Source organism: Providencia sp. PROV073 (assembly GCF_033688125.1).
GTDB classification, from domain to species: domain Bacteria; phylum Pseudomonadota; class Gammaproteobacteria; order Enterobacterales; family Enterobacteriaceae; genus Providencia; species Providencia hangzhouensis.
Genome location: NZ_CP096353.1, coordinates 2,306,859 through 2,364,529 on the forward strand (window position 1 = coordinate 2,306,859; position 57,671 = coordinate 2,364,529).

Annotated in this window: 57 protein-coding genes (2 of these 57 cut by a window edge); 19 read left to right on the top strand and 38 right to left on the bottom strand. The window is 40.3% G+C overall.

Features of this window, described 5'->3' with window-relative positions:
• On the top strand, window positions 1-704 hold the end of the coding sequence (gene topA / locus M1F17_RS10425; protein ID WP_318836966.1) for a type I DNA topoisomerase. 1,903 nt of this gene lie to the left of the window's left edge; 704 of the gene's 2,607 nt are visible here — the last part of the coding sequence; its start codon lies beyond the left edge, outside the window; the stop codon is at window positions 702-704.
• 318 nt (window positions 705-1,022) lie between these two features.
• A complete protein-coding gene (gene sodC, locus M1F17_RS10430) occupies window positions 1,023-1,547 on the top strand; it encodes a superoxide dismutase [Cu-Zn] SodC (RefSeq protein WP_318836967.1) in 525 nt (174 codons plus the stop codon).
• Window positions 1,548-1,952: 405 nt separating this feature from the next.
• Here sodC and M1F17_RS10435 read toward each other — a convergent pair whose 3' ends face one another.
• Window positions 1,953-3,986 carry a M13 family metallopeptidase gene (locus M1F17_RS10435; RefSeq protein WP_094960536.1) on the bottom strand — a complete coding sequence of 678 codons (2,034 nt, stop codon included), beginning with the start codon at window positions 3,984-3,986 and terminating at the stop codon, window positions 1,953-1,955.
• 315 nt (window positions 3,987-4,301) lie between these two features.
• Between M1F17_RS10435 and cysB the strand changes: the two genes are divergently transcribed.
• From cysB to M1F17_RS10450, 3 genes are all read left to right on the top strand, one after another.
• Window positions 4,302-5,276: an HTH-type transcriptional regulator CysB gene (gene cysB / locus M1F17_RS10440; RefSeq protein WP_094960537.1), complete on the top strand. Its 975-nt coding sequence runs from the start codon at window positions 4,302-4,304 to the stop codon at window positions 5,274-5,276.
• 280 nt (window positions 5,277-5,556) lie between these two features.
• Complete coding sequence (acnA, locus tag M1F17_RS10445) at window positions 5,557-8,229, top strand: aconitate hydratase AcnA (protein WP_180311939.1); 2,673 nt, start codon at window positions 5,557-5,559, stop codon at window positions 8,227-8,229.
• Between the two features lie 296 nt (window positions 8,230-8,525).
• The gene (locus M1F17_RS10450) at window positions 8,526-8,969 is read left to right on the top strand and encodes a hypothetical protein (RefSeq protein ID WP_180311940.1); all 444 of its coding nucleotides are present in this window, start codon (window positions 8,526-8,528) and stop codon (window positions 8,967-8,969) included.
• 110 nt (window positions 8,970-9,079) lie between these two features.
• Here M1F17_RS10450 and hemB read toward each other — a convergent pair whose 3' ends face one another.
• Window positions 9,080-10,057 carry a porphobilinogen synthase gene (gene hemB, locus M1F17_RS10455; protein WP_036957706.1) on the bottom strand — a complete coding sequence of 326 codons (978 nt, stop codon included), beginning with the start codon at window positions 10,055-10,057 and terminating at the stop codon, window positions 9,080-9,082.
• A gap of 189 nt (window positions 10,058-10,246) precedes the next feature.
• Entirely contained in the window at window positions 10,247-10,843 is a 597-nt protein-coding gene (gene ribA, locus M1F17_RS10460; protein WP_094960627.1) for a GTP cyclohydrolase II, read from the bottom strand.
• A 213-nt stretch (window positions 10,844-11,056) separates the two neighbouring features.
• Between ribA and M1F17_RS10465 the strand changes: the two genes are divergently transcribed.
• The 5 genes from M1F17_RS10465 to yciH all read left to right on the top strand — a co-directional run bounded on the left by M1F17_RS10465 (window position 11,057) and on the right by yciH (window position 14,514).
• Window positions 11,057-11,779, top strand: a complete 723-nt coding sequence (locus M1F17_RS10465; protein ID WP_144140078.1) for a phosphatase PAP2 family protein — start codon at window positions 11,057-11,059, stop codon at window positions 11,777-11,779.
• 145 nt (window positions 11,780-11,924) lie between these two features.
• Window positions 11,925-12,242: a LapA family protein gene (locus M1F17_RS10470; RefSeq protein ID WP_004254219.1), complete on the top strand. Its 318-nt coding sequence runs from the start codon at window positions 11,925-11,927 to the stop codon at window positions 12,240-12,242.
• Window positions 12,243-12,248: 6 nt separating this feature from the next.
• Window positions 12,249-13,421: a lipopolysaccharide assembly protein LapB gene (gene lapB, locus M1F17_RS10475; RefSeq protein WP_094960540.1), complete on the top strand. Its 1,173-nt coding sequence runs from the start codon at window positions 12,249-12,251 to the stop codon at window positions 13,419-13,421.
• A gap of 44 nt (window positions 13,422-13,465) precedes the next feature.
• Entirely contained in the window at window positions 13,466-14,191 is a 726-nt protein-coding gene (pyrF, locus tag M1F17_RS10480) for an orotidine-5'-phosphate decarboxylase (RefSeq protein WP_110591749.1), read from the top strand.
• Window positions 14,188-14,514 (top strand): stress response translation initiation inhibitor YciH, encoded by a 327-nt coding sequence (yciH, locus tag M1F17_RS10485; protein ID WP_110591748.1) that lies wholly within the window; start codon window positions 14,188-14,190, stop codon window positions 14,512-14,514. Before pyrF ends, yciH begins: the two co-directional genes overlap by 4 nt.
• Window positions 14,515-14,586: 72 nt before the next feature.
• Here yciH and nadS read toward each other — a convergent pair whose 3' ends face one another.
• The 12 genes from nadS to M1F17_RS10545 form a co-directional block, all read right to left on the bottom strand.
• On the bottom strand, window positions 14,587-14,871 hold the full coding sequence (gene nadS, locus M1F17_RS10490; RefSeq protein WP_096863771.1) for a NadS family protein: 285 nt from the start codon (window positions 14,869-14,871) through the stop codon (window positions 14,587-14,589).
• A 1-nt stretch (window position 14,872) separates the two neighbouring features.
• A complete protein-coding gene (locus M1F17_RS10495) occupies window positions 14,873-15,205 on the bottom strand; it encodes a type II toxin-antitoxin system RelE/ParE family toxin (protein ID WP_036957715.1) in 333 nt (110 codons plus the stop codon).
• Between the two features lie 151 nt (window positions 15,206-15,356).
• On the bottom strand, window positions 15,357-15,575 hold the full coding sequence (osmB, locus tag M1F17_RS10500) for an osmotically-inducible lipoprotein OsmB (RefSeq protein WP_036957717.1): 219 nt from the start codon (window positions 15,573-15,575) through the stop codon (window positions 15,357-15,359).
• 201 nt (window positions 15,576-15,776) lie between these two features.
• A complete protein-coding gene (locus M1F17_RS10505) occupies window positions 15,777-17,720 on the bottom strand; it encodes an exoribonuclease II (protein ID WP_094960544.1) in 1,944 nt (647 codons plus the stop codon).
• 139 nt (window positions 17,721-17,859) lie between these two features.
• Window positions 17,860-18,501, bottom strand: coding sequence for an endonuclease III (gene nth, locus M1F17_RS10510; protein ID WP_004254236.1), 642 nt, complete (start codon window positions 18,499-18,501; stop codon window positions 17,860-17,862).
• Between the two features lie 19 nt (window positions 18,502-18,520).
• Window positions 18,521-19,237, bottom strand: a complete 717-nt coding sequence (locus M1F17_RS10515; RefSeq protein WP_094960545.1) for an electron transport complex subunit E — start codon at window positions 19,235-19,237, stop codon at window positions 18,521-18,523.
• A complete protein-coding gene (gene rsxG, locus M1F17_RS10520; RefSeq protein WP_036957719.1) occupies window positions 19,237-19,866 on the bottom strand; it encodes an electron transport complex subunit RsxG in 630 nt (209 codons plus the stop codon). The genes M1F17_RS10515 and rsxG overlap by 1 nt, the downstream gene beginning before the upstream one ends.
• Window positions 19,867-19,876: 10 nt before the next feature.
• Complete coding sequence (gene rsxD / locus M1F17_RS10525) at window positions 19,877-20,962, bottom strand: electron transport complex subunit RsxD (RefSeq protein ID WP_004254245.1); 1,086 nt, start codon at window positions 20,960-20,962, stop codon at window positions 19,877-19,879.
• Window positions 20,963-20,973: 11 nt separating this feature from the next.
• Window positions 20,974-23,433: an electron transport complex subunit RsxC gene (gene rsxC, locus M1F17_RS10530; RefSeq protein WP_318836968.1), complete on the bottom strand. Its 2,460-nt coding sequence runs from the start codon at window positions 23,431-23,433 to the stop codon at window positions 20,974-20,976.
• The gene (rsxB, locus tag M1F17_RS10535; protein WP_004254251.1) at window positions 23,426-24,040 is read right to left on the bottom strand and encodes an electron transport complex subunit RsxB; all 615 of its coding nucleotides are present in this window, start codon (window positions 24,038-24,040) and stop codon (window positions 23,426-23,428) included. Before rsxB ends, rsxC begins: the two co-directional genes overlap by 8 nt.
• Window positions 24,040-24,621, bottom strand: a complete 582-nt coding sequence (rsxA, locus tag M1F17_RS10540) for an electron transport complex subunit RsxA (protein ID WP_004254254.1) — start codon at window positions 24,619-24,621, stop codon at window positions 24,040-24,042. Before rsxA ends, rsxB begins: the two co-directional genes overlap by 1 nt.
• Before the next feature lie 84 nt (window positions 24,622-24,705).
• Window positions 24,706-25,146 (bottom strand): DUF2569 domain-containing protein, encoded by a 441-nt coding sequence (locus M1F17_RS10545; RefSeq protein ID WP_094960548.1) that lies wholly within the window; start codon window positions 25,144-25,146, stop codon window positions 24,706-24,708.
• Between the two features lie 128 nt (window positions 25,147-25,274).
• Between M1F17_RS10545 and M1F17_RS10550 the strand changes: the two genes are divergently transcribed.
• Together M1F17_RS10550 and M1F17_RS10555 are read left to right on the top strand one after the other, a co-directional pair.
• Window positions 25,275-26,318, top strand: coding sequence for an oxidoreductase (locus tag M1F17_RS10550; RefSeq protein ID WP_144140066.1), 1,044 nt, complete (start codon window positions 25,275-25,277; stop codon window positions 26,316-26,318).
• A gap of 60 nt (window positions 26,319-26,378) precedes the next feature.
• The gene (locus tag M1F17_RS10555) at window positions 26,379-27,356 is read left to right on the top strand and encodes a bile acid:sodium symporter family protein (RefSeq protein WP_094960550.1); all 978 of its coding nucleotides are present in this window, start codon (window positions 26,379-26,381) and stop codon (window positions 27,354-27,356) included.
• A 251-nt stretch (window positions 27,357-27,607) separates the two neighbouring features.
• On the opposite strand, the gene add is transcribed toward M1F17_RS10555, so the two are convergent.
• The 3 genes from add to manA form a co-directional block, all read right to left on the bottom strand.
• A complete protein-coding gene (add, locus tag M1F17_RS10560) occupies window positions 27,608-28,609 on the bottom strand; it encodes an adenosine deaminase (protein ID WP_144140064.1) in 1,002 nt (333 codons plus the stop codon).
• A gap of 216 nt (window positions 28,610-28,825) precedes the next feature.
• Complete coding sequence (locus tag M1F17_RS10565) at window positions 28,826-30,472, bottom strand: YdgA family protein (protein WP_226617032.1); 1,647 nt, start codon at window positions 30,470-30,472, stop codon at window positions 28,826-28,828.
• A 106-nt stretch (window positions 30,473-30,578) separates the two neighbouring features.
• Window positions 30,579-31,754 carry a mannose-6-phosphate isomerase gene (gene manA, locus M1F17_RS10570; RefSeq protein ID WP_036957724.1) on the bottom strand — a complete coding sequence of 392 codons (1,176 nt, stop codon included), beginning with the start codon at window positions 31,752-31,754 and terminating at the stop codon, window positions 30,579-30,581.
• 179 nt (window positions 31,755-31,933) lie between these two features.
• On the opposite strand from manA, the gene fumC reads away from it, so the two are divergent.
• Entirely contained in the window at window positions 31,934-33,331 is a 1,398-nt protein-coding gene (gene fumC, locus M1F17_RS10575) for a class II fumarate hydratase (protein WP_036957725.1), read from the top strand.
• 59 nt (window positions 33,332-33,390) lie between these two features.
• Here the strand turns inward: fumC and tus are convergent, their stop codons facing one another.
• From tus to M1F17_RS10590, 3 genes are all read right to left on the bottom strand, one after another.
• Entirely contained in the window at window positions 33,391-34,305 is a 915-nt protein-coding gene (gene tus / locus M1F17_RS10580) for a DNA replication terminus site-binding protein (protein ID WP_144140058.1), read from the bottom strand.
• A gap of 141 nt (window positions 34,306-34,446) precedes the next feature.
• Entirely contained in the window at window positions 34,447-35,025 is a 579-nt protein-coding gene (locus tag M1F17_RS10585) for a lytic polysaccharide monooxygenase (protein ID WP_226617033.1), read from the bottom strand.
• 84 nt (window positions 35,026-35,109) lie between these two features.
• Window positions 35,110-36,381, bottom strand: coding sequence for an MFS transporter (locus M1F17_RS10590; protein ID WP_004254299.1), 1,272 nt, complete (start codon window positions 36,379-36,381; stop codon window positions 35,110-35,112).
• Window positions 36,382-36,506: 125 nt separating this feature from the next.
• Here M1F17_RS10590 and M1F17_RS10595 point away from each other — a divergent pair, with 125 nt between their 5' ends.
• The 3 genes from M1F17_RS10595 to bioD all read left to right on the top strand — a co-directional run bounded on the left by M1F17_RS10595 (window position 36,507) and on the right by bioD (window position 39,538).
• Window positions 36,507-37,418, top strand: a complete 912-nt coding sequence (locus M1F17_RS10595; protein WP_036957727.1) for a LysR family transcriptional regulator — start codon at window positions 36,507-36,509, stop codon at window positions 37,416-37,418.
• A 91-nt stretch (window positions 37,419-37,509) separates the two neighbouring features.
• Complete coding sequence (locus tag M1F17_RS10600) at window positions 37,510-38,721, top strand: ROK family protein (RefSeq protein WP_144140056.1); 1,212 nt, start codon at window positions 37,510-37,512, stop codon at window positions 38,719-38,721.
• Window positions 38,722-38,863: 142 nt separating this feature from the next.
• A complete protein-coding gene (gene bioD, locus M1F17_RS10605) occupies window positions 38,864-39,538 on the top strand; it encodes a dethiobiotin synthase (protein ID WP_004254308.1) in 675 nt (224 codons plus the stop codon).
• Between the two features lie 72 nt (window positions 39,539-39,610).
• Here the strand turns inward: bioD and M1F17_RS10610 are convergent, their stop codons facing one another.
• The 5 genes from M1F17_RS10610 to M1F17_RS10630 form a co-directional block, all read right to left on the bottom strand.
• Window positions 39,611-39,844, bottom strand: a complete 234-nt coding sequence (locus tag M1F17_RS10610; RefSeq protein ID WP_036957728.1) for a DUF1161 domain-containing protein — start codon at window positions 39,842-39,844, stop codon at window positions 39,611-39,613.
• A 45-nt stretch (window positions 39,845-39,889) separates the two neighbouring features.
• Complete coding sequence (locus tag M1F17_RS10615; protein WP_036957730.1) at window positions 39,890-40,261, bottom strand: DUF1283 family protein; 372 nt, start codon at window positions 40,259-40,261, stop codon at window positions 39,890-39,892.
• Window positions 40,262-40,343: 82 nt separating this feature from the next.
• Window positions 40,344-41,093, bottom strand: a complete 750-nt coding sequence (gene ydfG, locus M1F17_RS10620; RefSeq protein WP_094960554.1) for a bifunctional NADP-dependent 3-hydroxy acid dehydrogenase/3-hydroxypropionate dehydrogenase YdfG — start codon at window positions 41,091-41,093, stop codon at window positions 40,344-40,346.
• A 398-nt stretch (window positions 41,094-41,491) separates the two neighbouring features.
• Window positions 41,492-42,025 carry a beta/gamma crystallin-related protein gene (locus tag M1F17_RS10625; RefSeq protein ID WP_094960555.1) on the bottom strand — a complete coding sequence of 178 codons (534 nt, stop codon included), beginning with the start codon at window positions 42,023-42,025 and terminating at the stop codon, window positions 41,492-41,494.
• 82 nt (window positions 42,026-42,107) lie between these two features.
• Complete coding sequence (locus tag M1F17_RS10630) at window positions 42,108-42,371, bottom strand: DUF3811 domain-containing protein (RefSeq protein ID WP_094960556.1); 264 nt, start codon at window positions 42,369-42,371, stop codon at window positions 42,108-42,110.
• A 156-nt stretch (window positions 42,372-42,527) separates the two neighbouring features.
• Here M1F17_RS10630 and mnmH point away from each other — a divergent pair, with 156 nt between their 5' ends.
• Entirely contained in the window at window positions 42,528-43,619 is a 1,092-nt protein-coding gene (mnmH, locus tag M1F17_RS10635) for a tRNA 2-selenouridine(34) synthase MnmH (protein ID WP_164455643.1), read from the top strand.
• 85 nt (window positions 43,620-43,704) lie between these two features.
• Here mnmH and M1F17_RS10640 read toward each other — a convergent pair whose 3' ends face one another.
• From M1F17_RS10640 to M1F17_RS10655, 4 genes are all read right to left on the bottom strand, one after another.
• On the bottom strand, window positions 43,705-44,358 hold the full coding sequence (locus tag M1F17_RS10640; RefSeq protein ID WP_094960558.1) for a LysE family transporter: 654 nt from the start codon (window positions 44,356-44,358) through the stop codon (window positions 43,705-43,707).
• 105 nt (window positions 44,359-44,463) lie between these two features.
• On the bottom strand, window positions 44,464-44,928 hold the full coding sequence (locus M1F17_RS10645; RefSeq protein ID WP_094960559.1) for a YaiI/YqxD family protein: 465 nt from the start codon (window positions 44,926-44,928) through the stop codon (window positions 44,464-44,466).
• 78 nt (window positions 44,929-45,006) lie between these two features.
• A complete protein-coding gene (locus M1F17_RS10650) occupies window positions 45,007-45,498 on the bottom strand; it encodes a GNAT family N-acetyltransferase (protein ID WP_094960560.1) in 492 nt (163 codons plus the stop codon).
• 65 nt (window positions 45,499-45,563) lie between these two features.
• Window positions 45,564-46,781 (bottom strand): MFS transporter, encoded by a 1,218-nt coding sequence (locus M1F17_RS10655; protein WP_094960561.1) that lies wholly within the window; start codon window positions 46,779-46,781, stop codon window positions 45,564-45,566.
• A 111-nt stretch (window positions 46,782-46,892) separates the two neighbouring features.
• On the opposite strand from M1F17_RS10655, the gene M1F17_RS10660 reads away from it, so the two are divergent.
• Window positions 46,893-47,480, top strand: coding sequence for a TetR/AcrR family transcriptional regulator (locus tag M1F17_RS10660; RefSeq protein WP_094960562.1), 588 nt, complete (start codon window positions 46,893-46,895; stop codon window positions 47,478-47,480).
• On the opposite strand, the gene M1F17_RS10665 is transcribed toward M1F17_RS10660, so the two are convergent.
• The 4 genes from M1F17_RS10665 to M1F17_RS10680 form a co-directional block, all read right to left on the bottom strand.
• On the bottom strand, window positions 47,477-48,232 hold the full coding sequence (locus M1F17_RS10665) for a DUF4184 family protein (RefSeq protein WP_094960563.1): 756 nt from the start codon (window positions 48,230-48,232) through the stop codon (window positions 47,477-47,479). The two genes, M1F17_RS10660 and M1F17_RS10665, sit on opposite strands and share 4 nt — an antisense overlap.
• A gap of 102 nt (window positions 48,233-48,334) precedes the next feature.
• On the bottom strand, window positions 48,335-49,360 hold the full coding sequence (locus M1F17_RS10670) for a threonine aldolase family protein (RefSeq protein WP_112307110.1): 1,026 nt from the start codon (window positions 49,358-49,360) through the stop codon (window positions 48,335-48,337).
• A gap of 194 nt (window positions 49,361-49,554) precedes the next feature.
• Window positions 49,555-50,190, bottom strand: a complete 636-nt coding sequence (alkB, locus tag M1F17_RS10675; protein WP_080544462.1) for a DNA oxidative demethylase AlkB — start codon at window positions 50,188-50,190, stop codon at window positions 49,555-49,557.
• A 106-nt stretch (window positions 50,191-50,296) separates the two neighbouring features.
• Window positions 50,297-51,169 (bottom strand): EamA family transporter, encoded by an 873-nt coding sequence (locus M1F17_RS10680; RefSeq protein WP_004254350.1) that lies wholly within the window; start codon window positions 51,167-51,169, stop codon window positions 50,297-50,299.
• Between the two features lie 84 nt (window positions 51,170-51,253).
• Here M1F17_RS10680 and M1F17_RS10685 point away from each other — a divergent pair, with 84 nt between their 5' ends.
• Window positions 51,254-51,748 (top strand): MarR family winged helix-turn-helix transcriptional regulator, encoded by a 495-nt coding sequence (locus tag M1F17_RS10685; protein WP_004254353.1) that lies wholly within the window; start codon window positions 51,254-51,256, stop codon window positions 51,746-51,748.
• A gap of 47 nt (window positions 51,749-51,795) precedes the next feature.
• Here M1F17_RS10685 and M1F17_RS10690 read toward each other — a convergent pair whose 3' ends face one another.
• The 4 genes from M1F17_RS10690 to M1F17_RS10705 all read right to left on the bottom strand — a co-directional run.
• Window positions 51,796-53,865, bottom strand: coding sequence for an SWIM zinc finger family protein (locus M1F17_RS10690; protein WP_318836969.1), 2,070 nt, complete (start codon window positions 53,863-53,865; stop codon window positions 51,796-51,798).
• Window positions 53,862-55,016 (bottom strand): VWA domain-containing protein, encoded by a 1,155-nt coding sequence (locus tag M1F17_RS10695; protein ID WP_004254361.1) that lies wholly within the window; start codon window positions 55,014-55,016, stop codon window positions 53,862-53,864. The genes M1F17_RS10690 and M1F17_RS10695 overlap by 4 nt, the downstream gene beginning before the upstream one ends.
• Window positions 55,016-57,562 (bottom strand): DUF5682 family protein, encoded by a 2,547-nt coding sequence (locus tag M1F17_RS10700; protein WP_180311954.1) that lies wholly within the window; start codon window positions 57,560-57,562, stop codon window positions 55,016-55,018. Before M1F17_RS10700 ends, M1F17_RS10695 begins: the two co-directional genes overlap by 1 nt.
• Before the next feature lie 105 nt (window positions 57,563-57,667).
• Window positions 57,668-57,671, bottom strand: the 3' portion of a protein-coding gene (locus M1F17_RS10705) for an ATP-binding protein (protein ID WP_094960567.1). Its footprint extends 1,106 nt past the window's final position; 4 of the gene's 1,110 nt are visible here — the last part of the coding sequence; its start codon lies off the right edge, out of view — the gene reads right to left on this strand; it ends in the stop codon at window positions 57,668-57,670.

The following is a 57,671-nucleotide window of genomic DNA, read 5'->3' on the forward strand; positions in this document are numbered from 1 at the left end:
AAACGATTAACCTTATCCCTGAAGACGAAGTCCTTAATGTCCTTGAAGGGGATGATGCGGAAACTAATGCGTTAAGAGCCAAACGTCGTTGTCCAAAATGCGGCACCGCGATGGACAGCTATTTGATTGATAATGGCCGTAAATTACATGTTTGTGGTAATAACCCTGCGTGTGAAGGTTATGAAATCGAAGAAGGCGAGTTTCGTATTAAGGGTTATGACGGCCCGGTCATTGAGTGTGACAAGTGTGGTTCAGAAATGCACCTGAAAATGGGGCGTTTTGGTAAGTACATGGGTTGCACCAACGAAGAGTGTAAAAATACGCGTAAAATCTTACGAAGTGGTGAAGTGGCACCACCGAAAGAAGATCCAGTGCCATTGCCGGAATTTCCATGTGAAAAATCTGATGCGTATTTTGTGTTACGTGATGGGGCTGCTGGCGTTTTCCTTGCGGCGAATACATTCCCTAAATCACGAGAAACACGTGCACCACTAGTGGCAGAATTACAGCGTTTTAAAGACCGTTTACCTGAAAAACTCGCTTATTTAGCTGAAGCACCGGCTGAAGACGGTGAAGGTAACCCAACTGTCGTCCGTTTTAGTCGTAAAACGAAACAACAATATGTTTCTTCAGAGAAAAACGGCAAAGCAACGGGTTGGAGTGCATTCTACGTTGACGGTAAGTGGGAAGTAAAAGAAAAGTAATAGCTCTCTTTTGTTTCCAAACAAAAAAGCCAATCATTTAATTAGATTGGCTTTTTTATTAACTTGTCAATTTCATATCAATGCCTATCAGTGAATAACCCGCAGTTATACTGTCCATTCCTTTATTTCTTATCGTTCACTGTGATACAGCCACCAATTTTTAACTAAACTCAAATGTAGCACCAAAGTGATAACTAATTTGTGTTAACTTAAGATAGAGTCGTTGTAGTTATCAATTGGCAGTAATAATCCTTACCTTGCTGAAATATTTAGGTAAGTCGATGGAATGATAGATAAAAGTTATCCACCGGAGGCAAAATGAAGTTAAAAATGTGTTTACTGGCTGCATTATTGACAGCGGGGACAGCGTACGCTGCTCAGTCTACTGTTGTATTAAAAGAAGCGACACCCACAGGTGATGGTAAAGCAATAGGTGAGGTTGTTATCTCAGAAACGGAATATGGATTACTGTTCACGCCTAAATTAACAGGACTACAAGCAGGCATTCATGGCTTCCATATTCATGAGAACCCAAGCTGCGAACCTGCAGAAAAAGACGGTAAATCGGTACCTGCATTAAAAGCGGGTGGTCATTTAGACCCAGCCAAAACAGGCGTTCATAAAGGCCCTTATGATAACACAGGGCATTTAGGCGATTTACCCGGCTTAGTTGCCGATAGTCAAAGTAATGCTAATTATGCGGTACTAGCGCCACGTTTAAAATCACTCAAAGATGTTCAAGACCGCGCATTGATGGTGCATGTGGGTGGTGATAACTATTCTGATAATCCAGAAGCGTTAGGCGGTGGTGGGGCTAGGATGGCCTGCGGCGTCATCAAATAATACGCGTCATATTTCAAGCTGTGGCGTTGTTAGCTGCGCTTGCTAACCCTAGTCACATACTGATGTATGCTCCTAGGCCTTAGCGCCGCTTGCTGCCTAGCCACAACTTGAACTATTTAGCGTATTAAAACGTTTATTTATTAATATTTCAAAGCTGTGGCGTTGTTAGCTGTGCTTGCTACCCCTAGTCACATACTGATGTATGCTCCTAGGTCTTAGTGCCGCTTGCTGCCTAGCCACAACTTGAACTATTTAGCGTATTGTATTGATTAAAAAGTTATTTAAACAGCAGTATTGTTAGTTGGGCTTGCTAATTTTAAATATACTAATATATGCCACTAGGGCTTAGCACCGTTTGTTACCTAGCTATGAAGGGCTCAGAAAATAATCTGAGCCTTTTTTCTATTACCAAATACGAATACGCTGTTCTGGTGCCAAATACAGGGCGTTATTTTTATCAACACCGAATGTTTCGTACCAGTCATCAATATTGCGTACTACGCCATTTGCGCGAAATTGGTTAGGGCTATGAGGGTCCGTCATAATCTTATTACGTTCAGATTCTTTATTTGACAGCTCTTGCCACGTGCGTGCCCAAGCAATGAAGAAACGCTGTAACCCAGTTGTTCCGTCAATAATTGGAGCCTCACCATTTGGGTAATTTTCTTTGGCAAATTGCTTATAAGCACTTAAGGCGATATTTAACCCACCGAGGTCACCAATATTCTCCCCTAATGTAAGCTCACCGTTCACCTTTAAGCCATCAACAGTAAAGCCGTTATATTGTTCAACAAGCTTAGCGGTTTTCTCTTTGAAGTGGGTTTTAGCGCTCTCACTCCACCAATTACGTAACTGCCCGGTTCCGTCATATAAACTGCCTTGGTCGTCAAAACCATGGCCCATTTCGTGGCCGATGACTGCACCTATTGCGCCATAGTTATAGGCTGGGTCAACATTAGGGTCAAAGAACGGTGCTTGTAAAATTGCAGCAGGGAACACAATTTCATTTTGAACAGGGTTGAAATAGGCATTAACTGTTTGTGGTGTCATTCCCCATTCCCATTGACGAACAGGCTGACCAATTTTGCCAATCATATCATCATATGACCAAGCTAAAACTTGCTTATAATTATCTAATAATGAATCGGGCTTAAGGTTAATCGCACTGAAATCATTCCATTGGTCTGGATAACCCACTTTAACCGTGAATTGTTCCAATTTTTTAAGGGCTTCTTGGCGAGTAGGCTCATCCATCCAGTCATTGACTTTTAAGCGTGAATTAAATGTTCCTCTCACATAACTAACCAAATCTTTAATTTTTTCTTTAGCTTGAGGGTCGAAATATTGTTCGACGTAAATTTGCCCTAATGGCTCACCTTGGAGTGAGTTAACGGTTTGCAAAGCGCGCTCTTGGCGGGTGCGTTGCTTCTCAATACCATTGAGTTTTTTCGAGTAAAAATCAAACTGTGCATCTGCGATGGTTTGGTTTAAATAACGTGCGTGCTCACTAATATACTGAAAGGTTAAGTAATCTTTTAATGTCGAAACTGGGGTATCTGCAAAAATCTTTGCAGTTTGTTCAACTGCGCTGTCCGTTTCAACGACCACTTTCGCAAGTTGCTTATCAGTTAACTTGCGGCTAGTAATAAAGCTATCCCAATCAAAACCTTGGGTATGGTTTTTCATTTCAGCTAAGGTCATTGCATGGTAATTTTTGATAGTGTCACGGCGGGCCTCAGGGCTCCAATGTACAGTTGCAATCGCTTTTTCTAAATCAAAAATTTTCTGTGCTTTTTGTGTGACATCTTTTTCACCGGCTAGCTCTAACATGGTAGCGATATAAGCGATATAACTTTTTCGAATATCTTCCATTTGCGGTGTGTTATCGAGGTAATAAGTCCGATTAGGTAGCCCTAAGCCGCCTTGGCCGATATAAAGCACATAGGTATCCGGTGCTTTAGCATCTAAGTCTACCCAATAAGAAATCAATGATTTGTAGTCGGGTTGGGTCATTAACTGGCTAATATCACTATGGCTTTTAGCTTTCTTAATGGCATCTAAATCGGATTTTATTGGGGTAATTCCTGCCTGCTCGATAGCCGTTTCATTCAGGTAACTAAGATATAAATTTCGAATATTTCGTTGATTATGCGTAAGTTTGTTTTCGGGGATCTGCTGTAGCTGGTCAATTATCGATTGAATTTGTTTTTCTGTATTTAAGTATAATTCCACAAAAGAGTTAATACGTGGCATACCGGTAGGGATTTGCGCTTTATTTACCCAATCTTCATTCACATAACGGTAAAAATCATTGCCGGGTTCAATCGTGTCAGACAAAACAATTTTTTGTTGTCCATAACTAACTTCTTTTGCCAATAGTGACGGGGCAAAAGAAATAGTCGACATACCAATAATTAAAGCCAAAACATTTAAACGCATGTAACCACCTCTCTTCGTTGAGAATTACGATATCCACTCTAATACGTTAAACCTTGGAGCGAGTGTTCTGCAAAATTTATTTCACTTATTGAACCACATAATGAAATAAAGTTAATCCGTCTTTGCAGTACCTTACTGCTTTTCTTCATTGTAGAGGGTATTTAGATGAAATTTTATCATCATACTGTTTATTCTTCAGAGAATGATGTTATATTGGTTATATCAAATAAATCAATTATAACTATTAGCTATATGTAATATTCTTTAGCTATAGATAGCAAATGCACATTATTCCTGTATGAGGTAGACTGAAATATGAAATTGCAGCAATTACGTTATATTGTTGAAGTGGTTAACCATGACTTGAATGTCTCCTCAACCGCTGAGGGGCTTTTTACGTCACAGCCCGGTATCAGTAAACAAGTGCGGATGCTTGAAGATGAGCTTGGGATCCAAATTTTTGCGCGTAGTGGTAAGCACTTAACGCATGTTACTCCCGCAGGGGAAGAAGTGGTACGGATCTCCCGAGAAGTGCTATCAAAAATAGAAGCGATCCGCTCGGTTGCTGGGGAGCATACTTATCCAGATAGAGGTAGCTTGAGTATTGCCACGACACATACACAAGCTCGTTATGCTTTACCTCCGACAATAAAAGGTTTTATTGAGCGTTATCCACATGTTTCATTGCATATGCAGCAAGGGTCACCAACGCAAATCGCTGAGGAAGTGTGCAAAGGTAACAGTGATTTTGCGATAGCAACCGAAGCATTGCACCTTTATAACGATTTGATTATGTTGCCATGCTACCATTGGAATCGCTGTGTGGTCGTGCAAAAAGACCATCCACTTGCAACGAAAAAAAATGTCACTATTGAAGATATCTCTGAATATCAAATTGTAACCTATACCCATGGGTTTACTGGTCGTTCAGAATTAGATGTGGCATTTCAGAAAATTGGCCTTGAGCCCAAAATTATTTTTACCGCAACCGATGCTGATGTGATCAAAACCTACGTTAGATTAGGGCTAGGGATTGGTATTATCGCAAGTATGGCGGTTGACCCTGTTAGTGATAGCGATTTAGTTGTGATTGATATGCGTGATAAGTTCAGCTATAGCACAACCAAGATTGGTTTTAAACGTACTAGTTTCTTGCGTAGTTATATGTATGATTTTATGTGGCGTTTCGCACCGCATCTAACTCGTGATGTGGTCGATAAAGCGGTTTCTATACGTAACAATGAAGAAATTGAAGAGTTTTTTAAAGATATGAAACTGCCTATCATTTAATTTCTTTATATTATATTTTTGCCTTGTCATACTTTGTAAGTAGGAACCCTAGTGATCGTATTTCTAGGATTTTTATTATTACCGAGTTGGTGTACTTGGTTTTTTCCTGACTTATTTCCCTTCTTATCTTAAATTTCCTATTATTAATAGAGAAAAATTCAATATTTGGCACAAAATCTATAAATCAAATTTCTAGAGCAACTATGATTACAATTGGTTAACAAAAAATAATGGTGGTAAATACAAATATTGCCATAGCCATAAAAACCAAGGAGGAGTTATGTCGTTGAGTCTAAAAACAACGAGTGCTTCGACACTCAATGTTGGAAACAAGCAGTATAATTACTTCAGTTTAGCGATTGCTGAAAAAAAGCTCGGTGAGGGGACTAAATTACCTAAGTCATTAAAAGTTTTACTCGAAAATCTATTACGTCATATTGATGGCACCTCAGTTGTCGAACAAGATTTACAAGCAATAATTGACTGGCAAAAAAACGCGCATGCAGATAGAGAAATTGCTTATCGCCCAGCGCGTGTTCTCATGCAAGACTTCACGGGTGTTCCTGCTGTTGTTGACCTTGCCGCTATGCGTGAAGCAGTTAAATCCCTTGGCGGCAATGTTGAGCAAGTAAACCCGTTGTCACCTGTTGATTTAGTGATTGACCACTCGGTGATGGTGGATGAGTTTGCAACCGAATCCGCATTTGGCGATAACGTTGAAATTGAAATGGCGCGTAACCATGAACGTTATTTATTTTTACGTTGGGGCCAAAAAGCATTTAATCGTTTTCAAGTGGTGCCGCCGGGTACCGGTATCTGTCACCAAGTTAATTTAGAATACCTTGGCAAGGCAGTATGGTATGAAGAAATTGACGGTAAATTATATGCTTATCCCGATACTTTAGTGGGTACGGACTCTCATACGACGATGATCAATGGGTTAGGTGTGTTGGGTTGGGGTGTCGGTGGTATTGAAGCTGAAGCCGCGATGTTAGGCCAACCGGTTTCAATGCTGATCCCTGATGTTGTTGGTTTTAAATTAACAGGGAAATTATCCGAAGGGATAACGGCAACCGACCTTGTATTGACGGTAACACAAATGCTACGTCAACATGGTGTTGTGGGTAAATTTGTTGAATTTTATGGTGATGGCCTAGCGGATTTACCATTAGCAGACCGAGCAACGATTGCGAATATGTCACCAGAATATGGCGCAACTTGTGGTTTTTTCCCTGTTGATGAAGTGACGCTATCTTATATGCGTTTAACTGGGCGCAGTGATGATGAAATTGCGCTGGTGGAAGCTTATAGCAAAGAACAGGGTTTGTGGCGTTATGCAGGTGATGAACCTATTTTTACCAGTACACTTGAGTTAGACATGTCGACGGTTGAATCCAGCTTAGCAGGCCCTAAACGTCCGCAAGATAGAGTTGAACTCAGCCAAGTACCAAAAGCATTTCGAGGTGCAGTAGAGTTAGAAGTTAATAAAAAAATTCAATCGAGCTATCCTTCTGTTAAATATCAAAATAAAACTTTTGAGTTAACCGATGGTGCAGTCGTTATTGCGGCAATTACATCTTGTACGAATACGTCGAACCCAAGTGTATTAATGGCTGCAGGACTATTAGCGAAAAAAGCCGTTGAAAAAGGGTTAGTCCGTCAGCCATGGGTTAAATCATCATTGGCACCGGGTTCAAAAGTTGTCACTGATTATCTTGCTGTCGCGGGTTTAACGCCTTATTTAGATAAGCTCGGATTCAATCTTGTCGGATATGGATGCACAACCTGTATTGGTAACTCAGGCCCATTACCAGAACCAATAGAAGAGGCGATTAAACAAGCGGATCTTACCGTTGGCGCTGTGTTATCGGGTAACCGTAACTTTGAAGGGCGAATTCATCCATTGGTGAAAACCAACTGGTTAGCATCACCGCCACTTGTTGTTGCATATGCTCTGGCGGGTAACATGAATATCAATTTGAAAACCGATCCTATCGGTGTCGATAAATCAGGTAACGATGTTTATTTGAAAGATATTTGGCCATCGAGTGCTGAAATTGCCCAAGCTGTACAGCAAGTTAAAACAGACATGTTCCGAAAAGAATATAATGCGGTCTTTGAAGGTGATGACGCTTGGAGAGCATTGAAAGTTGAAAGCTCTTCAACTTATCACTGGCAAGAAGACTCAACCTATATTCGCCATCCACCTTTCTTTGAAGGCATGCAAGTCCAGCCAGCACCGGTCAAAGATATTCATGGTGCAAATATTTTAGCGATCCTCGGCGACTCGGTAACTACTGACCATATTTCTCCAGCAGGGAATATCAAAAAAGAGAGTCCAGCGGGGCGTTATCTGCAAGAACACGGCGTTGCTGTTGCAGATTTCAACTCTTATGGCTCGCGTCGTGGTAACCATGAAGTGATGATGCGAGGAACATTTGCGAATATTCGTATTCGCAATGAAATGGTGCCGGGTGTAGAGGGGGGATATACCTTACATATACCGACAGGCAAACAAATGGCGATTTATGATGCGGCAATGCTGTATCAACAAGAAAATCACCCACTGGCCATAATCGCCGGGAAAGAATATGGTTCAGGTTCTAGCCGAGATTGGGCAGCGAAAGGTACGAATTTGTTAGGTGTGAGAGTTGTCATTACTGAATCATACGAGCGTATCCACCGTTCTAATTTGATTGGCATGGGGATTATACCTTTAGAATTTAAAGATGGGGTATCTCGTAAAACTCTCGGGTTAAAAGGTGATGAACGCATTGATGTCACAGGGCTTCAGTCAATTACCCCAGGGCAGGATATCACGGTGAAAATCACTTATGGTAATGGGGATATAAAAGAAGTTATAACTCGCTGTCGTATTGATACTGCAACGGAGATGGATTATTACCGTCATGGTGGTATTTTGCATTATGTGATAAGGCAGATGTTACATTAATCATTAAATCATGACACTTCAACGCCTGTAAGATTGTATCCTACGGGCGTTTTTATTTTTTAATATTTAATCTTATTTATCAATCTTGTTTTTTCTCAATATTTTTGATGGCAATCTACGTTATGGTGTTAAATAGACGGTAAATTAAAGGAGAAAATAGTCGCAACTAGGCTAAATGAAAATAGGGTGAAGTTCGCCATAAATAAGTTTCTTTGTGCAAAATAATTGAATGTAATAGCTTTAGCATGGGTCACCATGTGACTGAGCTTATCGAAAACACTATTAAGGAAATGAGTATGGCAGATATCAATGAAACCGATTTCTATAAAGGGGCATTGTGGGCAGCAGATATCTTATTAACCACATCCCATTTTGATGGTGCGAACGAAGAGGTTCGTGACATTTTGGAGCACATACCTAACTTATATTCTATTGTGATGAGAACACCTGAAACGGAAGTCCATGATTTGCGTTTATATGCAGACAAAGAATTTCCACTCGGCTTAAATGCAGATTATACCGCCATTACTATTGCGCCATTACAAGACTACTTTGATATTCTGCCGATGCCCGATCAAAACCCTGAAAGTATTACGGTTGAAGTTGATTACTGGGGAGTGGTTGCAACGACATCTGCGGGTAAACAAGATTTATTGATTGCTGGTTTAGCAACGGTAGAGCAAGCACAGCATTATGCGCAAACACTAACTCAACAGCTTGAATTGCAAAGAGCAAAATAGCCATTTGGTTGTTAATTGGTCGATTTAAGTATTATTATTCAACAAAAATGACAAAAACCCGCACTACTGTAATTTTATACAGTAGCGCGGGTTTCTTTAACTGAATGAGATTATAACGCGTTGGCTTCGGCTAATTGTAAAGCGAAATAAGTGAAAATAAGATCAGCACCTGCGCGTTTGATTGACCCCAGTGTTTCAAGAGCCACACGAGTTTCATCAATTGCACCCGCTTGAGCAGCAAATTTAATTTGTGCATATTCGCCACTGACTTGATAAGCACCGATAGGTAATTGGGTATGCTCACGTAAATCACGAATAATATCCAAATAAGCCCCAGCAGGTTTAATCATTAGCGCGTCAGCACCTTCACGTTCATCAATTAGTGATTCATGTAGTGCTTCACGGCGGTTCATTGGGTTCATCTGATAGGTTTTTCTATCCCCTTTAAGGCATGAACCCGCTGCATCTCGGAATGGGCCATACAGTGCTGAAGCAAATTTTGTGGAGTAAGACATAATAGCGGTGTCTGTAAAACCAGCTTCATCAAGTGCATGACGAATTGCGGCAACTTGGCCATCCATTGCAGCAGATGGGGCAATAAAATCAGCACCTGCGCGTGCAGCGGCAACCGCTTGTAAACCTAGGTTATGGATGGTTGCATCGTTATCAACGATATGGCCGTGCATGACACCACAGTGACCATGGGAAGTGTATTCACAAAAACAGGTGTCAGACATCACTATCATTTCAGGGACGGTTTCTTTACAGATACGTGACATACGTGCCACTAAACCATTTTCTTGCCATGCATCACTACCATTATCATCAAGATGATGGGAAACCCCAAAGGTCATCACTGATTTTATTCCTGCATTTGCGATACGCTCAATTTCATAAGCAAGGCGTTTTTCAGGAATACGCATAACACCCGGCATGCTGTTGATTGGCATATAATCGTCGAGTTCTTCTTCAACAAAAATTGGCAAGCAAAGGTCATTAATAGAAAGGTGAGTTTCTTGGAATAAAGTGCGGAGTTTTTCAGTTTTACGCAATCTTCTCATGCGTTGAATGGAATGCAGGTTGTTCACAGTATCTCCTGGTAGTATGCGGAATAAACCTCAAAAACTCAGTTTATTCGTCAGGGTAATCAGATGGCTAACAGTATAAACCTTATGGAAAGAAAGTGAATATAGCCGTGGATAAATGGCACACTTTGAATGGTGATAATGAAATAGGAAAAATAAAGGGAAGAGCAGAACACTCTTCCTTTGCTGAGGTCATTGGTGCTTAAATAGCATATGGCCCATTTTTTCTGCTTTAACGTCAAGATAATGTTCATTACTTGGGTTGCGGCCAACGATCAACGGAACACGTTCTACCACGTTAATTCCAGCTTCACGCATGATATCGATTTTTTTCGGGTTATTCGTCAATAAGCGGACTTCATTTATCCCCAATAACTTATACATATCAGAGCATAAGGTAAAATCACGTTCATCCGCTTTAAAGCCTAACTTAATGTTAGCTTCAACCGTATCTAAGCCTTGATCTTGCAATGCATAAGCTCGGATTTTATTCAGCAAGCCAATATTTCGGCCTTCTTGACGATGGTAAAGTAATACCCCTCGGCCTTCTTTACTAATCTGAGAGAGTGCGGCTTCTAATTGAAAACCACAATCGCAGCGTAGACTAAATAACGCATCTCCTGTTAAACATTCGGAGTGGATCCGGCTGAGTACCGGTTCACTTCCTGAGATATCGCCAAAAATTAACGCTACATGATCACGACCGGTTGCGATTTCTTCAAAACCCACCATCAAAAATTCACCAAAAGGTGTAGGGAGCTTAGCTTCGGCAACGCGTTTTAGCTGCATATTTTCTTTCATTAGTTAAAGTAACTCTTGCTTAATTAATAACGTTTATCGATATAAAGTAGCTTAACTATAATACATCGATGCTATATGACGTTTAGCATATAGAGGTTGGTATTCTTTGCACACGACCAACGCTGTATTACTATAACAGAGTTAATAATAGGTGAATGGAATATTTGTATATTTAATAGAACTTTATTTGGAATACACTGAATGAAAAAAACTGTTTTGGTCGTTTGTGCTTTTGCATTGTTATTAATCATGCCACCCACGCTGATGATAGTTACAGGCTGGCATTGGTCACCAGAAACCCAGTTTAACTCAATGAAATGGATACTTTGGCTGACAGACACTGCGGGAGCACCTTATAGTGTTTTAACCTCTCTGTTATTTCTTGGAGCTGTTGCCTTTATCTTTCGTTCAGAAAAAAAACAGCGACTGAAAATATTGCTTGTTCTTGTTGGCATTGTATTACTGCAACAAGGTTTGAAAACGGCATTAAAAAGTACCTTTAAAGAGCCTCGTCCCTATGTGGAATGGCTAGCAACCGAATATCAAATTCCTTCATCAGACTTTTATGAGTTAAAACGTAGTGAACGAGCAAAATTAATTAAAAACACCGTTAAACAAGATGAAAATATAGCGAAATGGCAGCGTAAACACTGGCAAGCAGAAACCGGATATTCTTTTCCTTCAGGTCATATGCTATTTGCTGCTGGCTGGGCATTGTTTTTAATTGCGCTTTTCTGGCAACAAGGTTTATACGTTTTATCGATAGGTCTCGCTATTTGGGCTGAGGGTATTGCATTTAGTCGTATGTTGTTGGGGATGCATTGGCCTATTGATATAATTACTTCAGTGATCATCAGTGCGTGTTTTGCCTTATTTGGTTATTATATTTTGCGAGCATGGGGAATACTGGGTCAAACCGATTAATCTTTCATCAAGTTAACCATTATTAGGGGAGATCTGACTTAAATCTCTCATTGTATAAAATAAATTGCTTTGTCTGAGTGCGTTGGAAATGCTACCTTAACAGGTAGATATTATTGGATGAATAGAACTGATAACGGGAATAAATGTGAAATATTTTCTGATTTTATTACTGGCGGTCGCTTTTTTTATTATTTCGATTACGCTAGGTTCAAGCAATGATCAGGTTATTACATTTAACTACCTGATTGCAAAAGGGGATTTTTCATTATCGACCCTTCTTGCATCACTTTTTGGTGTCGGTTTTGTGCTAGGTTGGCTAGTTTGTGCTGTGTTTTATTTACGAGTCATTGTTAGCCTGAAAAACGCACGTCGTAAAATTAGACGTTTAGAATCACAATTAGGTGCTGGAGAAAGTCATATTTCCGATTCAACCTCATTAGTGACGACTCAGAACAAGGAATAATCCTGTATGTTCGAGTTGCTGTTTCTGCTGCTACCAGTTGCTGCTGCTTACGGTTGGTACATGGGGCGCAGAAGTGCTCAACAAGATAAGCAACAACATGCGAATCGCTTGTCACGTGATTATGTGACAGGCGTTAACTTCCTATTGTCTAATCAACAAGATAAAGCTGTCGATTTATTCCTCGACATGCTGAAAAATGAAGATAGCTCTGCTTTTGAAGCACACCTCACGTTGGGAAATTTATTCCGTTCTCGTGGTGAAGTTGAACGCGCCATTCGTATTCACCAGTCGCTGGTGGAAAGTGCCGCTTTATCATTTGAACAACGCTTATTAGCAACTCAACAACTCGGTCGAGATTACATGGCTGCTGGGGTTTATGACCGAGCAGAAAACATGTTTCAACAATTGACGGATGAAGTCGATTTCAAACAAAGTGCCTTACAATCCCTGTTAAATATTTATCAATTAACTAGTGATTGGACAAAAGCTATTGAAACAGCAGGTAAACTGGTTAAATTAGGGCATACAGAGCTACGTGAGCAAATTGCACACTTTTATTGTGAATTAGCGACTCAACAACTTGCTAGCGATGATCTCGAAGATGCACTGACCTTTTTAAATAAGGCAGAGCAAGCCGACAACCACTGCGCTCGGGTCTCAATTATGAAAGGGCGGTTGTTCATCGAACAAGGTAATTACGACAAAGCAATTCATGTCCTAAAACAAGTCTATGAGCAAGATAGAGAGCTCGTCGCTGAAACGCTACCTTTGCTGTTTGATTGCTACCAACATACTGGCCAAGCCGATGAGTGGGAAGATTACCTACGTCAGTGTGTTGCGGGTAACTCAGGGGCTATTGCAGAGCTTTATTTAGCGGATATTATTGTTGAAAAGCAAAATCACGAAGCCGCTGCAAATTATATTAATGACCAAATTCAACGTCATCCTACCATGCGTTTATTTTATCGTTTAATGGATTACCATCTTGAAGAAGCTGAAGATGGAAGGGCAAAAGAAAGTTTGATTTTGCTACGAAAAATGGTAGGGGAGCAAATTCGTACCAAACCCGATTATCGTTGCCATAAATGCGGGTTTACATCGCGTGCATTATATTGGCATTGCCCATCTTGTCGCTCGTGGGACACGATTAAACCTATTCGTGGGCTAGATGGGCAGTGACAGCGTCACTTTTTAAATAATAACGACTCTTTAAAGGCTAAGAAATGATTTCCTCAACTGAGAACCACACACATTCACCAATTATTGTGGCACTTGACTATGAAAATGCTAATGAGGCTTTGGCTTTTGTGGATCGCATTGACCCACGTGATTGTCGCTTAAAAGTAGGCAAAGAAATGTTTACTTTTAATGGTCCTCAATTTGTTAAGTCACTCCATGATCGTGGTTTTGATGTTTTCTTAGATTTGAAGTTTCATGATATTCCAAATACTGTTGCCCGAGCGGTTGCAGCTGCGGCTGAAATGGGGGTATGGATGGTTAATGTTCATGCAAGTGGTGGTGCTCGTATGATGGAGGCGGCACGCCAATCTCTTGAGCCTTATGGTAAAGAGGCGCCATTACTCACAGCAGTAACCGTATTAACGAGTATGGATGAATCTGACCTCATTGGTGTTGGGATTAACCTGTCACCAGCTGCTCATGCAGAGCGTTTGGCCTTATTAACCAAACAATGCGGGCTAGATGGTGTTGTTTGCTCTGCTCATGAAGCCCAACGTTTAAAACAAATTTGTGGTGTCGATTTCAAATTAGTTACCCCAGGTATTCGCCCAACGGGAAGTGATGTTGGGGACCAACGCCGCATTATGACACCACAAGATGCAGTGAAGGCGGGTGTGGATTATATGGTGATTGGTCGTCCGATTACGCGTAGTGAAAACCCAACTGCCACATTACAACAAATCAATCAGTCTATTGAAGGTTTGCTATGAATGATTCAAATAGTCGTCTTGTTTACAGTACAGAAACAGGGCGTATTGCTGAAGATAAACCCAAAATTGAAAGGCCTAAAGGTGATGGTATTGTGCGGATCCGCCGTGAGACATCAGGCCGTAAAGGAAAAGGGGTTTGTGTTGTAACTGGTCTTGACCTTGAAGACAGCGAATTAGCTAAATTAGCGGCTGATCTTAAAAAGAAGTGTGGCTGTGGCGGAGCTGTCAAAGACGGTAACGTTGAAATTCAAGGCGATAAACGTGATGTTATCAAACAGTACCTTGAGGCGAAAGGCTTTCAAGTTAAGTTAGCTGGTGGCTGATAGGTTCGAAAATTTTACTGTTTGTCATGAGTGGCTACTTAGAAAGCCACTCATTTTATAACGAAGAAGTGGTTAAATTGCTGCTAACTCAGCAAATAAAGCTGGGTTACGTTTAATGGCGATGAGTATTTTAGCTGCTAGCCCTGTTGGGTTTCGTCGTTTAAGTTCCCAACTTTTAATTGTATCGAGGCTAGTTCCTAGTGCATGAGCTAATTCGCTTTGGGAAACATTCAGTTGCTCTCGAATAGCTTTGACATCAGTAATTTCGTAACGAGTAACATTAGCGGCTTTTTGATGGCCTTGTTTTATTTCAACAGCTTCTTCTAAAGAGGCTTTTAATTCGTTGAATATACTCATTTTATACCTCATTTTTTAGTAATTTCGTTAGTTTCTTTAATTCTGCTTTTTCTAAGTCATTTAGCGTATCTTTGACATTTTTTGGATAAGCCATTATAAAATAAATAATTTCTGCTGTAGCTAGGAAATAAATAACTCGTACACTTGCACTTTTTCCTTTATTACCAGTTGCCATCCTAATTTTACGAAGCCCACCCGTTCCTTGGATGATATCGCCTTTATCTGGCCATGCGATAAGTTCATTTTGTAATATCCTAAGTTCTTCTTGTGTGGCGATAGATTGGATTTGTTTGGTAAAAAAGCTGGTTTCAATAAATTCAATTGCGTGACTCACAGGGTTCCCTCCCTTTGTATTAATTGCAAGTGTACTTTGTACACTTTTTGCCGTCAATAGTTTAATAGATTATCGGATATAAAAAATAAAATAGCGTTCATACTGAACGCTATTTTAGATTAAGGAGAGCGACTAAAGGATATTATGAGATTTATTTGCCTACTTGGTGTCCAATAATTCCGCCAATAGCCGCACCACCTACGGTTCCTATGGAACTTCCGCCTGTCAATACAGCGCCACCAACAGCTCCAACACCGGCACCAATCGCTGTGTTTTTATCGCGTTTAGACATATTTGAACAGGCACTGACGCTGATAGCGACAGTAGCTATCACCATGAATGATAAAATACGTTTGCTTACTGTGTTCATTTTAATGACCCTTAATACAGATTTAACAGTTAACAAAATATCATGATAGGTAAATTTACGAATAAGAATAATCAGGAAAAAATATGGAAAAGTGTTTGCAGTTTAACGTTTAATGCGAATTTTAGGTTGTAAAAAAGTAGATAGAAAAATAAAAGACCATAGGTTTCAAACTATGGTCTTTAAAGAGTAGCAGAAAAGCTGTTATTCGGCTGGTCTAGCGACGATATTACGTGTTTCCATACGAACTTCATTAATGGTGACATTGATAATATCGTTAAGTTGGTAAGCTATTTCACCTTTAACAAGTACATTACCTGTTTCTTGGCTACATTGGATCTCATCACGAACACTATGAATAAAAGGCGCAGGAACAAAAGCTACAGCACCATTATCTACCAAACGGACTCTTACGCCACCACGAGTGATATCAATAATTTCAGCTGGGAATTTGGTATCCGTACCTTCAAAAGGTTTTAAGTAACGAGAATAGAGCCAATCACCCACATCACGTTCAGCCATGCGGTTTGCACGACGACGTTCGGCTAACTTGATTGATAATTCTTCGGATGGCTTATTCGTTGAAGGTTTACCAGCAATAATAGATTTGATTAAACGGTGGTTGACGATATCGGTATATTTACGAATTGGTGAAGTCCAAGTCGCATAAGCTTCAAACCCTAAACCGAAATGCGGGCCGGGCTCAGCTTTGACTTCTGCGAAAGTTTGGTAACGGCGAATGCGGCTATCGAGGAATTGGGTCGGCTGTGCATCTAGTTGACGGCGTAGTTGGCGGAAGCCTTCTAGTGATAATAATGATTCAGCCGTTGTTTCAATGCCATTATCTTTAAGCGTTTGCACGACTTGGTCAATTTGTAGGGGTTCAAAGCCCATATGAACATTAAATACGCCAAATCCTAATTTTTCTTTCAGTACTGCGGCAGCACAGAGGTTAGAGGTGATCATGGCTTCTTCAACAATGCGATTAGAACTGCGGCGACGTTCAGTCACGATATCAACCACAATTCCTTTGTCATCTAATACAAAGCGGTAATCAGGGCGATCTTTGAACACGAGTGCATTGTTTTCGCGCCATAGTAAACGCCTATCTGCCATTTCTTTAAGCAGCAAAATTTGTTGTTTGTCAGTGTCATTTTCTGGCTGCCAACTGCCTGTATTTTCAAGCCAATCAGAGACTTCGTCATAAACTAATTTAGATTTTGATTCGACCCAAGCGCTGAAAAACTCAATATTATCGTCAATGCGACCATCTTCTTTGATGAGTGCAATGCAGACTAAAGCAGGGCGACGTTCATTTGGGCGCAAAGAGCACAGGTCGTCAGATAATTTGCGCGGTAGCATTGGAATATTAAAACCCGGTAAATAGTTGGTGTAGCCACGGGCTAAAGCCAGTTTATCGAGTTCGCTACCTTCTGGTATATAGCTTGTTGGGTCAGCAATAGCGATATACAGTTTTAAGTCACCATTATCGGTTTTTTCAACATAGAGTGCGTCATCTATATCTTCAGTACTTGCATTGTCTATGGTCGTAAAGTGCAAGTGAGTTAAATCAACTCGTTCAATACCTTGGTCATCACGTTCGCTATCAACCATTTGCGGTTCATTACGGTCTAATTGGTGACGGCGTAACGTTACCCACCATGGTGCAAAATGATCATCTCCGTCAGTGATAAACTCAGTAATTTCAGCGTAGAAGGTTTTATCGCCTTTTAATGGATGGCGTCGCATTTGTGCAACAACCCAATCATCTTGCTTAAACTCATGAGTAATGCCATTGATAGGACGGCAAGAAATCATATCCTTCAGTAATGGGTGATCGGGAATGACAAATAAACGGTTATCATTTTCTTTCTTTTGTATTTTCCCAACAAACCTATCTAAAAAAGGTTCTACCAGTTCTTCTGGTTCTGCAAATTCACGGTCTTTATCGGTATGAACCGCAGCAATAACACGATCACCATGCATGACCTTTTTCATTTGAGGAGGCGGAATGAAATAGCTTTTTTGGCCATCAACTTCGAGGAAGCCAAAGCCTTTTTCTGTACTTTTTACCAGCCCTTCGACGCGTGGGGTTTGGGCATGTAGTTTTTGTTTAAGCTGTGCGAGCAGTGGGTTGTCTTGGAACATACTTACCGTTTAATTAATATTGGGTTTGGCTCTATTGTTACGTAAGACAAAGTCTTAGAGCAAGGAAAAAATGCGTTACCGGCTAGATTCATGATTAAAAGTATCGTTTATCTATAACCTATTCAAAATAGTATCTTGGTCAATCTTCTGGATATATTTTATCTTTAAATTCGCATAAATCTTCGATAATACAAGAGCCACAGCGGGGTTTGCGGGCAATACAAGTATAACGTCCATGCAAAATAAACCAATGGTGACAATCTACTTTAAACTCTGCAGGTACAACTTTAAGGAGTTTGTCTTCAACTTCAACGACATTCTTACCAGGAGCAAAGTTAGTACGATTGCAGACACGGAAAATATGCGTGTCAACGGCGATAGTCGGCCAGCCAAATGCGGTATTAAGAACCACATTTGCCGTTTTGCGGCCAACACCCGGTAAAGCTTCTAAAGCCTCTCGGTTTTCAGGGACTTGGCTGTTGTGCTTTTCGATTAAAATTTGACAGGTTTTATAGACGCTTTCAGCTTTGGTATTAAATAAGCCAATGGTTTTAATGTACTCTTTTATTCCATCCACACCGAGTGCCATAATAGCTTCAGGCGTATTAGCTACAGGATATAGCTTTGCTGTCGCTTTATTGACACTCACGTCAGTAGCTTGAGCTGATAATAAAACGGCGATTAATAGCTCAAAAGGGGAGTTAAATTCTAACTCCGTTGTAGGGTGTGGGTTGTTATCCCGTAGACGAGTTAGAATTTCAATGCGTTTTGATTTATTCATTGCTCACAAAATATCGTTGTTAAGAAATATGGCTGCCGCAACCTTGCTGTTTTTCATATTCACGTTCTGGTTGAATACCAGATTGTCGTGCGGCTCTTTTTTTCATTTTTTCATCAATTAAGTATTTCGCAGCTAATAGTAGTGCTAGGCCAATGAAGGCACCAGGCGGTAGCATAGCGAGTAAAAATGGGGAATCAAGGTGTAACACTTCAATACGAAGGGAGGTAGCCCAAGAACCGAGTAACAAGTCAGCGCCATCAAATAAGGTCCCATTCCCTAAAACTTCACGAATTGCTCCTAGAACAAGCAAGGTCGCGGTTGCACCTAAGCCCATAGCAAACCCATCAAGGGCAGATAGCCCAACAGGATTACGAGATGCATAGGCTTCTGCGCGTCCAATCACAATGCAGTTGGTAACGATTAACGGAATAAAAATCCCAAGTGACTCATACAAACCAAAAGCATATGCGTTGATTAACATTTGTACCGCGCTAACAACAGAAGCAATAATCATCACATAAATAGGGATGCGAATTTCTGATGGCACCCAACGACGTAAAGCAGAAACGGCAACATTAGTACAAACTAAGACTAATGTGGTCGCTAAGCCTAGCCCTAATGCGTTGGTTGCTGTTGATGACACAGCGAGCAGCGGACAAAGCCCTAATAATTGAACTAATGCAGAGTTGTTTTTCCACAAACCTTGCACTAATAAGTCTTTAGATGAATCGCTCATTATTCGTCCCCACAGCGTGGATAATTCGATAATTGTTGTGGAATTTGTTGCATAAATACCGCAGTACGTTTAGTGGCATTGACGACTGCTCTGGGTGTAATTGTTGCTCCAGTAAACTGATCAAATTCACCTCCATCTTTTTTAACTGCCCATTTAGGGTCATTATCAGAGGTTATTTTTTTACCACTAAAATAAGTAATCCAATCAGATATTCGTGTCTCAATTTTGTCACCAAGCCCAGGTGTTTCATGATGTTCTGTAACACGAGTTCCCAGTACTGTACCGTGAAAATCTGTACCGACTAATAAATGTATAGCGCCTGAGTAGCCGTCTAATGCTGTTGTTTCCAAGGCAGCAGCAACAGGTTCGCCATTTTTACGGGCTAGATACAAGCGCCTAGGTTGTTTATTACCCAGTATGGCCTCATTAGTGACTAAATAACACTCTTTTGCGAGGTCGTTATCGTATAAATCACTTGGTATCACTTGGTCGAGTAGTTTTTTCTGAACAATAGCAGCTTGCTCAGCAATAGTCTCTTTCGTTAACGTGTACACAGCAGCACTAAGCGCAGTGGTTCCTGCTGCAAAGATGGCTAACGTTACCCCATGGCGTCTCATCGTGTTCAACATACGGTTATCCTTACTTATGTCCATGACCGTACGCACGAGGCTGCGTATAGTAATCAATTAATGGAACAGTAATATTGGCGAGTAACACGGCAAAAGCAACAGCGTCAGGGTAACCACCGTATACACGGATCACCCAAACAAGAAAACCGATAATCACACCAAAAATAATCCGTCCCTTAGGCGTTGTCGATGCGGTGACAGGGTCAGTGGCAATAAAAAATGCCCCTAGCATAGTGGCACCAGACAATAAATGAACCCATGGTGACGCATGTTGGCTATCATCAATTAAATAACTAACAATAGATAAAACTGCCAATGTACCTAAGAACGAAACCGGAATATGCCAGCTAATAATACGGCGCTGTAATAAGAACAAACCACCCACTAAATAGCCAATATTCACCCATTGCCAACCAATTCCCGCTAAGGAACCTTGTAAAATAGGTTGTTGTAATACTTCAGAAATAGAATGAGTCAGTAGGCCCGTTTTAAAGCTATCAAGCGGGGTCGCTTGGCTCATGCCATCAATGCCTGTACGTAGTTGCTCGAGGGTAATACCTGTTGGAGTATGGCCACTGAGAATAATGGATAGGCTATCAAGTGCAGAAATCGACATATTTTGTAATTCATGCGGAGGTAGCCAGTTTGTCATGTGAACAGGGAATGATATTAGCAAAACGACATAACCCACCATCGCAGGGTTAAAAGGGTTTTGCCCCAATCCACCATAACATTGCTTAGCAATCGTAATAGCAAAAAATGTCCCTAATACGATCATCCACCAAGGTGAGAGCGGAGGTAGGCTGATAGCTAATAATAATGCGGTCACAATGGCGGAATTATCTTTTAGTACAGGAACCACAGGTTGTTGGCGTAAACGAATAGAAACTGCTTCTGTGATAACCGCTGTTAGCACCGCTAAAATAATTTGGTATAAGGTGCCAACGCCAAAGAAATAAACTTGAGCAGCAATACCCGGTATTGCTGCTAAAAGTACCCAAAGCATCACTAAACTGGTGCTTTGATTGTTATGAGTAAATGGTGCGCTAGCAATTTTTAAACGGCGATTTTTCGCATCAATTGGCCTAAATTTCATCTCGTTGTCACTTACTCTGTAGTCGTTTGTTCATGTTGTTTTTGTGCTTGCTTTGCTTTTACTCGCGCGATCGCTGCGGCAACGGCAACTTTTCGAGGGTCGGTTTCCTCTTCAATGGGTTGTTCAGCGGCGGGTGTAAGCTCTTCTTGTGCGAGTTGTTCTGCTTGAGCTGCTTTTTTGGCTTTCGCTCGTGCAATGGCGGCCGCGACAGCCGCTTTACGTGGGTCAACCTCAGCGTCAGTGACCGTTTCAGCAACTGGCTCAGTTGCAGATTGCGCTTGTGCGGCTTTTTTGACCTTCGCTCGTGCAATGGCGGCAGCGACAGCTGCTTTGCGTGGGTCAACCTCTGCATCAGTGACGGTGTCAGCGACTGGCTCAGTTGCAGGTTGCTCTTGAGCCGCTTTTTTGGCTTTCGCTCGTGCAATGGCAGCTGCGACAGCCGCTTTGCGCGGGTCAACCTCAGCATCAGTGACTGTGTTAGCGACTGGCTCAGTTGCAGGTTGCTCTTGAGCCGCTTTTTTGGCTTTCGCTCGTGCAATGGCAGCTGCGACAGCCGCTTTGCGCGGGTCAACCTCAGCATCAGTGACTGTGTTAGCGACTGGCTCAGTTGCAGGTTGCGCTTGTGCGGCTTTTTTGGCCTTCGCTCGTGCAATGGCGGCCGCGACAGCCGCTTTGCGTGGGTCAACCTCAGCGTCAGTGACGGTGTCAGCGACTGGCTCAGTTGCAGGTTGTTCTTGTGCGGCTTTTTTGGCTTTCGCTCGTGCAATGGCGGCTGCCACAGCGGTTTTGCGAGGATCATCCGTGGCCTCTATATCAGTAGGTTCTACTGGTGTATTGGCCAGTTTTTCCGCCTGTTTAGCACGTACTTGTGCTTTACGGGCTTCGCGAGCAGCAATCACAGCACTATTGTCTGGTAATTCACCGGAAACAATCTTAATCGGTTCGGTTGTCGCACTTTGTTTGGCTTTAACCCGGGCTAAAGCTGCATTAACGGCATCTTTATCCGCGCTATCAACTTGTACCGCGGCTTTTTTATGGCGTTCTTCTCGTGCTTGTTTATCACGTTCCATACGCAACTGTTTTGCTTCAAAACGCAATTTAGCTTCAGCAGCTCGGCGCTCTTCTTGAGCAATTTCACGAATTTCCGCTTTTTCTTGGCGATAATATTGCACTAACGGAATATTACTTGGGCATACATAAGCACATGCACCGCACTCTATGCAGTCAAATAAATTATGTTTTTGCGCTTTTTCGTGTTCATCCCCTTTACTGAACCAATAAAGTTGCTGAGGAAGTAACGCGGCTGGGCAGGCATCGACACATAACCCACAACGAATACACGCTTCCTCTAGTGCTTTAGGTCCCATTTCTTCCATTGTGGGGACCAGTAAACAGTTACAAATTTTTACGACAGGGACATTCAGGTCGGGTAGGGTAAAGCCCATTAAAGGCCCCCCCATAATCACCATTTGTTCTGGCTCTGGGTTAAAACCGGATTGCTGTAATAGATGTTTAACTGGAGTCCCTAAACGAGTCCAAAAATTACCCGGTTTACTGATGGCTTCACCAGTAACGGTTACCACACGCTCAATCAATGGCTGGCCATCAACAACCGCGCGTTTAATGGCGACGACAGTACCCACGTTTTGCATTAACACACCAATTTGTGACGAACGCGCACCGGATGGCACTTCTTTTCCCGTCAAAATTTTAGTCAGCTGTTTGGCACCACCTGATGGGTATTTTGTTGGTATAACTCGGATGAATATTTGTTTGTCTTGCGAGGTGACAGCATGTTTTAGGGCACGGATAGCCTCGGGTTTATTGTCTTCAATACCAATTAATACTTGGTCTGGGGTTAATAAATGCTGTAAAACACGACAGCCTTCAATAACTTCCTGTGCATGTTCTTGCATTAACCTATCATCAGCTGTGATATAAGGCTCACATTCAGCTGCATTAATGATTAATGTTTTAATCGCATCTTGACCACCGGCCAATTTTGATGCGGTTGGGAAACCTGCACCACCGAGGCCGGCTATCCCAGCTTGTTCAATTTTTTGCAGTAATTCAGCACGGGTTAGTTGAATGTAATTAGGCTCTGGGGACAAAGTACACCATATATCATGGCCATCGGCTGCAATACGCACACACAATTCTTTTAAGCCTGAAGGGTGTGCCGTTACCATAGGTTCAATTGCAGTGATCACCCCTGAAGTTGATGCATGAACAGGTACAGTACGCCCAAGCCCTTTAGTCAATGGCTGGCCTTTTAATACGGAGTCGCCAACCTGAACAATTAGCTCTCCTTCCGGGCCCAAATGCTGTTGTAATGGGATAATCAGCTCATTGGGCACTGATGCAATACGCATCGGTGTTTGGCTAGATTGTAGCTTCATTTCAGGCGGATGGATCCCACCTTTAAAATCCCAAATATTATCTTTTTTCAACCAATTAAAGAGCTTAAGCATGAGTTTCACCTCTTGCTTTAGTGACAAGCTGTTCATTGGGTTCAACACTAATATTTTTTACTGGGATAGTGTTTAAATCCCATTTCCAATTGGCTGTAGTCGTTTTCACAGGAACAAGCTCAATACAATCTGTAGGACAAGGGGCGACGCATAAGTCGCAGCCTGTGCACAAGTCTTCAATCACAGTATGCATGGCGCGGGTTGCACCAACAATGGCATCAACAGGGCAAGCTTGAATGCATTTAGTACAACCAATGCAGTTTTCTTCGTCGATAATAGCCACTTTACGAACGGGGTTTTGAGCGGCTTCATCGCCATCAATCGGCTGAGGGTCGACATTAAGCAACTCAGCGATTTTTAGCATGACTTGCTCGCCACCAGGGGCGCATTTGTTGATCATTTCCCCATTATTTGCAACCGCTTCGGCGTAAGGGCGACAGCCAGGATAACTGCATTGACCGCACTGGCTTTGAGGCAATATTGCTTCAACTTGTTCGACAATAGGGTCTGCTTCAACTTTAAAGCGTAATGAGGCGTAACCTAACATCAGCCCAAATATCAGGCCAAAAACGGCTAATATACCGATAGCAATCCATACAGACATCATTAGAATTTCACCAAACCACTAAAGCCCATAAACGCGAGAGACATCAAACCAGCTGTAATTAGCCCAATTGATGATCCTTTAAATGGAGCTGGAACATTGGCAACAGCTAAACGTTCGCGAATAGCGGCAAATAAAACCATTACTAATGAGAAACCCACAGCAGCGCCAAAACCGTACACGGCAGACTGCATAAAAGTATGAGACATATTAATATTTAATAAGGCAACACCAAGAACCGCACAGTTGGTGGTAATTAAAGGCAGAAAAATACCGAGTAAACGGTAAAGCGTTGGGCTCGTTTTCCTGACCACCATTTCAGTAAACTGTACAACAACAGCAATCGCTAAAATAAAGCTTAGCGTCCGCAGATAGACAAGGTCGAGAGGAATAAGGACAAGTGTGTCAATCAACCAAGAACTGATTGACGCTAATGTCATAACAAACGTCGTTGCTAAGCCCATTCCAATGGCCGGTTCGAGTTTTTTTGAGACGCCCATAAAAGGGCATAAGCCAAGGAATTTAACGAGAACGAAGTTGTTAACCAGCACTGTTCCAACAAAGAGTAATAGATAATCAGTCATGCTATTGCCTGAAATGAAAAAAGAACAAAAACTGGCCGAAGCCAGTTAAACTATCATTATGATATCAAGCAATTTATGTGATGCTTATCGATCTTGTGTGAAAGTCATTTTCACACGTTGAGAGCGTTTTAGATAAGGGACAAAGAAACCCGCGCCAATTAAAGGCCATGCTAAGACCTGCAAAGCGGTTTCATCGTCAATAGGTGAAAATGCGAAGGTTTTTATACCTAATAATAACAAAATGAGTAGCCAAATAATAAAACGGCGGGGGAAATGCTTTGAGCGGGAAAACATCAGTTGCAGTACATGAATACTGAAAATAGTCATCCCAACAGCGATGGCAAATGACAGATACCAAGCGGCAGGAATAAAACTTGTCCAATGATCAACAGTCGTGACAATCTCATAAAATTTAATGCAATACATAACAGTCATACTGCAAACAGCTAAAAAGGTTAATAACAAATAGATCGCTGGAACTAATAGCCAGCCAGTGATGCGGTTAGCGTCATAAACTGAAGTCATAATTAATCAAACCCATTTTGGCAAATTCGCTGGACAATCTACAATCCTATCATAGATTTATTTGCCATTTCATTCCTTCTGATGGTACTTTTTATCTCTACCTGAGTTTATCGTTGTATGAGGTCTAAATGTCTAAACCAATTAAAGTCGCGATCATCGGATATGGCTATGCCAGTAAAACATTTCATGCTCCCTTCCTTGGTATTTTAGAAGGGTATGATTTAACAACGATTTCTAGCAGTGACCCGAGTAAGGTTAAGGCAGATTGGCCAAATATTCATGTTGCCGCCTCTCCGGAAGCTGTTTTTGCTGATAAAGATATCGAACTAGTCGTTATTCCTACGCCTAATGATACTCACTTTCCTCTTGCTCAAGCGGCATTAGCAGCAGGGAAGCACGTCGTTGTCGATAAACCATTTACATTAGATGTCTCACAAGCAGAACAATTAAAACAACAAGCGGAGCAAGCAGGAAAATTACTGTCGGTTTATCATAACCGCCGATGGGATTCAGGTTTTTTAACAGTTAAAAAAATATTAGAAGAAGGTAAGCTAGGCGATATTAAATATTATGAATCACATTTTGACCGTTATCGTCCGCTAGTTAGGCAACGTTGGCGTGAAGCTGATATTCCTGGAGCAGGTATTTGGTACGACTTAGGGCCGCACTTGTTGGATCAAGTCCTGCAGTATTTTGGTAGGCCTTTAGGGATCAGCGTTGATCTTGCTATGATCCGCCCTAATGCACAGGCAGTGGATTACTTTCATGCCGTTTTGCAATATGCAGATAAGAAGGTTGTATTACATGCAACAACATTAGCTGCTGCACCAACACCGATATATGTTATTCATGGAATGAATGGTAGTTATGTTAAATATGGTTTAGATCCCCAAGAAGACTGTTTAAAAGCTGGCCAACGACCAGAAGGGACTGATTGGGGAGTTGATACCAATATGGGGAGCGTGACGTTGTCACAAGGTGATGAGCTTATAACACAATCGTGGCCAAACCAACGCGGTAATTATGGTGGTTATTATCAAGGGATATATGATGCGATTCGCCATGGTAAACCAAACCCCGTCACACCGAGCGAAGCAATAGATATTATGAAGCTTATTGAAGCAGGTATACGTTCGGCAAAAGAAAAACGCACAATCGAAGCAATATTTTAACGTCATTAACGCACACTATAAGGCCAGTTAACATAACTGGCTTTTATTATGGATAATCGAATGAATTTGCTAGCTAAACTGAGAATCGACCCATTTTTACTTATCATGATTGGCGTTGTCATTCTAGCCAGCCTTTTTCCTTGTGAAGGCGATATAAAAACGGGGTTTCAATATTTAACTACTGCTGCAATTGCATTATTGTTCTTTATGCATGGGGCTAAGTTATCTCGTGAATCAATAATGGCAGGGATAGGGCATTGGCGTCTCCACCTCTTGGTTTTTGCGAGTACATTTATTGTATTTCCTATCGTAGGCTTAGGGCTTGCGGTGATTGTACCTAAATGGATGTCACCTACCGTATATATGGGCTTTTTATACCTATGTGCTTTACCTGCAACTGTACAATCAGCAATTGCTTTCACCTCGGTGGCCGGGGGAAATATTGCCGCGGCTATTTGTAGTGCATCAGCGTCAAGCATTCTTGGGGTTTTTCTTTCACCAATCTTAGTTGGTTTATTGATGGATGCTGATGGCAGCCAAGCCATGGATACGCTCAATGCAATAGGGTCTATTTTAATGCAATTGATGCTGCCATTTGTTGTGGGGCATTTATCTCGACCATTGATTGCCAATTGGATAAACCGGAATAGAAAATTAGTTAATATGACTGACCGGTCTTCAATATTATTGGTTGTTTATGTGGCATTTAGTGAAGCGGTTGTCGAGGGGATTTGGCAGAAAATAGACGCATTTTCACTCTTTATGATTGTGGTTGTCACTTGCGTTATTTTATTTATTATCATTGTATTCAATACATTGGCTGCACGGTTGCTAGGTTTTAGCAAAGAAGATGAGATTACTATCGTGTTTTGTGGCTCGAAAAAGAGCCTAGCTAACGGAGTCCCAATGGCGAACGTCTTGTTTCCTGCTGCGACAGTAGGGGTCATCTTATTGCCACTGATGATTTTCCATCAAATACAACTTATGGTCAGTGCTGTACTTGCACAGCGTTATGCTAAACGATTATCGACCAAATAAGCACAAATATTGAGGGGATTAGTAACCCCTCATGTTTTTTGCTGTTTATTTATAAGGGTACTTATTTAGTTACAACATACAATAGGGCTTTATAATTGATACATTAACAACAGTGTTTATACGTTAAGTATAAAAAAGCTAACTAGAGAGGGAGTGATTGGTAAATGATGACGGTCTATTGGTGTGTAAAGAGATGTGAAATGTTTGAGAGAGTTATCAGGGTTATAATAAATACCCTGATAACATTTAAATTAACGGGTAGCGGCTTTATGTAAGAGCGCTTTTTTCTCACTTTCAGATAAAAATGCCATACTTAGGCCATTACGTTGCGCTTGTTCTATTTCTGCTGAAGTTAAACCTGCTTGCGGGGCTGCAACTTCATACTCATAGCGTAACTCAATACCTTGAACTGCTGGGTCATCTGTATTAATTGAAGCCAATACACCTTGTTGCAAAAAGGTTTTTAATGGGTGTTGAGCAAGGGATGGCACAGTGCTTGTTTGAATATTTGATGTTAAACAGCTTTCCATACCAATTTGATGTTTTACTAAATATTCAATTAAAGCAGGGTCTTCTATTGCCTTTACACCATGGCCAATTCGTTGTGCACCTAATACATTGATAGCATGCCAAATACTGTTCGCTCCAGCCGCTTCACCTGCATGAACAGTGATATTTAACCCTGTATCTCTAGCTTTGATAAAGTGTGACTCAAATAACTCTCCAGGGAAACCTAGTTCATCTCCAGCTAAATCTAAAGCACATAAGTGATGACGATGAGCTAATAGTCCTTGTAATTCAGTTGTACAGGCTTGTTGGCCAAAAGTACGGCTCAAAATTCCAATTAAATTAATTTTAATGTCGAATTGTTGGCACCCAGTACGCACGCCATCAATAATAGCTTCAACGACACCTTCTACAGGTAGCTGGTGTTTCATTGCCATATAGTATGGAGAGAAGCGTAGCTCTGCGTAATCGATACCAGCATTAAAAGCATCTTCGACATTTTCAAATGCCACACGGCGGCATGCTTCTAAATCTGCTAAAACAGCGACTCCCCAATCGAGTTTTGCTAAGAAACCGACTAAATCAGCTTCTTGTCCTATAATTTGGACGTGAGGGCGCAAAGCTTCAAGTTCTGTCGCTGGTAATTGAATGTGATGCTGTTCTGCTAAGGAAAGAATCGTTTCTGGGCGGATATTGCCATCAAGGTGGCGGTGTAAATCGGTTAAAGGTAAATGTGTTTTAATCACGGAATGATCCTTTATCTATTTTCTATCCTCATTTTGGCTTTTATTTTTCCAAATGCAATTCCAAATCACGAAAAATGTGAAACGTGATCAATAATTACATTTTAAGTGTGATGTATCTCACACTTAAATGGGTGTCAAATAAAAAAGCCAGCTATATGGGTTCACTTCACTTCATATTAACTGGCTTTTGTGACTACATTGTATCGATTAGATTAATTAGTTAGCTGGCGCTGCATCTTGTGGTGCTAATTCAGGCTCAACTTCCATTTCTGGTGCTGGTTCTGCATCTGGAGCAGGTACAGCTTCATATTCTAATGCATCTTCTGGGTTAGACATCACTTTCATCTTAGTGAGGAACTCAGCTAAGGTATATTTGTCATTATTGAATGTCAGGTCATTACCTGCAAATTTGATAGTCATAGTTAAATCATTTTCGCTATCAATCATCCAAGGTGATTTTTTCTGTTTAGCTTTTTCAGCACGTTCTTCATCTGTCATAAACATTTCTTCAAATGGAGAAGAGAACATATCTGAAGTCAGCATTTGCTGAACACCTTCAAATTCAGAAGTAACCATACCTTTCATTTCTTTCTTAGTTTCAGCATTAACTGGAACACCTTGATCTAAAATCATTGCTTGAGTCATTGATTCGATCATCATTGGCTTGTTCAGTTTTAAATTGAAATCAAAAGAAGTAATGAGTTGCTTGATAGCTTCATCAACTTTGTTAGACATTGCTAACGCAGTAATTTCATCTTGGTTCCATTTATTAAATGTGATGTTTAGGTCAACTGAACTTTGGCCAGCTTCATTTTTCCAGTAGAAGGGGCTAACAGTGAATACAGGCTTGCTTTTCATTAGCTCTGGCAATGTTGTAGACATCATTTCCATCGCTAAACGCTCTGTTGCTTCAGTTGGGTCACCATTAGCTAAGCCTTGAGCTAATGCTTCATTATATTGTTCAACGAATTTACCTAATGCTTTAGCATCTAATTTTTCAATAGCAACAGTCAGTTCGCCAGAACCTAAGTTTTGCTCTAATGCCTTTAAGTCAGAGATGCTATAAGAAATATTCCCTTTCACATCTTCGCCAGTAATAGAGGTGTCGCTTGAAATTTTGAAATCTTTAAAAGAAAATTTAGTTTCAGGAATGTTGAAATCTGTATCAGCAATAACAAATGACTGGGTTCCAGTGTAGAAGCCATATTGTGATTTTGTTACATTAGAGACTAATTTTAAGCCTTTTAATGTCATAGATTCAGAGTTATCTTTTTTACCAATAACTAAATTATCAGTGACTAAAGTTGCATCAACGGCAGCAAGATCAGAAGTTGTTGATACATCAAACTTAGAACCACTGAAAGATAATGAAACGTCATCTTTCTTATACTCGACAGGGATCAGCTCTAAATTGGTATCAATACTTTTGCTATAGCCAATGACAGCAGAACCATGAATAAATGGTTTACCTTGAGTCGCTTCGAATAATTCTTTTGTCGTCGCGTTGTTAGCTAATTCAATTTGCGTCGCTGCTAATTTTGGTAATAAATTAAACTTAGCGACTTGTGATAATGGGAATGGACCGTGGTCAATATTCGTTTTGAATACAATTGAGTCTTCTGGTGATACTGAATCCGCAGAGGTGATTACGATATCTGCTTTAGATGAAAAAACACCTTTTTCATAATTTTCTACTTTAAAATTCAAACCTGACTCAGGCACATTTACAGCAAAAAAATCGTTGGTTTTGAGAATTACTCTATCAAGTTCATCTTTTACTTTAGAACCTGTATACCATGAAGCTCCAGTCCACACTGCCCCCAGAGCAACAATAACACCAACCGCGACTAATGACTTTTTCATTATAAACATCCATCCTTTCAGCACGTTATTGCCGTACTTATAAATTTATAAAAGTTTTATATAATCGTCTTCATACAATGAAGACGGTTAAATACAGAATATGACACTATTTGTTAAATACCCGGGCTAGTTTGCCACTGCCATTAATGGTTATGCTTTTCTCATAAGCAGGCAAGAAAACAGATTCACCTGAATTAATGCATATTTCATCATTACTAGAATGTAAAACTAACTGGCCTTCAATACAGAACAAAATTGAGGCACTATTGTTAGATAGCGCAACTTCCGAGTGGGTTATAGAATATATATTAAATGCAAAATCTTCTACTGGAATATTATATTTCCAGATATTTCCAGATTTTTCGGGAATACTTAATAAATCCTTTGCAAACGTAGGCTTAAAGTCAATGTTAGCAATCAGCTCTGGGATATCTATGTGCTTATTTGTTAACCCAGCACGCAGTACATTATCTGAGTTTGCCATCACCTCTAACCCAACACCTTCTAGATATGCATGTGGCGTTCTGGCATATAAAAACATCGCTTCACCAGGTTCTAATTCAACGATGTTAAGAAGAAGAGGGGTAAATAGCCCATTATCTTCAGGATATAGGCTAACCATTTGCTTTATTGAGTTCCATGGCTCGCCTTGTCGGCTGTTTAAAGCGGCTTTCAATACGCCAAGTGCTAAATCTTTTTGTTCACCTGTTAAATTAAGAATTTGTGCAAATAAACGAGATAACTTTTCTTTTGTTGGGTCTTGAACAAATAATTGGATATCAGGATGTGCAGCTGAAACAAAATCCAGTAATTGCGCGATTTCATTCAGTGGGCGAAACGCGTTCATTGCCTTAAAAGGTGTTAACGCAAAGATTAATTCAGGTTTATGGTTGTCATCTTTATAATTGCGTATTGGGGAATCTAGTGGGATGCCAGCCGAATTTTCTTTAGCAAAACCAACTTCAGCATAAGTTTTGTTTGGATGTACTTGAACAGACAACGGTTGAGCAGCACATAACACTTTAAATAAATAAGGTAAACGATGATAAGTTTGTGCGACATGCTGACCTAAGTAGGCTTCAGGATCACTTTCAATTAAGGCGTTAAGTGGAATACTTTGATTTTTTTCCGCATCGAGAACTTCGGAGCTTGCTTTTGGATGAGCACCCATCCAAAGTTCAGCCATAGGTAAGCTATCAGGGTTTGAAATCCCATATAACTTAGTCAGGGCCGTTTTACTGCCCCAGTCATAGTTTTGGACTTTGTTTATCATTTTAAGCATAGCAAAATTCTCTTTTTCATAAAAATCAACTGATTTCCTTTTCACTACAATACAATAAGCTCGACCAAGTCTCATAAATGAAATTCAATTTGTGGCATTATACTGCTCGGTTATTTGCTTACCTGCAAGCAGATGATTCTAAAATCAATTATTCTGTGTATGTACCTAAGGAGATAGTAATGGCAGCCACTCGCATTGAAAAAGACTCAATGGGACCAATTGAAGTACCTGCTGACCAATTGTGGGGCGCGCAAACGCAGCGTTCTTTAGAACATTTCCGTATATCTGTAGAAAAAATGCCTGTTGCGTTAATTCACGCACTCGCTATCACTAAAAAAGCCGCTGCTAGTGTTAATATGGATCTTGGATTATTAGCTAAAGAGCGCGGCGATGCAATCATTGCTGCTGCTGACGAAGTTTTAGCTGGTAAACATCCAACGGAATTTCCTCTAGCTATTTGGCAAACCGGTTCTGGTACGCAAAGTAACATGAACATGAACGAGGTTTTAGCTAACCGTGGTAGCGAAATTCTCGGTGGTCAACGTGGTAATGATCGTCTTATTCACCCTAATGATGATGTGAATAAAAGTCAAAGTTCAAATGATGTTTTCCCAACGGCAATGCACGTTGCTGCGGTCGTCGCAATCCGCGAACATCTTCTCCCTGAACTGAAAATTTTGCATCAAACATTAGATGCAAAAGCGAAAGAATTTAAAGATATTGTAAAAATCGGTCGTACTCACTTGCAAGATGCAACCCCGTTGACGCTAGGCCAAGAAATTTCAGGTTGGGCTGCAATGTTAGCGCATAATGAAAAACACATTGAAAATTCTGTTCCTCATGTGTGTGAATTAGCGCTAGGTGGTACAGCAGTAGGGACTGGTTTAAATACGCATCCTGAATATGCGGTACGTGTTGCGAAAAAAATCGCAGAATTAACTGGCCAACCATTTGTTACGGCACCTAATAAATTTGAAGCATTAGCAACTTGCGATAGCCTTGTACATGCACATGGTGCTTTAAAGGGCTTAGCTGCCTCTTTAATGAAAATTGCCAATGATGTTAGGTGGTTAGCATCTGGTCCTCGCTGCGGTATTGGTGAAATATCTATCCCAGAAAATGAGCCAGGCAGTTCAATCATGCCAGGTAAAGTAAACCCTACACAGTGTGAAGCACTGACTATGTTATGTGCACAAGTTATGGGGAATGATGTTGCTGTTAACATTGGTGGGGCATCCGGTAATTTTGAGCTGAATGTATTCCGCCCAATGCTAATTGATAATTTCTTACAGTCTGTTCGCTTATTAGCTGATGGTATGCGTAGCTTTAATGAGCATTGTGCGATTGGAATTGAACCAAATCGTGAGCGTATTGAAAAATTACTTCATGAATCGCTAATGTTAGTGACAGCTTTAAATACTCACATTGGGTACGATAAAGCCGCAGAAATTGCTAAAAAAGCGCATAAAGAAGGACTGACGCTGAAAGAATCCGCATTGAAATTAAACTATTTAACAGAAGAACAGTTCAATGATTGGGTTCGTCCAGAAGATATGGTTGGCAGCATGAAATCTTAAGCTAGCTTATTAAACTGGCTTTATATAACACCCATACTGTTTGACAGATGGGTGTTTTTTTAGCGTTCTATATACAAATTTAAACGTGGTATTAATAGTTCAACTGCTTTTGCTCTGGGCCGATTACGGATTGCAATGTTATTGGCATGGTAATCGGGAAGTTCACCGACTTTAATTTCTGCCACCGTTTTTTCAAGCGCAAAAACAAATAAAGGCGTTGCACAAGCAAACTGGGTTTGTTTCTGTTGTTCTTTATCCCACACACGAGCGATTGGCTGAACTTTGACTGGCCGTTGAGTTTTTAAAACCGCATTGTAAGGTAGGGCGTCAATTAAGCGAATTTCATTTTCCAATTGTAAGCGCCAGTGCTCTTTTGGTAAATGAAGAGGGCAGCGGCCACTTTCTAAGCTTGCTTGTAAGCGGTCTCGCATTGCTTCTTTTGTGACTTTATTGATAACTTTTTTATTTGCCCAGCCAAAATTAATCGTATCGACATCAATCAATGAAGAGAGGGTTCGGTAGGTATTCAATGTTAGTAGGCCATGTAAACTATCACGAATAAATTCGAATCGATGAGGTTCGTCAACTTGTGTGACAATGGCTTTTATATGCATTTTTAACTCATTGATCTTTAAAATTAATGAATTAAAGTTACGATAAGTTTGCAAATTAGTTTGTACACATATAACCCCCGGTAAACGGATAGCGGCTTTGTTGCTGACCTCGTCTGGTTTGTTTTGTAAAAACAATAAATTAACTAACTTTACTGTTTCACGTATCGCATCATGACCAACTAATGTTTGTACTGAGATTTGTTCTATCTCATTATTCTCTTCACCTTTAATTACTGAAGGTAACTGGAAGACATGAGCTGTAAATGGAACTTGTTTTGATTGTTCCAATAACAACAGGCTAAATTGGTTTATTTGTGATTCCAATTCATTGAACGTATTAATTAAATCTTGTTTTTTCATAATTTAGTTACAACATTCAAATAGGTGATAAACAATAAATAACATAAACTCTCGTGTTTATCTATAAGAAAATCAGAGTCAAAAAGGGCAAGTGAGGCATTTTAACACTTGCCCCTTTCTTATATAAGCTTTCCTTTGACGTTAATTTATTTCTGCATCAATAACTTGATAAAACGCATTTTGCGTATCATCTATCGTCCAAATGGCTAAAATGACATGGTAACCTTTTTGATTTTTTGGCAATACACACTTGTGCTCAACAGTCTCTTCTGGAAATTCTACACGCTCAAATTTACAAAATGGCGTTAGTGTAAATTGATTACGAGATAGCAAGGCGTTTGACTGCCAGTCTGGCTTAGTTATGAAATATTCCCATTTTGTCGTTTTATGTTTTGCCGTGATGCGCCATTTAAACCTAACATCAGGTGAATTTAAGATAACCCGTTGCCATCGATTCGCAGTTTGTATGTCTAAGGGAGAAAAAGCAGCAATACCGGCGCTAGCAATTTTTCCATCAACTGGGCCATATTGAGGAAAACCTTTTTGGCCTTCAATAGATTGCGGTTCATATTGCACAGCTCCGCAGTGGGTATTTACCCCTTGCTTGCAGTAATATGAACGACTTTCAGGGGATTCGACATAGCCATGGGACCAAACAAAAGAACTACAGCATAGGAGTAATGGGGCAATTAAAAATGGTTTTATAGAGAATGGTTTCATTGGGTTTCCTCGTAATTAATAGACTTTTTTATCATCTACTAATCACGAGAAGGTATGGTAGTTTAACCTTTATTAGTTCCTAATCTACTGGTTATAACAAATTGATTTCAAACGGTAAGCAATGACTATGCCGATAAATAATATTCCAGCAATAAATAGCGCAACGCCATTCCAGCCAAAGTGTTGCCAAAATAAGCCACCAACCGTACCTGCAATACTTGACCCAGCGTAATAACTAAATAAATACAGAGAAGACGCTTGTCCACGTGCTCGTTTAGCTCTGCGTCCCACCCAGCTACTCGCTACAGAGTGCGCTGCAAAAAAACCCGTTGTTAGTATTGTCATTCCTAGCAGCACTAACCAAACATTTGAATATAGTGTGATTAAAATACCAACTAACATCATAGTAATAGACGCTATGAGCACTCGTCCAAGTCCATACTTGTGAATTAAACTTCCCGTTTTAGTCGCACTGTAAGTCCCTGTTAAATAAATAACGGATAACAAGCCAACAGTAGACTGAGAAAAAGAGTAAGGCGCTTCAAGTAAACGATATCCAATGTAGTTGTACATTGTGACAAAACCACCCATCAAAACAAAGCCTTCAATAAATAGAAAAGGTAAGCCTTTGTCTCTAAAGTGTAGATGCAAATTAACCCATAGATTCTTAGGTTTTAAAGAACTCGCACGAAAATGCTGAGAAGGGGGCAATAAGCGCCAAAAACCAATAGCCGCGATCAAAGCTAACGAACCTAAAATCACAACGGCAACACGCCATGAATAAAAATCAGCAATCACTCCCGTCACCAAACGGCCGCTCATTCCACCCAATGAATTACCACTAATATATAACCCCATGGATAACGCAACATAACTTGGATGGATCTCTTCACTCAAATAAGTCATAGCGACAGCAGCAACGCCACTTAACGATAAACCAACTAATGCCCTCGCAATTAAGATCCCTTGCCAACTCTGCATGACTGAACTGAGCAGAGTAAATAGTGCAGCACAAGCCAATGCAATAACCATCACATTTTTGCGACCTATTGCATCTGAAATTGGCCCGGTAATCAGTAAACCTAATGCCATCAAGCCAGTACTCAGTGATAATGATAAGCTTGCAGTTGCAGGGGAAATATTAAAATCCTCTGACAGCATAGGTAATATTGGCTGAACAAAATATAGCAAAGCGAATGTGGCAAAGCCCACCGTAAAAAAAGATAAGGTTACACGTAAATACAGCGCATCATCTCTTTGTATATAATGTTTTTTGGGTGTGGTATTTCCCTGCAAGGGTGTTCTTATTCCTTCATTAGGCCGCTCAGATGTGAGGCTATTTTGTGAGTGTTCCATGTTTATTCCTTGTCATACCAACACGTTTGATTTCGATCAAAGAATAGAAACTTTCTAGTTTTTTGTCTAATATATTAATTATTAATAATAATACTTTAAACATATTAATGGGTATTAACCAAAAGATGAGTATAGAACTTAGACATCTTCGATACTTTATTGCTGTCGCTGAAGAGCTTCATTTTGGCAAGGCAGCTGAACGTCTGCATATTTCACAGCCTCCTTTAAGCCAGCAAATACAAATGCTTGAAGAGAAAGTTAATGCAAAATTGTTAGAAAGGAATAATCGAAACGTTGCGTTAACGCCTGCGGGGGCAATGTTCTTAAAAGAGGCATATCAAATTTTAGCTCAAGTCGATGCGGCTGCGACAAAAGCAGCTCGCATGGAAAAAGGCGAACTTGGGGAGTTATCTATTGGATTTACGTCAACTACGCCATTTATGCACAAAGTTACCATGAGTTTACGGCAGTATCGGGAAGCTTACCCTGAAGTTTCTATTCATATGCATCAGATGAATACCAAACAACAGATAGCGCCATTAATTACGGGGCGAATTGATATTGGTATTATGAGAAATACGGTGTTACCAGAACAATTGGATTACCAACTATTATTTAAAGAACCATTTATGGTTGCCGTCTATGAAGGCCATCCATTATTAGAATTTATTGATGTTGGTGTTGATATTCAACAACTTGCTGATTATCCATTCATTTTCTTTGAACGTGATGTTGGTACCGCACTATATGATGAAATAAATCAATTGTTAACATCTGCGGGAGTGGTACCCACCATTTCTCAAGAAGCGGGGGAAGCCATGACCATTTTAGGATTAGTTTCCGCGGGAATGGGAATTTCTGTGATTACAGAATCATTCACACGAATGAAAATTGATGGTGTAAAATACTTAAAACTCACTAATATTAATGCTTCATCTGAAGTTTGGTTAGTCTACAATACTCGTAGAACGTTACCTGCCGTAGCCAAAAAATTAACAAATCTTTTGATGGCCAACATTGTTGGCAACCAAGAGTGAGCTAGTTCACATTTTCAATGTAAACGAAATCATTCATACACAGATTAAGGCATAATAACTCATTGCTTTATAAAGGAATTGAATTATTACCATGGTGAATCAAACTGGTCACATTGACCAAATCAAACAGTTAAATACGGGTATTGTATATCGTATCATTGATCAACATGGTCCAATTTCGCGTATTGCCTTGTCAAAACAGGCTCAGCTTGCGCCTGCCAGTATCACTAAAATTACACGTGAACTTATGGATGCTCACTTAATCAAAGAGTTAGAGTTTCCAGTGCTTGGTTTACGTGGGCGTCCAGCTGTAGGGCTGGTAATTGAAAGTGAAGGGTGGCAATTTCTAGCGATCCGTATTGAAGGCCAGAAACTGATTATTTCCTTGAAAGAAATTAACGCAGTTACCTTGGCTCAAACAGAATATCCATTCACACCGTTAGGCAATAGTGAATTCATGGATTCGCTTACTGAATTAATCAGTCAATTTTTTGCTAGCCATCAAAAAATATTAGAAAGAGTCACTGCAATTAGCATTCTTATTGATGGTATATTAGATCCTCATACAGGTGTTATTTATCAGCATCCATCTTTTAAAATCCACCAACTGGCCATAGCGGAATCTCTTACCAAGCAAACCGGTTTACCAGTTTATTTACACCCTCCTGTGGATGCTTTAGCGTTAATGGATCATTTCTCTCATCAAGAGAAAAGAAAAGAAAAAAATATTATTTACTTACAGCTACAAGATGTTGTTAATGTCATGGTGCTAAGCCATGGAACAACATTAGATACAAATACCCATCGGCCTATTTTATTCGGCCATACCCAATGTGAACCCTGTAACCATAACTTTTGCTATTGTGGTAGCGATGGTTGCTTAGAAACCCAAACTTCTATTCCTGCAATATTACACCAAGCTGAAAGTTTGCTAATAAACTACCCTGATTCGCATTTACATCAGAAAAATATCTCAATTGATAACATTTGCTCTGGAGCAATATCAAACGATAGCCTTTGTGTTTATCTTATTAATCAGGTTGCTCAACGGTTGGCAAAACCATTAGGATTGATGGTGAATTTATTGGGGAGCGAGCTAATTTTGGTAAACTCCCCATTGAATCAAGATTCTGAGTTATTTTTAGAATGTTTACATAATCATATAAACAAACATACAATCCCTCTATATTCATCTAATTTAGTAATAGAAAAATCCATATTTACCGTTAAGGATAGTGAAACGTCATTAATACAGAGAGCGTTATATGATGGTTCTCTACTACTACAACTATTACAAGGCTAAAACAATTCGATAATATTTATACTATCGTACACAAAATTGAGCTAACGCAAACTTCTCACTTACCCATTCCAATAAACTGAATCCATATCATTTTTGCAGCTTATTGCTGTATAAGTCTGTCACTTCAGGATAGAAAAAGACCATGATCAATCTATTTGTTACCGGGACAGATACAGATGTCGGGAAGACAGTATCGACGCTTGCCATCCTGCAAGCACTAAATAGCCAAGGAATTAAAGCCGTGGGCTATAAACCTATTGCGGATCAATGCATTGATACCCCTGAAGGAATCAGAAATAAAGATGCATTGCTAATCCACAGTGTTTCTCAAGACCTTGTTTCCTATGATGAAGTTAATCCTGTGCGTATCACAGATAATTACAGTCATGAAAATAGCATTGATTTTAATAAAATAAAGCATGGGTTAGACCATTTACATCATCAATGCGATATGGTTGTTATCGAAGGTAATGGGGGATGGCGCTATCTACTTGATGATAATACTTTTTATGCAGACTGGTTAAAAGATCAGCCGGTCGGTGTTATCTTAGTCGTCGGTATTCAACATGGTTGTGTTAATCATGCATTATTAACCGCTGATGCAATTCGAGCCGATGGGTTACCATTAATAGGTTGGATGGCAAACCGCATCAACCCAGGGTTGGCACACTACGCCCAAATAATTGACCGGTTGCAACATCATATTAAGGCTCCATTAATTGGAGAAATTCCATATTTATTGCGCCCTGAAGAAAAAGAGTTAGGGCATTACCTCAATACAGATAAACTGCAAGAACTTATCGCTATTCCTAACTAATTACTTAATAAGCAATAAAAGAAAAAGGGCGCCATCATCAAATAGCGCCCTTGATTCTATCTAAATTGTAACCTAGTGACGAGTATAAATGATTTTATAAGAATCATTTTGGCAGTGCCCGACAACTTGGCCTTTAGACGAGTCAACTTCATCATTAGGCACTGCAACCAAACTAAAGTTATCAGCAGGAACGCCATTATTGATAATCTTTTGTTTAATTTCCTCAATCACACTTTCACATGAAGCTTGGGCAAAAACTGGCACTAGCACCAGTGCAAATAAGGGTAACAACAATTTCTTTTTCATCTTCTCTCCTTGATCAACAGCTCCATAAGACAACCTATTATAAGGTTATGGATTATTAATTGGACGGCCATTACTTACATCAAGGCAACGTTTAGTGCTCGGTTCCCAGTAAGCATTTAGATTGAGGCTTTTTTCGCATTTATCTTTTGCATCAAAAGCCTGATCTACTTTATCAAACTCTTTTTCGGTACGAGTATTAACCTTTTTGCGCAACATACGGGTATCATCCCATTGTTCCTTTTCTTGACGCGCTTGCTCTTTATTAAGAGAGTCATCGCCTTTGCCCACAGAAACGCAAGTACTGCCTGCAGTGCATGATGTCGTGGATTGTGCCGCAGAAGACGATGTAGCCCAAAGTAAAGGGAGACATAAACAAATCGCAGTTAAGCCAGTTTTCAACATTTTGTGTGAACTCATGTAAATTCCTTACTAAACAGGACAGATAACCTGAGTATAGCTAAAAAAGTGTCAGTGCGTCTGTATAGAATAGTACTAAAAATTAAATCTGTTTATGTACTGTTAAACCTGCAAAAGTTTGGCAAACAGGCATCAATTCTAATGTATTTACATTCATATGTGCAGGTAATGTGGCAACCCAGTATACCGTTTCCGCGATATCTTCAGGGGTTAGAGCGTCAGCGCCTTGATAAGTACTAGCCGCTTTATCATCATCTCCTTTAAAGCGAATATTTGAAAATTCTGTTCCACCGACTAGGCCTGGTTCAATATCAGTCACTCGGATTTTTTTCCCCTGTAAATCAGCACGTAAACCAAGTGAAAACTGTTTAACAAAAGCCTTGGTTGCACCGTAAACATTGCCACCTTTGTAAGGCCAGCTCGCCGCCGTAGAGCCAATATTAATAATATGACCGTGATTGTTGGCAACCATGCCTTGCAATACTTCGTAGGTCATATTGACTAAACCTTTGGTATTCGTATTAATCATAACGTCCCAATCATCAGGATTGGCGTCAAATGCAGGTTCTAAACCTAATGCTAAACCTGCATTATTTACTAAAACATCGATTTTTTTGAGATGTGCAGGTAAATTTGCAATCGAATCATGGATTGCTTTTCTATCTTGGATATCTAAAGTTAACGGATAAAATTTATCACCTAACTCTTTATGGAGGGCTTCTAAACGCTCTGTTCTACGTCCTGTACCAATAACAGTGTAATTATGTTTGATAAATCGACGGGCAATTGATTCACCAAAACCAGAAGAAGCACCCGTTACTAAAATAATCATTGAAAACCTCATAGTTGTTATTGTCGTGTTAGCGTGATTTCATTTTAACGCTATCTATTGGGAACCACAAATTTAGAGCCTAAACAAGCCAACACGATTACCAGCCAAAACACTGGATTTCTTTATTTCACACTTTGATTCGCATAATGCATATTATGTTAAATAGAATATAGTGACTCAATAATGCCATAACATGGCTTACTCCAAGGGTCGTAAAGCTTCTTCAAACCAACCTACCTGATATTCAATTAGACAAAATTCGTACGGGTGATTTACCTCTATTAGAGAAAGAAATTAAAGAACATATCCGTAATCAGAATAAAAAAGTTAATTTCAATCTAGCCGTCAATAAAAAAAGAGAACAATAGAGCCACCAGCAATAACAGTCGACGACTTTTTTAAGGTCGTTTCATAATTTTGATTGAGCGAGTTTTTTGGCTATATCCTAGCGTATTGTGCGAACCGCCCATCTCTGTATGGTATTTTCCAGTATAATTATCGCCTTCGTAAAAACGGACAATCCAGCCGTCAGGGATAGTATAAGAGGCTATTTTATCTGAGAAATGGTGACGGGAAAGATACGGAATATCGTCAAATACTTCAATATAATCGCCCTTTTGCCACGATTTAGCGTAAACAATTAGGCTTTCTTCAATATATTGATCACCAAACGATAATTTACTGGTGCTGCATTTCGCATCTTGAGCTTTACAGAAAATACTGCCTTGCCCTTGCCCTAATTCACAGCGTCGAGAGGTTTTGTGTCGCGCTGTTTGCTCAGACATTGCAGCTTCTGCATAGAAGTTAGAAAAAGGAGATAAAGCGCAAACATGTACAACAACAGAATCATTACGGGATGGTTTCCCATGATAATTAGATTTTGCGACAGTAAAACTACTGAATAACAATAATAATAACGCAATCTTTTTCATTTTTGAGGTCTTTTAATGATTTGAATAGCGTAAAATTACAATTACTTAATGCAAATCACTAGCGGAACACTCTGATTAAAAATTAGCGATACCCTCTTTTATGATTTTGAGAAGACCAACTGTAACTTGTATCGCTGGGAACTAACTTATCTTTTTTCTTTTCTGCCCGTAATTTTTTCGCTTGTTTTTCGACTTCTTGAGATATTTCGGTAATGATTTGTTTTCTTACTTTGCTCTGCTCGGAATTTGTTAATTCACGGCCAAGTTTTTTCCTTTCTTGAGCAAGCCTTGTACGCACTTGGATTTTTTGAGTTTCGGTCATTTCTTGAATCGTTAACATCTTCATTGTATTACCCCTTACTCATATTAAAATACCTAACAACAATATATCATTATTAGGCAATAAAACACTAACCATTGTTTTAAGCCTAACATTAATGCCAAGCAATAGGATTAAGAGTATAGTAATCTCATTGCAACTTTAAAGAATCTCGCTGTTATTATGGAATTAACCTCGTCTTCGCAAAATATTCGCCAAATCTTAACTACTGACACACCACTCATCGATGTCAGAGCTCCTATCGAATTTCAACAAGGGTCGATGCCTAATGCGATTAACCTTCCGTTGATGAATGATGATGAACGTGCTGCCGTTGGTACATGCTATAAACAACAAGGTTCTACTAAAGCCGTTGAGTTAGGCCACCAACTTGTCAGTGGTGATATTAAAATTGCGCGGATCACAGCGTGGAAAGAAGCCTGCCAACAAAATACCCATGGTTATATTTGCTGTGCGCGTGGTGGAATGCGCTCCCATATCGTGCAATCGTGGCTAAAAGAGGTGGGAATTGAATACCCTCTTATTAACGGTGGTTATAAAGCATTGCGACAAACTGCAATTGATGCCGTCAATGAGCTGGTTCAGCGGCCTATCGTTTTAGTGGGCGGCTGTACCGGTAATGGTAAAACCACTTTAGTCCATCAACTCGCGAACGGAATTGATTTAGAAGGTCTCGCACATCACCGAGGTTCTTCTTTTGGCCGTACATTACAACAACAACACTCCCAAGCCACGTTTGAAAATTACTTAGCGGTCACTTTATTGAAGAAAGCCCAATACTGTCAACATTGGGTACTGGAAGATGAGGGACGTGCCATTGGTGCAAATAGCCTACCTCTTGAACTACGCACACAAATGGAAAAAGCGCCAATCGCTATTATTGAAGACCCCTTTGAGCTACGTCTTGAGCGTTTAAAATATGAATATTTTGATCGTATGACGCAAGATTTTTTAGCAACTTTTGGTTTTGAGCGAGGCTGGCAGGAATATAGTGACTATCTGCACCATGGCCTATTAGCCATTCGCAAACGTTTAGGCTCACAGCGGACAATCGAATTAACCCATTTACTTGATCTTGCTTTAGCAGACCAAAAAACAACCGGTGATACCCAAACACATTTTTCGTGGTTAATTCCATTGTTGAATGAATACTATGACCCAATGTATTGCTATCAATTAAGTAAAAAGCAGCATCGCATCATTTTCCGTGGTAATTATAAAGAAGTTGAACATTGGCTAACTGATCAACAATGATGCATTTTCTTTCACCACAAATAGCCTCATCGTATGGAGTCTGAGGCTATTTTATATCGTAATGGCTTGAACATGATCATAAAACCTAGAATGGTGATTTTTTTACTACCAGCTCGCTAACCCCTTGGTAAATCAACCTTGTAGCCAATCCTCCAAGAATTAGCCCGACGCCTTTGCCGACAACTTTATGAACGCGTGAATAAGTTCTACGCACAGAGGTTAAAGAGAATGTTTGGCATAAAATTATCCGCCAAATTAGTGATGCAACAACAATTCCCATCCAAATAACTAACTTAGTCCATAATGGTGTTGATGGGGAAATAGTCGTTGAAAAAATACTCATAAAAAATAAAACGGTTTGTGGGTTTGATAAATCAGAAATCAAACCCCGCCTAAAGTAGACACCTGATGGAAAACTTTCCATGGTATTTTCGGTGGACAGATTGAGTTGTGTTTTGTTATTGAAAACACTCACTGCGTAATAAAGTAAATATAAACCACCCAGAATCTTAATGAGTGAGAATAATGAGCCGAATTCCGCCATTAATGTGACCAAACCAAATAAACCGAGACCTGAATAAATGGCATTGCCTAATACCACGCCATAGCCACAGGTTAACCCCGCTTTTTTACCTGAGCTTAATGTGGTTTGCACCACAATAAACAAATTTGCCCCAGGATTAAAAAAGGTCAGTATAAATAAGAATAGCGTGATGATAATGCTGTGTAATGGATCCATTATTTTTCTTCAAAAATTTAAGGTTAACCATTATAGTCACGGCATAGAGAGTAATTCTGTTTTACTATGCACATTTTCTGAGCTTAAATCAGAAAATGTGCTGGCTTATGATGACGCTAATGATTTTTTACGTTGCAACAACCATTTATCTAATTCATTAGCAAATTGCTGCCTGTCTTTCTGGTTTAAACTTGCAGGCCCCCCAGTTTGGATGCCACTGGCTCTCATGGTATCCATAAAATCACGAATATTAAGGCGCTCACGAATGGTAGCTTCGCTATAGCGTTCTCCTCGAGGGTTTAATGCATTCGCGCCCTTTTCTATAACCTCTGCGGCCAATGGGATATCTGCGGTGATCACTAAATCATCTTTTTGGGCTCGCAACACAATTTCATTGTCAGCTACATCAAACCCTGCAGGTACCTGTAAGGTTTTTAAAAAAAGTGACGGAGGTACCGTTAAACGCTGGTTTGCAACAAATGTTATTTGCACTTTTTCTCTATCTGCTGCACGGTATAAAACCTCTTTAATTACTTTTGGACATGCATCCGCATCTACCCAAATTATCATTATGATTTCCCAAATAGTGATTATATATAATGAGATATGATACCAGACAACAAAATCACAGGCTTAAGAAAATACATTTTACAATTTCATCACCATTTCATGCCACGTCATTCCACCATGATCGGATTCTGACGGTTTAACATATTGGTAGCCAAAGTGCTTATACAGGTCAATATGGCGTTCTTTGCACATAAGATGAATTGTTTCTTTATTCTTCTCCTTCATGGAATTAATAAATGTTTTCATCAGTAAGGACGAATAACCTTTACCTTGATATTTGGGATGCACGACCACTGACATAATAACGACATTCGGTGCTTTTGGGTCATGTCCAATGAGCTCTTTAAATTCCTCATCAGACATCACAACCTCCCATGCACAACCCGCATTAATAAAACCAACCACTTCTCCAGCTAATTCCATACATAAAAAACCGTCTGGATATTGTTGGATACGCGTGGCTATTTTTTCTCTTGTTGCCGCTTCATCCCCTTCATAGGATTCGACTTCAATCGCATAACAGGAGTCAACATCACCGAGTGTGGCCGCTCGAAATACTGGAGAGTACATTAAGGTTACCTCATTAAATTATTTTTTATGATTTTATCACTACATGGTTTATTTTTTCGTTGTTTTTAATGGCCATTTTCGCATTCAACTGCTACTTTTTGTTGGGTTTTATCGCGTAAGTAACTCAACCATGTTGAAATTAAAACTAAAACACCGCCAGAGATAGCAACGGCGTAGCCTGCGTAAGAGCCGTAGGTATCCACCATTTTACCCGTTAACATTGCACCAATTGCAACACCGATATTTAACCCAGCAAGTAACCAGGTCATTCCTTCTGTTAATTTATTTTGTGGAACAATTTTCTCAACTAATGTCATCGCAATGATCATCGTCGGTGCAAAGAACAACCCGGAAATAAACACCACCACAGATAAAGAATAAACCCCTACGACCCACCACATTGGCACAATAGAAAGAAACGTCATTAAGCCGCTGAGGAAGAGTAAGCGTGGCAAAGGTGTGTTAAAGGTTAACCCTCCAAATACGATCCCCATTGCACATGAACCGACTGCATAGGCCGATAACACTAAACTGGCCATCGCCGGTTGCTGTTGTAATTGAGCCAAAGTGACACTCAAGATATCCACACTGCCAACAATCACACCTAAAGCAATCATCAAAACAATCAATAACTGCAATCCAACCATTGAAATAATTGATTTATTCGGGATTACAAGATAATCAGATACAACTACTTTAGGTTCAGTGCTGCGTTGTGAAATAAACAAAGCCATCCCCACAGCGAGTAGAATCGCTGCAACCAGTAAACCCGCTTGAGGAAATAAAGCAACACTGATCCCGACAGATAACGGTGGGCCAACAATAAACGTAGCATCATCAAATACGGTTTCTAATGAATACGCCGTTTGTAATACGGGCTGATCTTTATACTGTGCTGTCCACCTTGCCCTTACCATGGCAGACATACTTGGCATTGCTCCCGTTAACAGTGCCCCGATAAATAAGCCGATATCGGGTAATGATAACCACGTAGTGATGATGATAATAAAAACACCGAGTACACTGACAGCAGTTACCACCGGCAAGACGCGAAATTGACCAAATTTATCCACTAAGCGGGAGACTTGCGGAGATAGCAACGCATAAGTTAATACAAAGGTGGCAGAAACAAGCCCTGCCAAGGTATAGCTCCCTTTCAATTGTGCTAACAGGGTAATGATCCCGATCCCCATCATTGGTAACGCTAAACGTGCCAATAACCCTGCTATCACAAAGTGCTGGTTTTCTTTTGCCTGAAATAACTGCTGATAGCGACCTATCATATGAACTCCAAAATGAAATTTAATTATACATACGATACGTATGTATAATTATGATATAATCATACACATTGAATGTAAATAATTATACGCCATGTATGTAAGAGGTTTTTAATGGCAAGAAGAACACAAGCGCAAATGGCGGAAACACGTGCAAATTTGCTAACTACAGCACGAGAGCACTTTAGCCGACTCGGCTATGCAGAAACTTCAATGGATGAAATTGCAGCAAGCGTTAATCTCACACGCGGTGCCCTTTACCACCACTTTGGCGACAAACAAGGCTTATTTACTGCCGTTGTTGAGCAAATCGACTCACAAATGAACGCACGGTTACAAGGAATTACTCGCCATACTGAAGACTTATGGAACAGTTTCTGTCAACGCTGTCATGCTTACTTAGAAATGGCATTAGAGCCCGAATACCAACAAATTATTTTGCGTGACGCGAAAGCTGTATTAGGCAATTTTTTAGCTAAATCAAACTTACAGTGTACCGAACAGATTGAACGCTTACTTTATGAGCTTGCCAAAAAAGGCATTATTAAAGATATTGATACCCATGCATTGGCTTTTTTAATTAATGGCGGTCTCGCTGAAGCAGCATATTGGATTTCACAAAGTGATAGTCAACAGCGATTAAAGAAAAGTATCGCTGCCATCGATATCATGTTATCAGGGTTGTTACTCACAAAAGGCTAACTTTGCGTGGCCTTTCGCTGGCGCTGATATTTTATCAGTGCAAACAATATACTTGCTGTAAAAAAAACAGGAACTAGTAGTGTTAGTTCTAAATATACAAAGCGATTGAAATTAAATACATCCCCTTTCATGGCTAATTTATAGGCAAATGGTAAGGAAATACATCCTGAAACAATGGCAATCTTGAGTAATGCCATTAACTTTTTCGCATACTCTTGCTGCTGAATTGCAGATTGCCGACGGTAGTACTGCGTGTATTTTATCAACAAGTACAACGCTCCCAATAAAGAGCCAAGGTGTTGCAGTAATTTATAAATAGCAATTTCTTGGCTATCCGTCATGTTAAATACGACAAGCTGCAAAAACTCAGCGTGCCGAACAAAAGCCCCTGACTGATGAGTAAAAGCATCCCAGATAATATGGCTTGCCGCACCGATATAAAAGGAAAGCACGACAATACAAAATTGTCGAAATGAACCTACACTCCTGTTTTTCAAGGGAAATGGCACAGCATAGTGGAGATAAAAAACACTTTTTTGTACAAAAATAGTGATGAGTAAACATAATGGTAAGCCAGTATATAACCAGCCTATCAAGTCATGAGCCGTAGTGGCTGCCGAGTACCACATCATTGAATAAAATAGATCTGGGCTTAGGCTACCTAAAATTAAGGCAGGTAAGCTTAAAAAATGCCCAAATCGACTTTGTTTTATCGGAAAAACGACTGCAGGATGGGAAAAAGTCCAAGGCATGGTAAATTGCTCATTAACGTCATCAATAAGCCACTATCATGATAAATAAAACCCAATAAATATAGGCGAAATATCGGAAATATTTACTGGGATGATAATTACCTAAAGTAAAGCTTGGAAAGTCTGCTTTAATTTGTCTACATCTTGCTGAGTTGTTGACCACGAGGTACAAAAACGAATACACGTGGTTTCCGGTGTCGGCTTACAAATTAAGCTTAACTGATAGTGTGTTAATAATTTATTCGCCAGTGCATTTGGGAAAATAACGAAAACTTGGTTTGACTCTACGGGCGCAAGAAATTGGAATCCCTTTTCAGCAAAAAATGAAGCGAGTTGTGATGCCATCTCATTAAGATGACTTCCCAATTTAAAATACAAATCATCATTAAACAGTGGTTCGAACTGGGCGGCGAGCAGCCAACCTTTTGCTTGTAGCCCACCTTTTTGCTTAATACTAAAACGGAAATCTGATTGCAATGCAGGGTTTACAAGCACCAAAATCTCCCCAGTTAATGCACCTATTTTCGTTCCACCGATGTAAAAAATATCGGTCAACTTCGCGACATCTTCAATGGTTAAATCACTATATTTCGACATTAAACCAGAAGACAAGCGAGCACCATCCATAAATAACAGTAAGTTATGAGCGTCACAAACCTCGCGTAGCGCAACTAACTCTTGTTTACGGTAAACAGTGCCAATTTCGGTTGAATTACTGATATAAACAAGCTTAGGCTGGACAGTATGTTCATCATTATGTTCAGACAGCACCTTGATGATATGCTCTGGTGCGAGTTTTCCTGATGGTGAGTCAACAGTAATAACTTTATGTCCTGTCGCTTCAATTGCCCCCGTTTCATGAACGGCGATATGCCCACTATCTACGGTGATAACCGCTTGGTAAGGTCGTAAAACGTGGGAAATCGTTGTCAGATTAGTAATTGTACCGCCATTAAAGAAATGAATATCAGCACTAGGTTGGCTAATTCTTAATCTAATTTGAGCCGCGACCCTGCTACAAACCTCATCAGTGCCATAACCTTTGAAACGTTTCCCTGATAAATCATTTAAAGTCTGCATAACTGCAGGGTGAGCTATTTCATTATAATCATTTAAAAAGCTATACATTCACTTACCTACCAATACCTAGTTATATTAATTTATAACCATCATTTATAGGTGCATCTAATTTATTATTCAATGATATTTTTTCTATATAAATACTAAATTTAACGATTAGTATTATTTAATCTACTGAGATGAAATATTAAGTCATTCATGGTCTATTTAATTGATAAATTGGAATATTGTAAAAGGCGAATTTAAGGTTGAGAACGCCTAAACGTCAAGTTATAGCGGTAAGGCCCTAACAACGGGTGTACACCTGATTTAATACGACGTACTCCATGATAATTTAACCGTGACCGACCGCCCCATACCAAGACATCCCCATGTTCTAAATAAACAGCGATTTTAGGCGCATCACGGGTTGCCCCACCAAAATCAAATATTGTGGGTAGCCCTAAAGAAAAAGAAACAATTGGATGAGTGAAATCAGCTTCGTCTTTGTCTTGGTGCAATGACATTGCAGCGCCAACTGCATACCGGTTAATTAAGCAAGCATCAGGGATAAAATGTTCGAAGCCAGCGGTACTCGCTGCTGAAGTTGCCAATTGAACAAACGAAATAGGCATAGGTTGCCACGGCTGATTCGTGACAGGGTCACGCTGACTGTAACGATAACCCTTTTTATCTGTCACCCAACCCCAGTCGCCGCAGTTAGTCATTGCTGCCGACATTTGATAACCATTGGGTGTTGCCATATGCCTTAATGGATTAGCAGTAATAACGTTGCTTAATGACTGCAATAATGCATCACTTTGCCCCAGTAAAAAACCTTTGAGTAAAAAAGCCTCTGGTGCAATTTGTACGATATTATCTTCATCAGGAAATAACATATTAGTCACTAGTCACTTTTTTATAATCCAAGTGAATACTCTAATGGATATTAACACAGGAAAAAAGGTTGCTTAGCACAACAAATAAGCAACCATCAAAATACCTTTAACGTTGATAAGCTAAAGTGACTTTTCTTGTTTCCGCTCGTTGGCTCGCCCACACACTGAGTAAAATGACAACCATACCAATAAATTGCAAGGTGCTAAGTTGTTGATTGAGATAAAACCACCCTAAAACCACCGCACTCACAGGGCTTAAGAAACCCAGTGACGCAACTGAACTTGGGCCTAATATTGCAAGCCCACGGAACCATAAAGCGTAAGTCAATGCTCCACCAATAAGCGTTAGATACCCCAACCCGATTAAATTTAATGAACTTAACGGTGGCAAAGCCGGCTCAAACACAATGGCAAATGGTAATAAAACTAAGCCTCCCGCAGTTAATTGCCATGAAGTAAAGGTTAAAGCGCTCACTGGTGGCTGCCAGCGGCGACTCAAAACCGTCCCTGCTGCCATTGAAAATGCGCCTGCTAACCCTGCAACAATGCCTAGAGGGTCTAAGGCGGCATTCGGTGTTAAAAGTAATATTGCTACCCCGAATACCCCCGCTATTGATGCGATAATGGATACCGCTGATAACCGATTATTTAACAACCAGTAGCTTAGAAATAGTACAATTAATGGCTGTACGGCGCCAACCGTTGCAGCTACACCACCAGGTAAGCGATACGCAGCAATAAACAGTAACCACCAAAATAAAGAAAAATTTAAAACACCTAATATCACCACACGTAACCACCAAATACCCTCGGGAAGTTTTCGCAGCACGAGTATCAATAGTAACCCTGCGGGTAAAGCGCGCAATACCGCCAATGTTAATGGTATCCCTGCGGGTAACATTTCTGTTGTCACTAAGTATGTGCTCCCCCATACAATAGGTGCCAATGCAGTCAATCCTAAAACTGTTATACGACCCATATTTCTACTCTCTTAATTTATCTTGACCTCAAGATATGTGTATTTTACCTTGACGTCAAGATAAATAACCGCCATTATTTACCTATGGATAGAATAGATAAAATCACTCAACAGTGGGAAAGAGAACGCCCTGACCTCGATATTAGCCCAATGGGATTAATTGGTCGGTTGGGTAATGTCGCGTACCACTTAACTCGGGAAATGGAAAAGGTCTTCGCTCAGTTTGGTCTTAACCGTTCAAGTTTTGATGTGCTTGCAACTTTGCGCCGTGCAGGAGCCCCCTATACGCTAAGCCCAGGGGAAATGCTCTCAACGTTGATGGTTACATCGGGGACAATGACTAACCGAATAGACCAATTAGAAAAAGCGGGGTTAGTCATCCGCCATACCAACCCGGATGATGGCCGCGGTTTTTTGGTTTCATTAACAACTGAAGGCTTAACGCTAATCAACCAACTTATTGAAGTACATACACAAAACCAAGCTCGCCTCGTTGCTAAATTGTCACCACAAGAGCAACAAGCATTGAATCAGTTATTGCGAACATTCTTAGCGTCATTTGAGCCTAATGAAAAATAACACGCTGTCTTGAGAATAATACGAGGGGGAAATATCTCCCCCTCGTATTATTCATTGAATTGAAAAGGCAATGGCATTTGTAACCTTTCAAAACGGTCACATAAATAAACTAACTGTAATAGTACTTGGGGTTGTAAGTCACTGGAGGTAATCAATGGCTTAAACTGATTAGCCAACCAAAGAGCCCCCAAATCCTCAAGCGTTCTAATGACATACGCGATTTCATTTTGTTGAGTTTGGGATAAACATTGCCTTCCTGTACACGCTTGCGTTTCTAGTACTGAAAGTATCGGCCGAACAAGCTGGCTAGCTAACGTTAATTCAGGCACAAAAGCTTGGCTTTTTTGCTGTTTTTTCGCCATATATTCGATAATTTTATTAAAAAAACCGGAACGTTGCTTCTTACGTGGTGTACTTTCAAAGTCTAAGTAGAACAACTCAATGCTGTGTTCTTTTTTTAACCATAGCGTTTTATGTTCTTTTTTTAACCATAGCGTTTTAGGTACCAACTGAATCGCCTCTTGCGAATGATTTACCTGCACCGTAACAGCACAAATTGGCCATTGCTGTTTTGTAATAAAACGCAATTCTTCAATTTTATGGTCATCACTCCCTTGCCAGTTTAACCGTAAAAATGCTCGGTTTTTTTGTGAGTCAGTCACCGCCCATAAGACACATTGTTCTGTTTCATCCCAATAGAGTGGCTCATAGTCATCAATATGCAATAAAACGGGGGAAAACCTGTTGTCTTGTGTGAGTGTTGGCAACTCATTCGCTGCTAACTGCCAATCGGTATAACCAAATTCAGCTTTAATGTTAAGGTAATCATTGGTTGTTATCCCATTTTCTTGACTGCTAACGGCATAGCTTTCGCCACTGACTGATAATTTCCCCTCCTCTGATAACCGTGGTGAATGCAATTTAAAGGGAGTTTTCATCAAACTCTCGGCGGTATGTTTCCATAACGCCAGTGTTTGCCAAACATTTTGTCGATTAAACGTTGGGTCAAGGCTATTACTACGACCTTGCGTGCATTGAATGATTTTTTTATTTTGTCGATCCCAAAAACTCAATGTAGCACCAATCGCACCACTTTCGGTTTTCCACCAATTTGCATCGATAGGCAATAAATCAAATTCTATGGGTTGATCGCTATACTGCCGCCTTTGCAACCCTTTGAGTTCAATAAGCTGATGTTCATTTGCTACTGATAATTGATGCAAATAAGCTGATATTTCAGCTATCAACCGTAAAACTTGCCCTTCATCCATTGTAAAGTGCTTATCAGCTAACCGCCTGACTTGCTGGCTAAGGCGTCTCATATAATTGGCTAAGCGAGGCAACCCTTCCGCACGCGCTGACATATTCAGTAATTGTAACTGGCTAGCACTGCTTTGGCTAATATGCGATAGCCCTTGTCGTAACATATCCTGAATGAATTGTTCGATTGAACTCATCACTATTTTATCATCTTGGCTAAGCGCCTGTTGATGAGTTTGACTTGCGGTTAATTCCTCTGGCCAATGCCACTCTTGGCCATGCTGAAGCATTAATTTTGCAATAATAGCAAGATGAACCGCATTTTTTTGTTTTTCGGGTAGTGATGAAATCATGCCCTGCAAACCACTACCACGCATATAAATAATTGGCTCATCATATTCTGGTAGAATGATTTTTAACTGGTTCGATTGCGCTTCATAAACTAATTCTTTTTCTTGCCACTCCTGTATAAATCTAAACGCTAAACGCATATCAGGCTTAGAAGCTTGCTTGATTAGGCTTTCTGGTAACAATGCTAATAATTCGCTTAGCACCGTTTCACTGGCTATCGGCTCCGCTGAATCAATTTCTGTGGTTGCATTCGATTGTACCCACAAAACGGCCGCTAAAATGTGTTTACAGCACCCTGTTGCTGGGCAATCACAAGTGGCTTTTTGGATCCCTTGTGCATCTAAAGAAACACGTTGCCCATCACTCGTGAATGTTCCAGCGTCTAAGTCTGTTGGGTTAACTTTTTGGTTTTCAACGTCTTTACGTGCACGTCGAAGTAACCCCACATTCGCAAATACGGCTAATGCATCGTCATCATACTGTAAGTAACTGTTTTGCCAACTCATTGCATGACCTCTGCTAACCATTGTGCAAAATGTTCCGGTGTTAATGCCGCAACATGCATCCCTCTATCTGCAAGTTTTTGGGCAATGTCTGGATCATAAACGGGCAGTGCCTCATCATCCAACGCCGCTAGACCCAATAACTTCACTTGTTGGCTATGTAGGCGTTGTGTGCAATTGAGTAAATGATTGAGGGCGCCCCCCTCTTCAAAATCACTGATTAAGCTAATCACGGTACGTTTTGGATTGCGGATTAAACTTTCGCAATATTGCATAGCTTTAGCGATATCCGTTCCGCCCCCCAATTGCACTGTCATTAACACTTCAACAGGATCATGAGCAAGGTGGCTTAAATCAACCACTTGAGTATCAAAAATCACTAAAGATACACGTACTGTCGGTAATGCCGCTAATATACTTGCGCATACAGCCGCATACATAATAGAACTCGCCATCGAGCCACTCTGGTCCACACACAGGATCACATCCCATGGTAAATGTTGTTGCTGACGAGAATTAAAGTGAGGCGTTTTTATCACTAACCGTTGATTTTGTTTATCATAATTCTTTAAGTTGGCGGCAATAGTTCCTCGCCAATCAAAATTACGGCTGTTTGGTACCAGTGAGCGTCGAAAACGGTTACGCCGCCCTGTTAATGCATGACGAAATTGGTTACGCATTTGACTCAAAATATCATCCACCACTTTGCGTATAATATTTTTAACGGCATCACGGGTTTCTTCGTTCATCTTCCCGCGTAGGCTTAACAAAGCTTTTGCGAGAGATTTTGTTGGCTCCATGGCATTTAGCGCTTGTGGGTCCTTTAATAAGCTACTGATCTCATAACGTTCTAATGCTTGGGATTGCATGCGCTCAAAGGTACTATTGGGGAACAATTTACGCGCTTGGTTTAACCAATTAACCGCCGTTAATTGAGAAGCATCTAAGGAACCATGGCGCCCAGTTTCTTGCTTTAAACCTCGGCGTTGGTATTCCCGACGATATAAAAAGTCCAAAGAGCGTTCTATTTTTAACTCTTCAGCACTAAAGGTGGCCTGGCCAAGTGCGTTATCGGCATATTGCCCAAGTATTAAACGCCAGCGCTTAGCCAATTGAAGCTGTTCAGGGGTTAATGTGACATTTTTCTGACTCATTATTTGCCTTCCTGAGTGCTAATAAGCCAATTTTGTAACCCTAATTCAGTGAGCTGGCTTTGTAATTGTTGTTCAAGTTGAATCACTTGCATCATTTGTTGTTCATTAAATTCTGTTTGGTGCAATGTGAGCTCTTTTGCCTCAATCGCTAAGTCTTGTGCCACATATTGTGCCATTTGTGCATTTTGTTTTGGTGTTAGCTGGCTAAACGCAAACCGTAAATCAGGTAAAACCTGAATAAAACGCCCTTCATCCCATTCACTAAGCAACTGATTTAACATATCAATGAGTAATGGTATACGTAAGATCAACTCAGGTGCAGTTCGCATCACACCAATAAAATAGCCAATTGCCATTTCGGGATCACTACCGGTGCTGAACGCGCGTTTAATTTCCTCTATCAAGATGGTTTCATCAATTTTCGCCCCAAGGTAACGCAAAGCATCAACGGCACCTTTTAAAAGAGGCGCATGGTTTAACTGCCCTTCACAGCGGTCTAATTCATGATAAAAATCGATGCTATAATCATGATTTTTATTAATTTCAGGCATAAAAGTGATTAATTCACGGCAAGCAAGTAATGCTGAAAAATGGTGTTCCTGCTGCTGTTCATCCCCTTGTGTAATTTGTGCAAAACAATAAAACGCTTGTTGCAACAGGGCATCTAAACGTGCTTCGATAGCAAAACCATCTTCAATATCAAAGAATTGGCGCCCTCGCCACAGATGAACAAGCTTATGACCACAAGCTATCAAGGATTCAAACTTTGCATCCTGTTGAATATAGCCATCCAACAATGAAAATAATGCAGGCATCCGTTGATGCAGCCCAATTAATGCAGCTTGCATAAGTAGTACGACCGCACCTTGGCTTGAACGACTAACGCCTTGCTGTTCTAGGTTTTTTTCCATTTCAAACAAACGGTTTAGCGCGATAGTTTTTAATTGTGTTCCTTGTTCCGATAAGGCAATCAATTCCCCTTCAACATTGGACGTCCACGCGTATTGCCATTCTTCAAACAATAAATCCATTTGGTTACCAGACAAAAAGCTTGGCCCAGATAGATGCTTAGCAAAATGGATATCAAGAAATGCTAATAAATGCAGAAATCGGCTACGTGCACGATGTTGTTGATTACGATAGACATCTAAGCGACTCACCTTACTTAAGGTGTCATCAAGCTTGAAACGAAAACTTTTTGCCATTTCATAAGTTTCAGTGACCAGCGGAGGTGTTGCTGTCCCTTTGGGGATTTTCCCGAGTAAAAAGCCAGAGAAACAGGTTTTTATTTCCTGCCAAAGCTCAATTTGGCTTTCATCTAAGCTACCTTTGATAAAAACACTTTGTAACCCATCTAACAGATCATATCGCCCAGGGCCTGCATGCCCACGAAAGGCGGCAAGACGAATGCTTTGCTCTGCGGCCAGTTTAACCGATAAAAAACCAGGAGCAGCTTCAAATTGCTTTTCACGTAAAACATTCGCAACTTTAGAAAGATAGGCAACACCTAGACGATTTCGATAAGCTTGCGTAGGCTGGTTATCTCCTGTTATCTGCGCTTGGCGTTGTTGTAACAATGACAACCATGATTGTTGGTAAAATGCGGGGGACGGCATTCCTGATGCATAGCCATTTAATGCATCGAGTTTGTCATAGCTATAGCGAATGAACCAAGCCTTGTCTTGTTCACCCAGTTTTTGCTGTTGGATAAACGTTTTTTGTTGTGCCGCAGAAAGCTTAAATTGTTGTTTGTGAGCCACTTCCAACCCTTCAAGAAGAGCAAGGGTATGAAAGCCCCCCGTTACCACCACAATTTTAGCCTGTGGATGTTGGGCTTTAATGGTTTGGATATGCGCTTGCATATATTGCTCACGCTGTATAGAACCTTCTGACTCAAGGACTTGGGGTTCATAATCAAGTCGTGCCAATGCACACCATATAAAGCTGTCCATAAAAAATACAGGCCAATCTGCCAGTTGTTCAATCGTTCTTAATTCAAAAATTTGTTCCCATAATTCATCATGGTCACGGCAACCACTTTTCTTCGCAAGCTGGCTAATAAATAAGCTATGTGCTAAGTAACGCTCTTTCTGCAAACTTTGAGATTGCATATCATTAGCTTCGTCTTCATTAACTTGCGCTGTCCATGGTAAGTCAATAAAACGTAGCTGGGCTTGGTATTGCTGACCTATTTGTAAAGCCTGCCATTCTGGGGAATACTCACAGAATGGGAAATAGGCAGAACGAGTGACAGTGTCACTTTTATCATCTGTCTGTGTCGGTTTTAATTCTGTTTGCGCCATAATGGCGACGGGGGGCTGGGTATCATGATGTAATAAGCTCGTCAGTAGCTCATTAAAACTATCGGGTCCCTCGATTAAAACATAGTCAGGTTTGATTTGTTCAATCAAAGACAACGTGCTGTATGCACATGCGGGACTATGATGCCGAATAGGTGCAAAGTAGATACCGGCTGATTCAAGTTGTTGCCTGTCGTGTAATGCATTTTCAATGCGTTCTGGTAAAGGTATAGATAGCAAGCTCACCGCTGATTTCCCTAAGGGTTATTCGCCTTGAATGGCCTTTGCTGATTTAATCATCGTGACAATAAATGGGTAGAACCATAGCGGTTCTACCCTTGTTATGAAAACTTAT

Excerpts from the sequence above, each read along its gene's own strand:
- sodC (WP_318836967.1), top strand. The coding sequence starts at position 1,023 with ATGAAGTTAAAAATGTGTTTACTGGCTGCATTATTGACAGCGGGGACA.
- M1F17_RS10435 (WP_094960536.1), bottom strand. The coding sequence starts at position 3,986 with ATGCGTTTAAATGTTTTGGCTTTAATTATTGGTATGTCGACTATTTCT.
- cysB (WP_094960537.1), top strand. The coding sequence starts at position 4,302 with ATGAAATTGCAGCAATTACGTTATATTGTTGAAGTGGTTAACCATGAC.
- acnA (WP_180311939.1), top strand. The coding sequence starts at position 5,557 with ATGTCGTTGAGTCTAAAAACAACGAGTGCTTCGACACTCAATGTTGGA.
- M1F17_RS10450 (WP_180311940.1), top strand. The coding sequence starts at position 8,526 with ATGGCAGATATCAATGAAACCGATTTCTATAAAGGGGCATTGTGGGCA.
- ribA (WP_094960627.1), bottom strand. The coding sequence starts at position 10,843 with ATGCAGCTAAAACGCGTTGCCGAAGCTAAGCTCCCTACACCTTTTGGT.
- M1F17_RS10465 (WP_144140078.1), top strand. The coding sequence starts at position 11,057 with ATGAAAAAAACTGTTTTGGTCGTTTGTGCTTTTGCATTGTTATTAATC.
- lapB (WP_094960540.1), top strand. The coding sequence starts at position 12,249 with ATGTTCGAGTTGCTGTTTCTGCTGCTACCAGTTGCTGCTGCTTACGGT.
- pyrF (WP_110591749.1), top strand. The coding sequence starts at position 13,466 with ATGATTTCCTCAACTGAGAACCACACACATTCACCAATTATTGTGGCA.
- yciH (WP_110591748.1), top strand. The coding sequence starts at position 14,188 with ATGAATGATTCAAATAGTCGTCTTGTTTACAGTACAGAAACAGGGCGT.
- nadS (WP_096863771.1), bottom strand. The coding sequence starts at position 14,871 with ATGAGTATATTCAACGAATTAAAAGCCTCTTTAGAAGAAGCTGTTGAA.
- osmB (WP_036957717.1), bottom strand. The coding sequence starts at position 15,575 with ATGAACACAGTAAGCAAACGTATTTTATCATTCATGGTGATAGCTACT.
- M1F17_RS10505 (WP_094960544.1), bottom strand. The coding sequence starts at position 17,720 with ATGTTCCAAGACAACCCACTGCTCGCACAGCTTAAACAAAAACTACAT.
- nth (WP_004254236.1), bottom strand. The coding sequence starts at position 18,501 with ATGAATAAATCAAAACGCATTGAAATTCTAACTCGTCTACGGGATAAC.
- M1F17_RS10515 (WP_094960545.1), bottom strand. The coding sequence starts at position 19,237 with ATGAGCGATTCATCTAAAGACTTATTAGTGCAAGGTTTGTGGAAAAAC.
- rsxG (WP_036957719.1), bottom strand. The coding sequence starts at position 19,866 with ATGTTGAACACGATGAGACGCCATGGGGTAACGTTAGCCATCTTTGCA.
- rsxD (WP_004254245.1), bottom strand. The coding sequence starts at position 20,962 with ATGAAATTTAGGCCAATTGATGCGAAAAATCGCCGTTTAAAAATTGCT.
- rsxC (WP_318836968.1), bottom strand. The coding sequence starts at position 23,433 with ATGCTTAAGCTCTTTAATTGGTTGAAAAAAGATAATATTTGGGATTTT.
- rsxB (WP_004254251.1), bottom strand. The coding sequence starts at position 24,040 with ATGATGTCTGTATGGATTGCTATCGGTATATTAGCCGTTTTTGGCCTG.
- rsxA (WP_004254254.1), bottom strand. The coding sequence starts at position 24,621 with ATGACTGATTATCTATTACTCTTTGTTGGAACAGTGCTGGTTAACAAC.
- M1F17_RS10545 (WP_094960548.1), bottom strand. The coding sequence starts at position 25,146 with ATGACTTCAGTTTATGACGCTAACCGCATCACTGGCTGGCTATTAGTT.
- M1F17_RS10550 (WP_144140066.1), top strand. The coding sequence starts at position 25,275 with ATGTCTAAACCAATTAAAGTCGCGATCATCGGATATGGCTATGCCAGT.
- M1F17_RS10555 (WP_094960550.1), top strand. The coding sequence starts at position 26,379 with ATGAATTTGCTAGCTAAACTGAGAATCGACCCATTTTTACTTATCATG.
- M1F17_RS10565 (WP_226617032.1), bottom strand. The coding sequence starts at position 30,472 with ATGAAAAAGTCATTAGTCGCGGTTGGTGTTATTGTTGCTCTGGGGGCA.
- manA (WP_036957724.1), bottom strand. The coding sequence starts at position 31,754 with ATGCTTAAAATGATAAACAAAGTCCAAAACTATGACTGGGGCAGTAAA.
- fumC (WP_036957725.1), top strand. The coding sequence starts at position 31,934 with ATGGCAGCCACTCGCATTGAAAAAGACTCAATGGGACCAATTGAAGTA.
- tus (WP_144140058.1), bottom strand. The coding sequence starts at position 34,305 with ATGAAAAAACAAGATTTAATTAATACGTTCAATGAATTGGAATCACAA.
- M1F17_RS10585 (WP_226617033.1), bottom strand. The coding sequence starts at position 35,025 with ATGAAACCATTCTCTATAAAACCATTTTTAATTGCCCCATTACTCCTA.
- M1F17_RS10590 (WP_004254299.1), bottom strand. The coding sequence starts at position 36,381 with ATGGAACACTCACAAAATAGCCTCACATCTGAGCGGCCTAATGAAGGA.
- M1F17_RS10595 (WP_036957727.1), top strand. The coding sequence starts at position 36,507 with ATGAGTATAGAACTTAGACATCTTCGATACTTTATTGCTGTCGCTGAA.
- M1F17_RS10600 (WP_144140056.1), top strand. The coding sequence starts at position 37,510 with ATGGTGAATCAAACTGGTCACATTGACCAAATCAAACAGTTAAATACG.
- bioD (WP_004254308.1), top strand. The coding sequence starts at position 38,864 with ATGATCAATCTATTTGTTACCGGGACAGATACAGATGTCGGGAAGACA.
- M1F17_RS10610 (WP_036957728.1), bottom strand. The coding sequence starts at position 39,844 with ATGAAAAAGAAATTGTTGTTACCCTTATTTGCACTGGTGCTAGTGCCA.
- M1F17_RS10615 (WP_036957730.1), bottom strand. The coding sequence starts at position 40,261 with ATGAGTTCACACAAAATGTTGAAAACTGGCTTAACTGCGATTTGTTTA.
- ydfG (WP_094960554.1), bottom strand. The coding sequence starts at position 41,093 with ATGATTATTTTAGTAACGGGTGCTTCTTCTGGTTTTGGTGAATCAATT.
- M1F17_RS10625 (WP_094960555.1), bottom strand. The coding sequence starts at position 42,025 with ATGAAAAAGATTGCGTTATTATTATTGTTATTCAGTAGTTTTACTGTC.
- M1F17_RS10630 (WP_094960556.1), bottom strand. The coding sequence starts at position 42,371 with ATGAAGATGTTAACGATTCAAGAAATGACCGAAACTCAAAAAATCCAA.
- mnmH (WP_164455643.1), top strand. The coding sequence starts at position 42,528 with ATGGAATTAACCTCGTCTTCGCAAAATATTCGCCAAATCTTAACTACT.
- M1F17_RS10640 (WP_094960558.1), bottom strand. The coding sequence starts at position 44,358 with ATGGATCCATTACACAGCATTATCATCACGCTATTCTTATTTATACTG.
- M1F17_RS10645 (WP_094960559.1), bottom strand. The coding sequence starts at position 44,928 with ATGATAATTTGGGTAGATGCGGATGCATGTCCAAAAGTAATTAAAGAG.
- M1F17_RS10650 (WP_094960560.1), bottom strand. The coding sequence starts at position 45,498 with ATGTACTCTCCAGTATTTCGAGCGGCCACACTCGGTGATGTTGACTCC.
- M1F17_RS10655 (WP_094960561.1), bottom strand. The coding sequence starts at position 46,781 with ATGATAGGTCGCTATCAGCAGTTATTTCAGGCAAAAGAAAACCAGCAC.
- M1F17_RS10660 (WP_094960562.1), top strand. The coding sequence starts at position 46,893 with ATGGCAAGAAGAACACAAGCGCAAATGGCGGAAACACGTGCAAATTTG.
- M1F17_RS10665 (WP_094960563.1), bottom strand. The coding sequence starts at position 48,232 with ATGCCTTGGACTTTTTCCCATCCTGCAGTCGTTTTTCCGATAAAACAA.
- M1F17_RS10670 (WP_112307110.1), bottom strand. The coding sequence starts at position 49,360 with ATGTATAGCTTTTTAAATGATTATAATGAAATAGCTCACCCTGCAGTT.
- alkB (WP_080544462.1), bottom strand. The coding sequence starts at position 50,190 with ATGTTATTTCCTGATGAAGATAATATCGTACAAATTGCACCAGAGGCT.
- M1F17_RS10680 (WP_004254350.1), bottom strand. The coding sequence starts at position 51,169 with ATGGGTCGTATAACAGTTTTAGGATTGACTGCATTGGCACCTATTGTA.
- M1F17_RS10685 (WP_004254353.1), top strand. The coding sequence starts at position 51,254 with ATGGATAGAATAGATAAAATCACTCAACAGTGGGAAAGAGAACGCCCT.
- M1F17_RS10690 (WP_318836969.1), bottom strand. The coding sequence starts at position 53,865 with ATGAGTTGGCAAAACAGTTACTTACAGTATGATGACGATGCATTAGCC.
- M1F17_RS10695 (WP_004254361.1), bottom strand. The coding sequence starts at position 55,016 with ATGAGTCAGAAAAATGTCACATTAACCCCTGAACAGCTTCAATTGGCT.